Origin of the sequence: Prochlorococcus marinus str. MIT 9401 (genome assembly GCF_000760095.1) — a bacterium.
Taxonomy (GTDB): domain Bacteria; phylum Cyanobacteriota; class Cyanobacteriia; order PCC-6307; family Cyanobiaceae; genus Prochlorococcus_A; species Prochlorococcus_A marinus_I.
Map to the genome: position 1 here is coordinate 1 of NZ_JNAR01000005.1, position 57250 is coordinate 57250.

Genomic DNA, 57250 nt, shown 5'->3' on the forward strand with positions numbered 1-57250 from the left:
CCAACAGACCTGGATTAAGAAACGAACCATCAGATCAAGGTAGGTCAGGCTCCTTTACTAAACAAGTAAATCCTAATAGAGCTGGTGCTCCCAACAGGCCTGGCATGCCTAATAGAGCTGGTGCTCCCAATAGACCTGGCATGCCTAATAGAGTTGGTGCCCCCAATAGGCCTGGTATGCCTAATAGAGCTGATGCTCCCAACAGACCTGGCATGCCTAATAGAGTTGGTGCCCCCAACAGGCCTGGTATGAATACTAGAGCTGATTCTAAATACAGTGGGCAAAGGACTTCAGGAATTAGAAAACCAGTTTCACCTAATGAACTTTTAAAACTGCAAAAAACTAATAATCCAGAGAAAGATAACTTAGGTGTAAAGAATAAAGAAAAACAAAAACTTGAAGCTCCTAATCAGAAGGTAAAAGCTCCTAATAACCGCCCAAATGCTACTCCTAGTTCCAAAAAAGCACCTCACAGAGTGTTTTCAAATAGTTCAAAAAAACCAGGAAAGACAGATTGGGATGATAGTGCAAAACTAGAAGCATTGAGAAATAAAAACCCCCAAAAACAAAGACAGAAAGTTCATATTATCGGAGAAAATGATGATTCATTAACATCTGAAACAAGTGGATACTCTGGTGAAAAAATTTCAATATTGTCTGCAAGTTTAGCTCGTCCTAAGAAAGAAAAGTCTGATGAAACTAAATCTCAGAAATCTATAAAGCAATTCAAGAAGAAGAAAAAAGAGACCACAAGGCAAAGGCAAAAAAGAAGAGCTATGGAATTAAAGGCGGCAAAAGAAGCCAAACAAATAAGACCTGAAATGATTATAGTTCCGGAAGATAATTTAACAGTTCAAGAATTAGCTGATAAATTAAGTCTTGAAAGTTCTGAAATAATTAAATCTCTGTTCTTTAAAGGGATAACTGCAACTGTAACTCAATCTCTTGACTTGGCAACCATTGAAACAGTAGCAGAAGAATTTGGAGTACCTGTTTTGCAAGATGATATACAAGAAGCTGCTGAGAAAACAGTAGATATGATTGAATCTGATGATATAGATAGTCTAATAAAAAGACCACCTGTTATCACTGTAATGGGTCATGTAGACCATGGGAAAACAAGTCTCTTAGATTCCATAAGGGAATCAAGAGTAGCATCGGGAGAAGCAGGAGGGATAACTCAACACATTGGAGCTTATCAAGTTGAATTTGAACATGAATCTAAAAAGAAAAAATTAACTTTTCTTGATACTCCTGGACATGAAGCCTTTACAGCAATGAGAGCAAGGGGTACAAAAGTGACTGATGTAGCTGTTCTTGTAGTAGCAGCAGATGATGGATGCAGACCTCAAACACTTGAAGCCATCAGCCATGCAAGAGCTGCAAAGGTCCCAATTGTGGTTGCAATTAATAAAATTGATAAGGAAGGAGCATCCCCTGAAAGAGTGAAGCAGGAACTCTCTGAAAAAGATTTAATTGCTGAAGATTGGGGTGGAGATACTGTGATGGTTCCAGTAAGTGCAATTAAAAAGCAAAATATTGATAAATTACTCGAAATGATTTTATTAGTTTCAGAGGTTGAAGATCTACAGGCAAACCCTGACAGATCTGCAAAAGGTACAGTAATTGAAGCTCATTTAGATAAAGCCAAAGGGCCTGTGGCTACTCTCTTAGTACAAAATGGCACCTTAAAATCTGGTGATGTTTTAGCTGCAGGATCAGTCCTTGGAAAAATTAGAGCGATGGTTGACGAACATGGTAACAGAATCAAAGAAGCAGGGCCCTCATTTCCAGTTGAAGCTTTAGGCTTTAGTGAGGTGCCAACAGCAGGCGACGAATTTGAAGTCTATGCTGATGAAAAAACTGCTCGAGCTATTGTAGGAGATAGAGCCACTGATGCTAGGGCCACAAAATTAGCTCAGCAAATGGCCTCTAGGAGAGTTAGCTTATCTACCTTATCAACTCAAGTTAGTGATGGCGAATTAAAAGAGTTAAACTTAATTCTTAAAGCAGATGTTCAGGGTAGTGTTGAAGCCATATTAGGATCACTTGAACAATTACCAAAAAATGAAGTTCAAGTCAGAGTATTACTTTCTGCCCCTGGAGAAATTACTGAGACAGACATAGATCTCGCAGCTGCATCAGGTTCGGTAATTATCGGGTTTAATACATCTTTGGCATCTGGAGCAAAAAGAGCAGCGGATGCTAATGATGTTGACATAAGAGAATATGAAGTAATCTATAAACTGCTAGAAGATATTCAGTTGGCTATGGAAGGTCTACTTGAACCAGATCTTGTAGAAGAATCATTAGGTGAAGCAGAAGTTCGAGCAACTTTCGCAGTTGGCAAAGGATCTATTGCAGGATGTTACATACAATCTGGCAAATTACAACGGAATTGTTCTCTTAGAGTTGTGAGATCTGGCAAAGTAATTTTTGAGGGAAATTTAGACTCTCTAAAAAGGTCCAAAGATGATGTGAAAGAGGTGAATACAGGATTTGAATGTGGAGTTGGCTGCGATAAATTCTCTTCTTGGATCGAAGGAGACGTTATCGAAGCATTCAAATTTGTAACTAAGAAGAGGACATTAGCTCAATAATTAAATATCAAACTTATTCATCTTTATTCCTATCTAAATATAATAAAGAAGGAAAAACTATACAGGATACAACTTGTATAAGAAGGTTATTTTGTTGTAATTCACTACCGCTAGCAATTTTGGAAAGCATTATTAGAAGTCCTAAAAATGCCGATCCACTAAATGCTAACCACAATATTCTCCTCAAACCCTTGAAAGGAGATTGGGATTCCCTTAACAATTTCTTTTTTAACTCGGGATCTATTTTTGACATAAATTATAAAAATTTTAAAATAAATTCTAGGAGAAAATATCAACACTTGAATATTGCCGATATAGCTCAGTGGTAGAGCAACTGTCTCGTAAACAGTAGGTCATTGGTTCAAGTCCAATTATCGGCATGTAAAAAGCAATTTAAACACAAGAATGATTAGTAGAATTTCTAAATTTAAAAATCTTTTTAAACTATTCATTTTTATTCCTCTAATATTTTATTTTGGCAAAAGAAGTTATATTGCTTTTGATGAAGGATTTTATGCACTTCAAGCTAGGTGGATATTGGATAAAGGAAACTGGACAATTCCTCTTTGGTGGGATGACTATATTTTGGATAGAACAATAGGTTTACAGTTTTTAATTGCAAAGTCACAAGATATCTTTGGAAGAAATATGTTTTCCGCATATCTGCCTACAACAGTTGCTGCAATATTGATGCTATTCATAACTTACAAATTACATGAAGAATTATTTAATAAAAAATACGCAATTATATCTCCACTAATACTCTCTACTACTTTTCTATGGTTTGACTACTCACACTTAGCCACTCAAGATGTCATTTATTCATGTTTAGTAACCATTGGTGTATTTTCTTTAGTCAAAATAAAAAGTAAAAATGACAAATTCTATATTCTTCTTTTTGGCATTTGGATTGGTTTATCTTTTATGATGAAGACTTTTTTAGTATTTGTTCCTCTACTATCACTCATACCATATTTATATTCAAAAAAGACTCTTTTATTAAATAAAGTATTTTGGCTGGGACTTTTAGTGGGATTTATTCCGTTTTTAATTTGGACACTATCTATTAACCCTCACTTAGAGAAAAATATTATTATTTACTTGTTTGAAAAGTTTAACAATCTCTCTAATGAAAATACTTTCACAAATCCTTTCTATTATTATTTTTGGAATATCCCAGTAACATTCCTGCCATGGAGTATTTTTGGAATTACTGGCACAATATTAAATGTCTCCGCAAGTAAAGAAAAAAAATATTTATTAACCTTTTTTCCGTTAATTTTAATAGGAATACTCAGTATATTTTCCACGAAAACTCCCTACTATACTCTACAACTCTCATCTATATTTACACTTAATTCTTATGTAGGGATAGAATACTTATTTAACACTAAAAGATATAAACATATTTCTATATTTATCACTTCAAAATTAGTTCCGGTTTTTACAATAACCTTGGCCATAGCTCACTATTTTATTTTTAAAAATATAACTAACTTTAACTTTAAAGAAAATACATTTCTAATTCTTGGTTTATCTTTTTTTGGATTATCTTGGTTATTCATAAATCATAGACAGACTTTCAAAGAGATATTGATAACTCTGATAATTGGGCCATACTTATTGACTTCATTTTTATTGCAATCAGGACTATTCACAGATAGATCGAGAGAGATAAGAGAAACCATGGAATACGTCTCATCTCTTGAGATAGTAAAAGATCACCCCGTAAAAGTTGACAAATCTGGAATAAATAATTCTCAATCTCAATCAAAAATAATAAGGATTTCGTTATTAACTCCACAACTAGGTGAAGGATTAAAAACTATTGATGATTTAAAAAAATCAGAATTAGCATGGACAACTATATTTAAAGATATAAAAAACAATAATTATTCTTTTGATGTTATATATGAAAATGATATTTTAGAGCCATGGAAATTAATAATAAAAAAGTAACTAATCCATACATACTAAACTGTCTTTAACAAACTTTATAGAATGAAATCTATTAATACTTGGAATTTAACGAATAATGAATTACATCAATTATTCAAAAACGATGATGAATTTATTTCAATTAAAGTCCGTGGAAATACTTGGGAACCAATAACTAGATGGCTAAGATTAGACTCAAGACTTTTCAGAGAAACTACCAGCAAAGCCAGAATAACTTTATGTGATATTGAATCTCTTGCAGAGATTTATAACTATAGATCAATTAGATGGAAAGCGAAAAAATTAACTCCTCTATCAACTAAACTTATCCCACAAACTTTAAAAAATATTTTTCGCAAACTACCAATTATCAAACAACTTGCCTTTGAAATAGAGGTATTTTTTTATAAATATAGTGAAAACCTTTCTAATCATTTAATATCAATAGTAATTCCTGCAAGAAATGAAGCTGGTAATAAAGAACTTTTTATAAATGCATTAAATAAATTCAAAAAAATACACAATAAATTAGAAATTATATTTGTAGAAGGTAACAGCAGTGATAATACTTATGAGACTCTTAAGGAGTTAAAAAGAAATTACTCAGATTTTTTTACAATTATTTTATTGAAACAAACTTCTAAAGGTAAGAAAAATGCCGTCGTAGAAGGTTTTAATATTTCTTCAGGTGAAACTCTCGCCATAATTGATAGTGATTTTACTGTAGATATTAATGACAGTATTGCAGCAATTATGGAATCAACCAAAAATGAAAACATTCTAATTAACTGTGCCCGGACAACTTTCCCAATGGAAAAAGATGCAATGAGATGGGCGAATTATATAGGGAATAGACTCTTCGCAATATTTTTATCAATTCTCATAAATAAGCCAGTATCAGATTCACTTTGTGGAACAAAAGTTTTTTCAAGAAAATTCTTTAAGCTCATGAAAAAAAATGGTAGTTGGGATTCTAAGTCGGATCCATTTGGAGACTTCACAATAATATTTGAAGCAGCAAAAAATAATATTAAAATACTTAACTATCCTGTTAGGTATTACGCTAGAAAATCTGGAGCCCCAAATATATCAAGATGGATTGATGGATTAAAACTCCTCAAAGTATGTTGGATTTATATGATTTCTGATATTTGAATTTAAAAGATTTTTAATTTCACCAAATTAGTAATAAAGTAGTTAGATTCTTAGAAAATAAAAATTCATTTGAATTTCATGGCATGATTTTTAATATCAAAAAATTCAATAAAAAAAATTATCAAAGAAATAATTATGGAAAAATCCTAACTGTAAGATTGCCATGTAATCCAATATTTCCAATAGGACCTATTTACTTAGTAGACCATATCCATAAATGTTTTCCAAGCATAGAGCAGCAATTCATTGATCTAGCAATAATTCCATCTAACAAAGTTTCCAAATTTTTAGCTAGAAAAATTGATCAATTTAGGCCACATCTAATTATTTTTTCATGGAGAGATATACAAATTTATGCACCTGTTGATGGTAGAAGTGGAAATCCCCTACAAAACTCTTTTGAAGTCTTCTACTCAAAAAATATCCTTAAAAAAATTAGAGGATCCTGGGGAGGACTAAAATTAATTGCATCTCATTACGGAGAAATATATAGAAATACTTCTTTAGTGAAGTTTGGATTAAAAAGAGCACAAAAATACAATAAAAATGTGAAAGTGATTTTGGGAGGTGGGGCTGTTAGCGTTTTCTATGAACAATTAGGAAATTTACTTCCAAAAGGAACTGTAATTTCTGTTGGAGAGGGAGAAAATCTCATAGAAAAAATTATTAGAGGAGATTCAATAGAGGAAGAAAGATGTTATGTTGCTGGACAAAAACCTCGGAAAAGATTAATTCATGAACAGCCTTCAGGTACTTTTAAAACTGCCTGCAATTATAAATATATTAAGTCAATATGGCCTGAATTCAATTGGTATATAGAAAGTGGAGATTACTACGTTGGGGTGCAAACAAAAAGAGGTTGTCCTCATAATTGTTGTTTCTGTGTTTATACGGTTGTGGAGGGGAAGCAGGTTCGCGTAAATCCCGTTAACGAAGTAATCAAAGAAATGAAGCAATTATATGATCTTGGAGTAAGAGGATTTTGGTTCACTGATGCACAGTTTATTCCCGCCAAAAAACATATTGAAGATGCAAAAACACTTTTGCAAGCAATTAAAGATCAAGGCTGGGAAGATATTAATTGGGCTGCATACATCAGAGCAGATAATATTGATGCTGAGTTAGCTCAGCTTATGGTTGATACAGGTATGAGCTATTTTGAAATAGGTATTACGTCGGGATCTCAAGAACTTGTCAGAAAAATGAGATTAGCCTATGACCTTGAAACTGTATTAAATAATTGCAGAATGCTAGTAAAATCAGGTTTTAAGAATCATGTTTCAGTCAATTATTCATTTAATGTTTTTGATGAAACGCCTAGCACTATAAGTCAAACAATTGCTTACCATAGAGAATTAGAAAATATTTTTGGTAAAGGCTTAGTTGATCCAGCTATATTCTTTATAGGTTTGCAACCTCACACTCTTCTTGAGAAGTACGCCTTGGAAAATAAAATTTTGAAGCCAAATTATAATCCAATGAGTATGATGCCTTGGACAGCTAGAAAACTTCTCTGGAATCCAGGCTCATTAGGAAAAAAACTTGGTCAGGTTTGTCTAGAAGCTTTTGATAATCCAGAAGACGAATTTGGCAAAACAGTTATCGACATTCTTGAGAGAGAATATGGAAAGTCTTCCTTAAAAGAATCCTTAAAAGTCCGTCCCTTATCAGAAAGGAAATTAGCTCATTCTAAATAATAAAATCAACCGTTATTAATCTTCTGTCTCAATTGAACTAGAAATTCCTTTTGATTTTAATGATTCTGAGTAGAATTCTGCTGGCTCTAAATCACAAACAATCACCAAACCTATACCCGTGTTATGTGCCTCAAGCATTATTGCGATAGCATCTTGTTCGCTTAATTGCGGAACTACTTCTCGTAGTGATATGGTGACATACTCCATAGAATTAACTGGGTCATTATGGAGTAAAACCTTATATTTTGGGGATTTATTTTTTAACTCAGCAGGTTTCTTTTCAATCACTGCTGAATTATTACTTAGACTTCGTTCTAACTTTATAGATGGCATGAATTTCTTAAATTCTAAATTCTACTAATAATTATATATTAATTATTCTTTCCATTGCATCAATAACATTTGATCGTGAGTTGAAAGCTGACAGACGAAAATAACCTTCTCCTGCTAATCCAAATCCACTTCCAGGTGTACCCACCACACTTACTTTTTGAAGAAGAAAATCAAAAAAGTCCCAAGAGGACATTTCATCAGGAACTTTGATCCAAATATAAGGAGCATTGAACCCTCCATAAACTTTATATCCTGCATCCTCAAGTCTATTTTTCATAATTTTTGCATTTTCCATATAAAAATCAATTAACCCTCTCACCTCTTTTTTTCCCTCAAGAGAATAAACTGCTTCTGCTCCTCTTTGAACTATATAGCTTACACCATTGAATTTTGTAGATTGTCGCCTATTCCAAAGAGGCCATAATTCTATTTGCTCATTAGTTGAACTTAAACCTAACAGATTTTTAGGTATTACTGTATAGGCACATCTTACTCCGGTGAAACCTGCATTCTTTGAAAAAGATCTAAATTCAATGGCACAATCCTTTGCTCCCTCAATCTCATAAATTGAATGAGGAATATCTTTATCTTGAATAAATGCTTCATAAGCTGCATCAAAAAGAATTAAAGATTTATTTCGAACAGCATATTCAACCCACTTTCTAAGTTCATCTTTAGTGATTGTTGCACCAGTAGGATTATTTGGAAAACAAAGATATAAAATGTCAATTTTATTTTTTGGTATTTCTGGCACAAAGTTGTTTTCCTCATTTATTGCAAGATATGTCAATCCTTTATAAGTACCATTTTCAAGAGCCTCTCCGGTTCTTCCCGTCATAACATTACTATCTACATAAACAGGGTAAACAGGATCTGTAACAGCAATTGAATTATCTTTACCAAGTATGTCTAAAATATTGCTACTGTCGCATTTAGAACCGTCTGAAACAAATATTTCTTCAGGTAAAATTTTACAGCCTCTTGAAATGAAATCCTGCTGCGAAATTTTTTCTCTAAGCCAAGAATAACCTTGCTCTGGTCCATAACCTCTAAAACCTTCAATTGTTCCCATTTCACTTAAAGCTTTGCTCATGGCGTCTCTGCAGGCTTTTGGTAGTGGTTGTGTGACATCCCCTATCCCAAGCTTTATTAAGTCAGTACTATTTTTCGTTTGAGAATATAACTTAACCCTTTTAGCAATTTCAGGAAATAAATATCCTGCTTTGAGTTTTAAATAATTTTCGTTTACTTGAACCACTTTAAATAAAAAATTTTTCCAATATAAGGATAATTGATCAACGTGCTTTAGTGATGATTAGATGTTAATATTATTGTAGTTATGATTCAATCAAGTGATAATCATAGCTACTAATTCAATAAAAATTATTTGAAAGTCGTCAAAAGCTTTATAAATAGCATAATCCAACTGCTACTAAATTTAATTTAAAAAAGTAAATAATCCTTTCTAAAAATTGCTTTCAACAAGATAAAAACTAAATTATCTACTTTTGATGATTTTCAAAATTAAAACCACTCAATATCAAATATATGTCTCAACAAATTATCATCGCTGAGCAGGCTCGAATTGCAGCACTACTCACTGATGATCGAGTTGATGAATTAATCGTCGCACAAGGTCAATATCAAATTGGCGATATTTTTTTAGGAACAGTCGAAAATGTTCTCCCTGGCATTGATGCTGCCTTCATAAATATTGGTGATAGTGACAAAAATGGATTCATCCATGTTTCAGATTTAGGTCCATTAAGACTCAAAAAAGGAATATTAGGAATAACTGAATTACTAGAACCAAAACAAAAAGTTCTAGTACAGGTAATGAAAGAACCCACAGGAACAAAAGGTCCTAGACTCACTGGTAGTATCTCAATACCTGGAAAATACATTATATTGCAGCCGCATGGACAAGGAGTAAATATTTCTAGAAAAATAAATACAGAAACAGAGAGAAGCCGTTTAAAAGCTCTTGGGGTTTTAATAAAACCACCAAGCACAGGTTTACTTTTTAGAACGGAGGCTGAAAAGATAAAAGAGGAACTACTTATTGAAGATTTAGAAAATTTAATTCAACAATGGGAAAACATCTTAAAAGTTACTGAGAGTTCTAACCCCCCAAATTTAATAAAAAGAGATGATGATTTTTCTCTTAAGATTTTGAGAGATCATATTAAATCATCAACTAAAAAAATTATTATCGATAGTCAATTTTCAGTTGAAAGAGCAAAAGATTTTTTAATAGATTATGAATCTAATATAGATATTGAGTTTCACGACAACACTTTATTAGGTCAAAATATTTTAGATAAATACCAAATTAAAACAACAATTCAAAAAGCCCTTCTTCCGAGAGTCGATCTTCCTTCAGGAGGTTATATAATTATCGAACCAACTGAAGCTCTTACTGTAATTGATGTAAACTCTGGATCATTTACAAGGTCTGCGAATTCAAGACAAACCGTTTTGTGGACAAATTGCGAAGCAGCAGTTGAAATCTCAAGACAAATGAAATTAAGAAATATTGGCGGAGTTATCGTAGTAGATTTTATTGATATGGAATCAAGAAGAGATCAATTTCAGTTACTTGAACATTTTACTTCAGCAATAAAAGATGATTCTGCTAGGCCTCAAATAGCTCAGCTTACTGAATTAGGTTTAGTTGAGCTAACAAGAAAAAGACAAGGTCAAAACATATATGAATTATTTGGTAAAAAATGTTCTACTTGCAATGGTACAGGTCATGTAGAGAATAAATTAGATTATGAAATTGAAAATCTAAAAATTAAAAATGTTGAAGCAAAGGCTAATAAGTCCAATAATACAAAACCTGTAAATATAGATATTTCTCAATCAACTGATAAGAAAGAAAAAATAATTGAAAAAGATTTATTAAACGCAAAGAACAAGAATAAAGAGGAATCTTCTAACAAAAAAGAAAATGATAATGATGATTTGATATCATTTAATTCAAAAGAAAAAAATTTAATAACAGTTGATCTTACTAATGATGAAAAAATTGTTTTCAGCCAATTAGGTATTAATCCATTAATCAAGTTAGGGAAAGAATATCTCACTAGCAATAATTTTGTTCGTTTAAAAGAAAATAATGAGGAAAAAGAAAAAACTTTAAGTAATAAAAAAACAAAAACGAAACTAATTCAAAAAGTCTCAAAATCTAATGAAGCTGATGAGATTCAAATTAATAGTGAAAAAAATTCAAATCCTAAAGATAAATCAATTCAAAAAACGGATGAGAATAAAGAAGTTGTACTTTTAGATAAGAAAAATGAAATTGAACCAACAGATGATATAAATAATGCAAGAAAAAGAAGGAGAAGGTCTTCAGCAACTATTGAATAAAATATCCGAAATTGGAATAGATGAAGTGGGAAGAGGAGCAGTCTTTGGGCCAGTTTTCTCGGCAGTTGTAGTATTAAATGAAAAAAATAAACAAACCTTAGAACATTTTGGAGTTAAGGATAGTAAAAAATTAACTCCCAAAAAAAGAAAATTACTTTTGCCGAAAATTTTATTACTTTCTTCAGATTATGGAATTGGGCAATCTTCAGCAAGGGAAATAGATACGTTAGGAATCAGAGTTGCTACTGAACTTTCAATGATAAGGGCATTAAACAAATTAAAAAAGAAACCATCTGAGCTTTTAATTGATGGCCCATTATTATTAAGGCCATGGAAAGGAATTCAGAAAAATATTGTGGCAGGAGATTCGAAATTTATATCAATAGCCTCAGCAAGCATAGTTGCAAAAGTATCTCGCGACAATCTAATGGAAAGATTAGAAAAAAAGTACTCAGGATACTTTATCTTTAAAAATAAAGGTTATGGAACAAAAGAACATCTCTCAATTATCAAAGATTACGGAACTACAAATCTACATAGGAAAAGTTTTTTAAAAAAATCAAATCTTTTTTAATTCACACCAATCTAAAAAATCTTTGACTAATTGCTGTTGAACTCGTGCCTTTATACCCAACAAGATTCCATTTAATACAGAATGACCAGTAGATTCCAAAATTTTTTTTGGTACAAGCTTCAATAAAGGCGGTTGGCTCACAGAGACTCCTAAAAGTGCCTCGCCCTCTAATCCAACATCAGTTGCTTCTAAATTCGCCTTCAATATAAGATTAAAGTCATCTATTATCCCCAAACCATCTAAAGTACTTTCAAGGGCACTCATTCTTAAAATTCCATCTTTATTATCTACTGCAATTAAAACAACAGGGTTAATATCTAATTGAAAAACTTTAAAACTTGTTACTGTATACTTATATCTACCTTCACCTTCAAGCACTAATTTTTTGGAGTCCAGCATTGCTCCAACAACTCTTTCTTCTTCCAAAAGATATGAGGAAAGATATTCTTTATTTCGTTTTACAGAAAGTTTAAGTTTCTGTTTAGCATCAAAAGACAATAGCATTTTCTATATTTCTCCAATGCTTATTTGATCTCTTTTTTTCTTAAAATTAATCATGCGCAAACAAGTTGCATATTTAGGTCCCAAAGGAACATACGCAGAAAAAGCAGCTCATATTTTATCAAAGCTAGCCAATTTTCAGACACCTATATTTGTACCATGTAATGGGTTACATTCGGTGATTAAATCAATAGCCTACAACAATTGTGATGCTGCTGTAGTACCTATTGAAAATTCAGTAGAGGGGGGAGTTACAGCTACTTTAGATGCACTATGGAAATTTCCGGATATATTCATTAATAAGGCAATTGTTTTACCAATAAAACATGCATTAATTAGTGATGGAGAACTTTCAATCATTTCAGAAGTTTTATCACACCCTCAAGCATTAGCTCAATGTTCAGAATGGTTATCTGAAAATCTTCCAAATGCAATACCTCTCCCCACCAATTCAACATCAGAAGCTGTGAATATGGTTAAGGGGAGTAAATTTAGAGCGGCTATTGGTTCAAAATCATTAATCCAAATTGAAGGACTTAAAGAATTAGCCTACCCTATTAACGATGTCCCAGGTAATTGCACCAGATTTGTCTTACTCAGCAAAGAAATAAATCGTAGTACAGCAAATATTGCAAGTTTTGCTTTCTCATTAATTTCAAATACACCTGGATCATTACTTAAGGCTCTGAATTATATTGCAGATTTTGGATTTAACATGAGTAAAATAGAATCAAGACCTTCTAAAAGAGAATTAGGCGAATATATAATTTATATTGATTTAGAAATAAATAATCAAAATAACATTGGGAATCTTCTCGATTTAAAAAATAATCTAAAGCCCTTATGTAATAATTTTGTAGATTTCGGAAATTATTTTTCTGAAAAAGTAGAATTAGGTTAAGTTATCCTCTGCATTTATAAACTCCAAACTCCATTAAACCTTTTCTAAATGCCCAATTCATAAGAAGTATTGTTGGGATCTCTCTAATAGACTTAACTATCGCTAAAGGGCCAAGAGACAAAATTGAAAAAGGCCTCCTAAAACCCTCAAAAATAGAGTCGTACCAAGAAGGATTTGTATAAAAATTCCAATTTTCAGAAATAACCCTTCCCAAACTGTTTTTATTAGTTCCAAGAATATTAGCAAATTCGTTAATACTAATAAAATTTGGATGTACCCATTGTTCAAGTAATTGTTTAAGAACCAAATTCTCAAAAAAAGATGGGGGACTATGCCTGAGATCTCTTGAGTTCCAATCAGCAAATGCTAAATAACCACCAGGTCTTAAAGTTCTTAGCATTTCATCAGCAAACTTAGTTTTGTCATTCATGTGCGCTCCTGCCTCAACACTCCAAACCCCATCAAAGGATCCGTCTTCAAATTCTAAATCCATTGCATCCATAACTTGGAAGTTGCAATTAAGGCCAGAAGGTGTAAGTTCTCTTGCTCTTTTTACTTGAGCAGGGCTAATTGTAATTCCAGTAACGTTAAACCCATAATGTTTTGCAAGAATCCTAGAGCTTCCTCCTATTCCGCAACCTACATCAAGTATTCTGGAACCTTTTGGCAATTTGTCTAATTCACTCCACCTTACTAACTCATGAACAAATTTAGCTTTAGCCTTCCTAAAGTCAATGTTTTTTTTTCCAGAGGGATAAAAGCCCAAATGAATATGTTCTCCCCATAATCTCTCAAGTAATTTGTCCTCAGTCCAAGCATCATATGCAGAGGCTACTGTACCAGAAGAAATGTATTTTCTAGCATTAATCCTCCAAATGAAAAATAATACTAAAAATAATAAAACTATTAAAAAAAAAGTCAATATTAATTCAAACATTTAATTTTCTTTGGTATCAGGAAAACTTTCTTTCAAGGCTGTTCTTGCTGCAAGTTGTTTTCTTGTATGATCAAGCATTTCATACTCCCTTTGCAAACGAGTATAAGTATTGCGTTCCTCTAAAAGTCTTTGCTGTTCATAAGCAACTGGACCACCAAGATGAGCTCCAATCCAAAATGATAATTCCATGGGATTATCAGGTAGTTTATCCGGTAGGTTGTTCCGAGTATTAGTCAATTTACTTGTTAGATTAATAACATCGCTTAACGCAACTGTGACTTGCTCTTTTAGAAAATCTAACTTTTGAAAATTTTCAGTATTATCATCGCTAATCCAACTTACCATTGCAGAATAGAATGGAGTTGAACGAATAATCTCTAATACTTGAAATCTTTGTTGACCCAAAGTAACAATATTACTTCTACCATCTTCGGCAGTTTGATGTTTTATTATTTGTGCGCAACAACCAATATTGGCCATACTTTTGGTGCTTGAATCCCATTTTATAACTCCAAACATGGAATCACTCTCCAAAACAGTTTTAAGCATGATTCTGTATCTAGATTCAAAAATATGTAAAGGCAATACTTCTTGGGGGAAAAGGACTACCTCCGGCAAAGGAAATAAAGGCAATTCCCTTACTGAGAGCTCTCCCATTTAAACCTCATTCACATTTAATTATACTAATAAATTTAAGTCGTTTTTGGGTTATCTTAAAGTTTAACTTCTATATCTACACCACTAGGAAGATCCAACTTCATTAGAGCATCAATAGTTTTTGCAGAAGGACTATAAATATCAATTATTCTTCTATGGGTTCTTGTTTCAAAATGCTCTCTAGAATCTTTATCAACATGGGGTGACCTTAAAACACAATAAATTTTCCTCTTTGTAGGTAAAGGTATTGGACCTATTGCTGATGCAGAAGTAGTGTCGGCAGTTTGAATTATCTTATCGCAAGACAAATCTAACATTCTTCTGTCGAATGCTTTTAGTCTTATTCTTATTTTTTGTTGTGCAATTGATGCAGTCATGATTTCAAAAAAACAACTAGTGTAGGGCCATTAATTAAATGGCCCTAATCCATTTACTTATATTAAGTGATCAAGGTTAAATTCTTAAAATTCAATATATTATTTGAGAATTTTAGAAACAACTCCAGCACCAATAGTACGACCACCTTCACGGATAGCGAATCTCATACCTTGTTCAATAGCTACTGGACAAATTAATTCTCCAGTCATCTTGATTCTGTCGCCTGGCATAACCATTTCTACGTTAGAACCATCATCAGAAGTAAAGGCAGTGATTTGACCTGTTACATCAGTTGTTCTGATATAAAACTGTGGCCTATATCCCGCAAAGAAAGGAGTATGTCTACCACCCTCTTCTTTTTTGAGAACGTAGACTTCTCCTTCAAACTGAGTATGAGGAGTAATGGATCCTTTCTTTACAAGGACCATTCCTCTTTCAATATCTTCTTTTTGAACTCCACGTAAAAGTAAGCCAACATTATCGCCAGCCATACCTTCATCTAGAAGTTTTCGGAACATCTCAACTCCAGTAACAGTTGTTAACCTTGTATCTCTTATTCCAACTATTTCTACTTCCTCTCCAACTTTAACTTTTCCTCTTTCAATTCTTCCAGTAGCAACAGTTCCTCTACCAGTAATTGAGAAAACGTCTTCAACTGCCATCAAGAATGGTTTATCAACCTCTCTTTCAGGTTCAGGAATATTAGAATCAACTGCCTTCATTAATTCTTCAATTTTTGATTCCCAAGTAGAATCCCCTTCAAGAGCTTTTAAACCTGAAACTTGAACTATAGGAATATCATCTCCAGGGAAATCATAACTATCTAATAGTTCTCTGATTTCCATTTCAACAAGTTCAATAATTTCTTCATCATCAACCATATCGCACTTGTTAAGAGCTACTACAAGAGCTGGAACTCCAACTTGTTTAGCTAGAAGAATATGCTCTTTCGTTTGAGCCATAGGACCATCTGTAGCTGCACAAACTAGAATAGCTCCGTCCATTTGGGCGGCTCCTGTAATCATGTTTTTTACATAATCAGCATGCCCAGGGCAATCGACATGAGCATAATGTCTTCCTTCAGTTTCATATTCTACATGAGCTGTATTGATGGTAATGCCACGCTCTCTTTCTTCAGGAGCACCATCAATGTCTCCATAGTCTTGAGCTTGAGCTTGACCTTTTTTTGCTAATACATTTGTAATAGCAGCAGTTAGTGTTGTCTTTCCATGATCAACATGGCCAATAGTACCTATGTTGACATGTGGTTTGTTCCTTTCGAACTTCTCGCGAGCCATTTTGAATTAAAGAATCGAGGGTTTAATAGTGTTTTAGTTTAGAGATCAGGAGTTGCCCTGATTCTTGGAAATGATAGCTTCAGCAACATTACGAGGAACTTCCTCATAGTTTGCGAACTCCATTGAAAATATACCCCGACCTTGAGTCATTGATCGGAGTTGAGTGGCATAACCGAACATTTCGGCTAAGGGCACTTTGGCCTGTACCTTAGACAATCCATCATCGACAGATTGTCCTTCTACTTGACCTCTTCTAGAAGAGAGATCACCAATTACAGATCCAAGAAAGTCTTCAGGACTTTCGACCTCAACTTTCATCATAGGCTCTAAAAGGACAGGATTGCATTTTTTAACCCCGTCTTTGAAAGCCATGGAACCTGCAATTTTGAAGGCCATTTCAGATGAGTCTACATCGTGGAATGAACCATCGACTAGTGTTACTTTTACATCAATGAGTGGATAACCGGCAAGAACACCAGATTCACAGGTTTCTTTCATTCCATTAGATGCAGGCCCAATGTACTCTTTTGGTACAGCTCCCCCAACAATTTTGTTTACAAATTCAAAACCTTTACCAACTTCAGCGGGTTCCATTTCAATAATTACATGACCATATTGACCTTTTCCTCCAGTTTGTCTTGCATATTTACCTTCACCTTTAGAACTTGATCTTATTGTCTCTCTGTATGAAACTTGTGGGGCTCCAATATTAGCTTCAACTTTAAATTCCCTTAACATTCTGTCAACAAGGATTTCTAAATGCAACTCACCCATACCTGCAATAACAGTTTGATTTGTCTCAGGATCTGTGCTTACCCTAAAAGTTGGATCCTCTTCAGACAAAGCAGTTAAAGCTTTTGATAATTTTTCCATATCGCCTTTAGTTTTTGGCTCAACAGCCACAGAGATAACTGGTTCAGGTATAAACAATGTCTCCAAAACTATTGGATCTTCTGTGTTACATAAAGTATCGCCAGTTGTTGTATTTTTAAGACCTAATACAGCTCCTAAATCCCCAGCCCTCAGTTCATCAACCTCCTCTCTTTCATCAGCCTTAAGAATCACTAGTCTTGAAATTCTTTCTTTAGCATCCTTAGTGGAATTCATTACATAACTTCCCTTTGAAAGAACACCGGAATACATTCTTACAAAAGTTAATTTTCCATAAGGATCTGACATGACTTTGAAAGCTAATGCACTGAAAGGAGCATTATCATCTGAGGGTCTAACATCTTCTTTTCCACTTGGTAAAACACCTTGTATTGGTTTCACATCAACTGGAGCTGGCAAATAATCAACAACAGCGTCTAATACAAGTTGAACTCCTTTATTCTTAAAAGCTGATCCGCAGAGAACAGGAACTAACCCATGTTTTAAAACACCTTCTCTAATACCTTTTTTCAATTGTTCTGTAGATAATTCTCCTGTTTCGAGAAAAATCTCAATTAACTCTTCATCATTTTCTGCGACACTTTCCATTAACTTGAGTCTCCATTCAGCAGCCTCATCCTTCATTTCAGATGGAATCGGTGCTTCTTCAATATCGGTACCTAAGTCATTTTTGTAAAGATATGCTTTGTTGGCTACTAGATCAATAATTCCTGTAAGATCGCCTTCAGCTCCAATAGGTAGTTGAATTGGGAGTGCATTTGCCTTAAGTCGATCTTTAATTTGTTTATTGACTTTTAGAAAGTCTGCACCAGTCCTGTCCATTTTATTAACAAAAACCATTCTTGGGACAGAATATCTATCTGCTTGACGCCAAACTGTTTCAGATTGAGGCTGAACTCCACCAACTGCGCAAAACACAGCAATAACTCCATCCAAGACCCTCATTGATCTTTCAACTTCAATTGTAAAGTCAACATGTCCAGGAGTATCAATAATATTAATTCTATGATCTTGCCAACTAGTAGATATTGCTGCAGCAGTGATAGTAATTCCTCTTTCTCTTTCTTGAGCCATCCAATCTGTTACAGCAGCACCATCATGTACTTCTCCAATCTTGTGAACAACACCTGAATAAAACAAAATTCTTTCAGTAGTTGTAGTCTTCCCAGCATCGATATGAGCGGCTATACCTATGTTCCTTACTCGTTCTAGGGGAAAGTCGCGTGCCAATTTTAAAGCTCCAAATAAAATAATTTTGATAAGTGTAGTTCACCCAAAAAGTAAACTTTAATAATAATAAACTACTTAAGTACCTTTTTGATGAAATTAATATCTGTAATGTGCAAAAGCCTTATTAGCTTCAGCCATTTTATGAGTATCTTCTCTTTTTTTAACTGCACTTCCAGTTTCATTTGCTGCATCCATCAGCTCGCCAGCAAGTTTTTGGGACATACTTTTGCCATTTCTTGCACGTGAGAATGTAACAAGCCATCTTAATGCCATAGCTGTACCCCTCTCTTGACGCACTTCCATAGGTACTTGATAAGTTGCTCCACCAACTCTTCTAGCTCGCACCTCCACAAGAGGAGTAGCATTTTTTACAGCTGTTTCAAATAATTCGACTGCATTTCCACCTGTTCTCTCGCTAATTAAAGAAAAAGCATCAGACAATATTCTTTGAGCTGTAGATTTTTTTCCATGTTTCATCAATCGAGAAATCATCATTGAAGCAAGACGACTATTAAATTGAGGATCTGGAAGAACTGGTCTTTTTACTGCTGCATTACGACGTGACATGTTTTTAAAAAGTGATGTTTACAAATTAATCTTTTGGAGCTTTTGCTCCATACTTAGATCTGGATTGACGTCTATCTTTGACTCCAGCGGTATCTAAAGTTCCTCTTATTATATGATATCTAACTCCTGGCAAATCCTTAACTCTTCCACCCCTTAGCAGCACTACAGAGTGTTCTTGCAAATTATGACCAATTCCAGGAATATAAGCCGTTACTTCGAAGCCAGAAGTTAATCTCACCCTTGCAACTTTTCTTAAAGCTGAATTAGGTTTTTTAGGTGTTGAAGTATAAACTCTCGTACATACGCCTCTTCTTTCTGGGCAAGCTTTTAATGCAGGAGATTTTGTTTTCCTAGTCAGACGTTTTCTTTCTGAACCTATTAATTGTGAGATGGTAGGCATCTATTATATTCTAAAAAAAATTAACACCTAAACATCATAACCCTTTATGAGCACCAACTAAAAGTTTTTAATGATATTTTTTCTAAAAATTTGTGAAATTAAAATTTTTGGTAAATATTAATTATCTTTATATTTATTTTCATATTTATTTTTATAATGTAAATAAATAAATAACTAAATAAAATAAAATAATCTATGGGAGAGAGTAACAAAAGAATCGTTGTGCCATATCAAGATAGTTATTCCCCAAATGGAATAATTGGTGAGAAAGATGCATGTGGAGTTGGTTTCATAGCAAATATTGAAGGAGTAGAAAGCAACTGGATCCTAAAACAATCTCTAAAAGGGCTTAACTGCATGGAGCATAGAGGTGGTTGTGGGGGAGATAGTGACTCCGGAGATGGAGCGGGGATTTTATGTTCAATCCCTTGGAATTTCTTAGAACAAGAAGTGAATTTTGAAAATAAAGAAGATTATAATAAAGGATTAGGTATGATTTTCATGCCTAATAAAAAAGAGAAAATTGAAGAATGTAAATCTATATGTGACGAGGAAGCAAAAAATTTAGGAATAAACAAAACATCTTGGAGAACAGTACCTGTCAATAATGAAATCTTAGGTCCTTTGGCGAAAGCAAATTCTCCATTTATAAGTCAGTGGATTTTATTCATAGATAAAAAATACAACGATGATACAGAGAGGCTTTTATTTCAATTAAGGAAAAGAATTGAGAAAAAAATAAGAGAAATTTTTAAAAACCATGTTGGAGATTGTGAATTTTATTTTGCCTCACTAAGTTCAAAAACAGTTGTCTACAAAGGTATGGTTCGTTCTGAAATATTATCTGAGTTTTATCAAGACTTAAAAGAAGAGAGTTTTAAAGTCTCATTTTCGGTTTACCATAGAAGATTTAGTACTAATACACTTCCAAAATGGCCACTAGCTCAGCCTATGAGATTCTTAGGCCATAACGGTGAAATTAATACTCTCTTAGGCAATATCAACTGGGCTAAAGCTTCAGAAACACATATAGATGATTTTTGGGGAGAGTTATCTAACGAAATTAAGCCAATCGTAGATATAAATAAAAGTGATTCATCAAATCTTGATGCAACTCTTGAAATTAATATTCGTTCAGGTCAGCCCATTACTGACTCATTGTTAAAGCTTGTTCCTGAAGCATTTAGAGATCAACCAGAACTTGAACAAAGAGAAGACATAAAATCATTTTATGAGTATTCTGCGAGCCTACAAGAAGCCTGGGATGGTCCTGCTCTACTTGTATTTGCAGATGGAAATTTTGTAGGAGCAACACTTGATAGAAATGGTCTAAGACCAGCAAGATATTCAATTACAAATGATGGTTTTGTAATAATGGGTTCTGAAACAGGAGTAGTAGATCTTGAAGAGGAAAGAGTAATTGAAAAAGGTAGATTAGGACCTGGACAAATGTTGGCGGTTGATTTTCATCAAAATAGAATTCTCAGAAATTGGGAGGTAAAATCTGAAGCCGCTCAAAGGCATGATTACAAAACCCTCTTAAGTAATAGAATTATCAAAATCGATAATAGTGAATGGTTAAGAGACTGCAAACTAAAAGATCTTGAGCTATTACAACAACAAACTGCGTATGGTTTTTCAGCAGAAGATAATGATCTAATTTTGGATTCAATGGCTTCATTAGCTAAAGAGCCTACCTATTGCATGGGCGACGATATCCCATTAGCAGTGCTTTCTTCAAAGCCACATATTTTATATGACTATTTCAAGCAAAGATTTGCACAAGTTACAAATCCTCCTATTGATCCCTTAAGAGAAAAATTGGTAATGAGTCTAGAGATGCATCTTGGAGAAAGATGTACTCCATTTGAGATTAAAGATCCTAAACCTTTTGTTCATTTACAAAGTCCAATTCTCAATGAGGAAGAACTCATTTCCATTAAAAAATCAAAAATTAAATATCAAACAATTTCAAGTTTGTTTGATATTGAGGAAGGTGTTCAAGGCTTAGAGAACCAACTAAAAACAATTTGTGAACAGAGTGAGCTATCTATTAAAGAAGGTTGCTCTTTAATTATTATTTCTGATAAGGGTATTAATCCTACAAAGACTTTTATTCCTCCTTTACTTGCTGTTGGAGCGATTCATCATTACCTTCTAAAAAAAGAAATCAGGCTAAAAGCTTCTCTAATTATTGAAACAGGTCAATGTTGGAGCACCCATCACCTGGCTTGCTTGATTGGTTATGGTGCAAGCGCGGTTTGCCCTTGGCTGACCTTCGAAGCAGGTAGACACTGGTTAAAACATCCAAAGACACAAAAACTCATTGATAGTAAAAAAATAAATCCATTATCAATAATTGATGTTCAAGAAAATATTAAAAAAGCTCTAGAAGACGGTTTAAGAAAAATTCTTTCGAAAATAGGTATCTCGCTTTTATCTAGTTACCATGGTGCACAAATTTTTGAAGCTGTGGGCCTTGGATCTGACTTAATAAAAATTGCTTTTGATGGTACAACTAGTCGTATCTCTGGCATAACATTAAAAGAATTAACTAATGAAACACTTTCAATACATACGAAAGCCTATCCAGAGATCGATTTAAAAAAATTAGAATTCTTAGGATTTGTACAATTTAGAAATAATGGAGAATATCATTCAAATAACCCAGAGATGTCCAAAGTTTTACATTCAGCGGTAAAACAAGGGCCAGGATACGATCATTTTGAAACCTACAAAAAACTTATTAGTAATAGACCAACAACATCTCTAAGAGATTTACTAACAATTGATTCACAAAGAAAAAGTATTCCATTAGAGGAAGTTGAGAGTGTTGAATCAATTTGCAAAAGGTTCTGTACTGGAGGAATGAGTTTAGGCGCTTTATCCAGAGAAGCACATGAAGTTTTAGCAGTTGCAATGAATAGAATTGGTGGAAAAAGTAATAGTGGAGAAGGGGGAGAGGATCCAGCTCGTTTTAATGTTTTAAATGATATCGATGAAAATACTCAATCAGCAACTTTGCCATTCATTAAAGGTTTAGAGAATGGCGACACTGCATGCTCAGCTATTAAACAAATAGCTTCAGGAAGATTTGGAGTGACACCTGAATATCTAAGAAGTGGCAAACAATTAGAAATTAAAATGGCTCAAGGTGCAAAACCGGGAGAAGGGGGGCAATTGCCTGGTCCAAAAGTTGATTCTTACATCGCAAAACTAAGAAATAGTAAACCTGGAGTAGCTTTAATATCTCCTCCGCCGCATCATGATATTTATTCAATTGAAGATTTAGCTCAACTTATCCATGACTTACACCAAGTTCATCCAAAAGCGAAAGTAAGCGTTAAGCTTGTTTCTGAAATTGGCATAGGCACTATTGCTGCTGGTGTAAGCAAAGCTAATGCAGATGTTATTCAAATTTCAGGCCATGACGGAGGTACAGGTGCTTCACCCCTGAGTTCTATTAAACATGCAGGTTTACCATGGGAACTAGGTGTAGCTGAAGTTCATAAATCTCTCTTAGAGAATAACTTACGTGAAAGAGTAATTTTGAGAACTGATGGTGGTCTTAAAACAGGCTGGGATGTAGTTATTGCAGCTTTACTAGGTGCTGAAGAATACGGTTTTGGTTCTGTAGCAATGATTGCTGAAGGATGCATAATGGCTCGAGTTTGTCATACAAACAAGTGTCCTGTTGGAGTTGCCACTCAAAAAGAAGAATTAAGAAAAAGATTTAAAGGTATTCCAGAAAATGTTGTTAATTTTTTCTTGTTTATTGCTGAAGAAGTAAGACAGATAATGAGTAGTATCGGCGTTTCTAATATGGAAGAACTAATTGGTAATCAAGAATTTCTTTTTGCAAGAAATATCGATCTTCCAAAAACTTCTAATATTGATCTTTCTTCTTTAGTAAATAAACATTCAACCATTGATAGATCATGGTTAAAACATTCAAAGACTGCCCATAGTAATGGTTATGTATTAGAAGACGAGTTTTTATCTGATACTGAATTTATAAATTCAATTACAAATCACGAAATATTAACCAAAGAAATTGAGATAAAAAATACAGATAGAAGTGTTTGTGCGAAAATATCAGGCGAAATCGCAGAACTTCATGGCAACACAGGCTTCAATGGCGAACTCAACTTAAATTTCAAAGGATATGCAGGACAAAGCTTTGGTGCCTTTTTATTGAAGGGAATGAATGTTCAATTAATCGGAGAAGCAAATGATTATGTTTGTAAAGGAATGAATGGAGGAACTCTAACGATAATTCCACCAAAAATAGATAAAACTTCCTCCGAACAAGTTATTTTAGGAAACACCTGCCTTTATGGAGCAACAGGCGGGAAATTATTTGCATTAGGAAAATCGGGCGAAAGATTTGCAGTAAGAAATAGTGGTGCTATTGCGGTAACAGAAGGAGCAGGTGATCATTGTTGTGAATACATGACTGGTGGGAAAGTAGTTATTCTAGGTTCCACAGGAAGGAATATTGGTGCGGGCATGACTGGTGGAATAGCTTTTATAATTGATGAGGGTAATGATCTGAGTAATAAAGTTAATAAAGAAATTGTTAGCATTCATAAAATAACTACATCAAAGCAAGAAGATATCTTATTGGAAATTATTAGAGAATATTTAGCAAAAACAAATAGTTTAAAAGCGGCCAAAATAATCCAAAATTGGTCTTATTACAAGAGTACTTTCAAATTAATAGTTCCCCCAAGCGAAGAAGAAATGCTTGGCCTAAAGAAAATGTAAATGCCTTTTTTTGTAAAAACTGAAATTATAAAAAAAGAATACTTAATTAATCATGATTTTAAAAAAAAAATAATTAAAGAACATATTGATTGGATAAAAAAATTAAAAAAAGAGGGAATTAAAATTAAAAGTGGCTTTTTAGTAGATCAGTTAAAGAGGCCAGGTGATGGCGGATTACTCATACTTGAGATTAATAATTATAAAAATGCACTAGAGATCATTAAGAATGATCCAATGATTAAAAATAATCTTGTTGAATGGAAATTAAATGAGTGGGTAGATTCAAATAGATAAAAATGACTATCTCGGATACTTTTTCATAAGTTTTTGAATTTCTTCAGCATGGTAACTGCTACGAGTTAAAGGAGAACTAACTACTTGCATAAAGTCCAAATCTTTTTCCCCGAAAACTTTATAATAATTAAATTTTGAGGGACTCACAAATCTTTGAACAGGTAAATGATTAGGGCCAGGAGATAAGTATTGGCCAATAGTAACAATATCAACGAAATTACTTTTTAAATCCTTAAGAAGACTTAAGACCTCCTCCTCTTTTTCCCCTAAACCAAGCATAAAGCCTGACTTTGTATAAACTTTGGGAGAATATTCTCTGGTCCTTTTAAGCAACTCAAGAGTTCTCTCATATTTCCCCTGAGGTCTTACTCTTTTGTATAGGGAAGACACAGTCTCAATATTATGATTTAAAACGTTTGGATTTGAATCAAGAACTTTTTCAAGCGCTTTCCAGTTGCCACAAAGATCAGGTATTAAAAGCTCAATAGTAGTTTCAGGAGATTTTTCTCTTACTTGATAAACACATTCAAAAAATTGAGATGCGCCACCATCCTCAAGATCGTCTCTATTAACCGATGTGATTACAACATGTTTAAGTTGCATTCTATAAACCGCTTCTGCTAAACGATATGGTTCTGTTGGATCTAATTCTCTTTGAGATCTATCAAAATCAATATCGCAATATGGACATGCCCTTGTACAGCCAGGACCCATTATGAGGAAAGTGGCAGTTCCACTTGCAAAACATTCACCAATATTTGGACAACTTGCCTCTTGACATACAGTATTGAGATTTAAATCATTTAGCAAATTTGCAGTATTCCCAATTCTCTCAACTTGTGGAGCTTTTACTCTCAACCAATCAGGTTTTGAAATTAAACTATAGGAATTATTATTCAAATTAATTTTTTTAACCTGTATTCCTATTTTACTAGAAACATTTTGAATTAACTATTAATAAATAATTTCAAAAATGAAGACTAATTAATATAAGTCAATAAATAAATGAATTTAATTAATCCATCGACAATTTAAAAGATCCTTATTCAAATTAATATTTAAACTATGTTTTTTGTTTCATCAACAAAAACTAGAACAGAATTTAGAACATTTTTTTAGTACAGTAATCAGTACATTTTATTTTAGCAATAGACTATTTTTTCATAACTATGTATTGAATTTTTTGTCCTAAGAAGTGTTTTTTCCTAATTTATTGATACAGTAAAAAATATATGTAATAAAACATTGACTTTTAAATTTAAAAGAAAACGCGTTTTACTATCTGAAAAAAATAAAAGCTCTAAAGCAATAGGTTATGCTAGAGCTACTTATAATGAATTTAAAAATTTAGAAGAGCAAATAAAACATTTAAAGAGAGAAGGTTGCAGTTTAGTTTTCTCTGAATTTATAAGTTTAGATGCAGAAGTCAAACCCCAACTCAATAAAGCTATAAATTCCTTAACTAAAGGTGATCAATTAATAATAACTGAGCTTGATCGAGCATTTAAAGATAAAAAAGAATGTTTGATGACAATAAATAAACTTATTAGTAAGGATATTAAATTGCGAACTTTGACTGGTTTTTTTGCGGCTAATGAATCTCCTAAAGAGAATTCTTCAATTTTTAAAATTTTATATGAATTAAATAATCTAGAAGACAAAAGTTTAGGTGAAAGAAAAAGAGAACAACTTTTGCGCAGAAAATTATCTGGAAATAATCTGGGAGGAAGGCCTAAAATAAGTCCTTTGAAAGAATCTTTAGTAATCAGATTGCGTAATGAGGGGTATTCATATAGATCAATCAGATCACAAACAGGAATTGCATTGTCAACAATAAGAAGAGTGATTTTGGAGGGAGAATTAACGTAAAATGAGGAAGACAGAAATTGAGAATTTAATTAAAGAAAATATTAAAGATACTGCATTGCGTATTTTTGAATTAGATAATGATGATAGAAAAAGTTTGTTAGCAGAATATAGAGAATGGATTATGAATGATTTAGATTGTGTAGAAGTAATGATGCTTCCTTATGAAGCCTATACAGACAAATTAGACTCTAAATTCATAGACGATACACTTTAGTCGTCAATAATATATGTTTTATTAAATTCATATACTTCCTTTGCTACTAATGGTAAGAAGGAAGTATTTTTGGAATATACTTCCCCATTACAAAAAACGACTAATAAAGTTTGCAAAGATTGACTATTAACCCACCAAGCAGAATCATGTCTAACTTCGGACATTAAGCCTGCTTTACTCCAAAGATTAATGCTTTCAGGTAATCCTGCACCCAAAAAACCATCTATTTGATTAAGAGAATCGTTTTTAAGAACAAATTTATTTAAATTTCTTTTTAAAAATCCTCGCAGATTTAAATCATTTTCTTGATAATCAATATGAATCATAATTTCCTCCAATACCCTTGCAGCTGAATCAGAATTCATTGAGTTTCTATTTGTATTATCATGTCCATAAAATTCTTTCTCACGACCAAATGGTCCATCATCCCAGGTCTTCTGACAGCAATTAATACCAACCAATTCTTCCCAATTTAAATCATGTATCCAATCATTTATGATACTTCTTTGGTATTTCCAATTTTCCCATAGTTCGCCGTCAATACAAGGTCCACTTGTTGTTCCAGTAAGTAAATCAATTAAAAAGCTTGTTGCATTATTACTTGAGAAAGACAACATTTTCCTTACAGCATCAATAATTTCATCTGATAATAATAAACTTCCTTTTTTAATCCAATAAAATACAGCAAGGCCATAAACCAACTTGACTATGCTGGCAGGATAAACCATTTTTTTATTATTAATACCAGTTCCAAAACCTTTAAACACACTTTTATTTTGACTTTTATAATTAATCCAAGTTATCGAAATATCTTCTCTTAAAAAATCTTTATTATAAGAGCATGCTCTCCCTAAAATATCATTTAAGGCTAGACTCATCTCTTTACTTGAATAGTAAAAGGTCATCGTATGGAAGTTTATAAAAATCCTATCTCACTATTTAAACAAACTAATTTTTCAAAAACTATTTGGTGGAAATTAAAAGTCAATATTTCTGGATATCAAAATGAAACAGAAGATAAATTAGTTACTGAAATATTAGAAAATAGAATTTTTAGACTACTTTATCCAAAAATTTTTCAACATAAAAATAAAATTTCAAGAATTCTTATTCAGCTATACGAAGATGGCTATGTCTGTTGGATAAATTTAGATGGATTAGTAATTGACAAATGCGAATTAAGCAAAAATGAGCATTTATCCAATACACACATCTTTATTAAGGATAAAGTTCCTTCAATTTTACAATGGATCAAGGATCAATCTGAGTTAAATAATGAATACCTTTGGGGAGGAACATTAGGACCCAATTTTGATTGTTCTGGATTAATTCAGACTGCTTTTTACAAGCATCATATTTATATACCTCGAGATTCTTTTCAAATTAAAAGTTTTTGCAAACACCTTTTTTATTTCAAGGAAATTAACAAAAATCTTGAACCAGGAGACCTCTTGTTCTTTGGAAACGAAGGACAATGTGATCATATTGGAATCTATAAAGGCGATGGATTATATTATCATAGCTCTGGTAAAGAGTTTGGTAGAAATGGAATAGGATTAGATACTTTAAAAGAGACAAATAACTCAATTTCATTGCATTATCAATCTAAGCTTATTTCAGCAGGTAGAGTTATTAGAGGATACAGGTGGGATAGAACTATTAGATAGAAGTCTTTTTATTAAATTAATATATTGAAAATTGATTACTTATTTAGATTTCAGGTTAGCCAGTAGTCCAAATATTTTGAATTAATTGCATAATGCTGTTCAAATGAAGTGTGCCTACAAGAAGCCATGCAAAAACAGCTCCTCCACAGCCACCAAGCCAAAATCCACTCGTAAAATCAGCCCACCCTGATCTAGTAAATAAATCTGCAGGAGGGTTATTAACAGTAGCATCAGGAGGTTGCACATTAGGGGCTTTACCAGGGGCGTTGTAGAGAACTAAAAGTGCCGTCAAAATATGAACAGCCCCGATAGCAGCAAGTAATCCTGCTGTTAATGCAAATTCAGAATTTCTTAAAGGGCCAGTCATCGTAAATGGACCATATAAGAGATAACCAAAAGCTGCTCCAGTTTCAAGACCTCTAAAGTTTGGAGAAATTCCTTCTCTATAAAAAGGTAAATTGTTTATAAAGGCTTTAGTAAAATAACCACTATTAACTGGGGTAGCTAAATTTCCAACAAACGGATCAGAGACTGTTTTAACTGCCCATTGTTCTGCGACGCCAATATCTGTGGGCTGGACACTTTGATCTATATATTTTTCAGGAAATTTAGGCTTGGCTCCTAATAACTCTTTACTTGGTGTTTGTGAATCGCTCATTTTAAAAAAAGATAATGTGATAATTGATTTTTATTCAGTAGCTGTTATAAATCTGCCTATTAAAACAATAAAAACAGCAGGTGCTAATAAGCCAATCATTGGCACAAAGACCGAGGGAAGAAGATTTGAAAATTCAGATGACATAATTCCTTTAACATCTTTAATTACTTTAGTATTTATATTAGAAATAATGTTAAATTTATTACTGGATGATATAAAAATTATTAACTTTTTACATGCTAATTTTTTTCACAATACTACTCATTATTTTTATTCTATTAATATTATATATTTTTAAAAAAAGCATTTTCAAAAAGATAATTAATATAAATAAAATTCACTTAAAAAAACTTATAAAAAATAAAAATCACAATATTAAATATCCAGTTGAAAAGAATAGTTTTTCGTACAAACATAAAGATAATACATATTCAGCATTTCAAAAAAAATCTCAAAGAACTAGGATGTTAAAACTATTTCGAAGTAACACAAAAGATAAATTAAAAGCACTCCAGATTGCAGAGGAATTAGCAGACAAATCAACATTATCTATTTTAAGAAAAGGTTTAAGAGATACTTCTCCTGAAATAGTAGAAATTTCTGCTAAGTTAATAAGAAATTTTAAGTGAAAGTTTAATTTTTTGTTTTACCATGAATTTTTCTAATTCTATAAATAGGTCTGTCTTGACTTTCATGATAAGTCCTTATTAAAAGTTCACTTAATAATCCAAAGCTAAATAACTGAACCCCTGCAATTCCTAATATGAGTGCAAACATAAGCATGGGACGGCTTCCAATATCGTCTCCCAATATTTTTATAACTAACAAGTAAGAAGACATAGAAAAACTTAAAAATATACTTATAATCCCAACGAAACCAAATCCATACATTGGTCTTGTCAAGAATTTAGTCATAAACCAAACAGTTAGTAAATCCATTAAAACTCTGAAAGTTCTATCAATTCCATATTTACTTCTTCCATATTTTCGACTTCTATGATTAACCTTAATTTCTTTAATTTGTGCTCCTTCAATATTTGCTAAAACAGGTAAAAATCTATGAAGTTCTCCATATAGCTTAATATCATCTATTATTTCTTTTTTAAAAGCCTTTAATGAACAGCCATAATCATGCAATTTTAAGCCTGTTACACTAGCAATTAATTTATTTGCTATTTTTGATGGAATCTTCCTATTAAGTAATTTATCCTTCCTATCAAACCTCCATCCACATATCAAATCATAGCCTAAATTTAATTCCGCAATCAATTTAGGAATATCATTTGGATCATTTTGCAGGTCACCGTCTAAAGTGACAACAATATTACCATTGGAATTATCAAAACCGGCAGACATTGCAGCTGTTTGTCCATAATTTTTGCGCAGAGAAATAACTGATAATTCTTTCATTTTAAGAGCTATTTCTTCTATTACTGTTTGAGTATTATCTTGAGAACCATCATTTACGACAATCAACTCAAAATTTAATTCATTAGTTTGCATCACACTCTTGACTTCATCTAATAGAAAACCAATACTCTCACTTTCATTAAAAACTGGGATAATAATAGAAATTAAATTGCTTATTTCTGCCATATATTTTTTAAGATTATAATCATATAATTTTAACTTAATTTAGAGCCATAAAATTAAACAAAAAAAATCACCACTAAAGTGGTGATTTGAATGTATGGTTTGGTAAATTTAACCAAACTTACCAGAAGTAGATGCAATGACAAATGCACCGAATGTCAATATATTTCCAATTGTAAAATGAGCTAGACCTACTAATCTTGCTTGAACAATTGAAAGAGCAACAGGCTTATCCCTCCAACCAACAAGGTTAGCGATAGGTGTACGCTGATGAGCCCAAACTAATGTTTCTATTAATTCTTGCCAGTAACCACGCCATGATATTAAGAACATGAAACCAGTAGCCCAAACTAGGTGGCCGAATAAGAACATCCAAGCCCATGGAGATAAGGAATTAACTCCAAATGGATTGTAACCGTTAATTAGTTGAGCAGAATTTAACCAAAGATAGTCTCTGAACCAGCCCATTAAATAAGTTCCTGATTCATTAAATTGAGCTACGTTACCCTGCCATATTGCTAAATGCTTCCAATGCCAGTAAAAAGTTACCCATGCTATTAGATTTAATGCCCAAAACATTGCTAGGTACATAGCATCCCAAGATGAACTATCACAAGTACCTCCACGACCAGGACCATCACAAGGGAATGCATAACCTAAGTCTTTCTTATCAGGAATTAATTTTGTGCCTCTAGCATCAAGTGCTCCTTTAATAAGAATTAAAGCTGTTGTATGTAGTCCTAGAGCAATAGCATGATGAACTAAGAAATCAGCAGGTCCAATCGGTAAGAATGCGCTTAATGCATCTTGTCTATTGATCAGATCCATCCAGTAATGATTTCCTGGTAAAGAATTTGCAGCAATAGTTGCAGAGCTAGTTGGATCAGATAATAAAGCATTAAAACCATACATCATCTTACCTTGTGCAGCTTGAACGAATTGAGCAAATACAGGCTCAATAAGAATTTGCTTTTCAGGATTACCAAAAGCTACTACAACATCGTTGTGCACATAAATTCCAAGAGTATGGAATCCAAGCAGCATTGTTACCCAACTGAGGTGGCTTATCAAAGCTTCCTTTGTTCCAAGAACTCTTGCCAATACATTATCTTTGTTTAATTCGGGATCGTAATCTCTGACAAAGAAAATAGCTCCGTGAGCAAATGCTCCAACCATCAAGAACATAGCTATATACTGATGATGGCTATAAAGAGCTGATTGAGTAGTGTAATCTCTCGCAATAAAAGCATAAGAAGGAAGAGCTCCCATATGTTGAGCTACAAGAGATGTTGCTACTCCAAGAGATGCTAATGCTAGTCCTAGTTGGAAGTGTAATGAGTTATTTACAGTCTCATAAATTCCATCATGATTGATTCCAAAACTACCTTTATGAGGATCATTTGGATGTCTAGTATTATGAGCTTCAGTTATTTCCTTGAGACTATGACCTATACCAAAGGTATTTCTATACATATGACCAGCAATTACAAAAACTGTACCGATTGCAATATGGTGATGAGCAATATCAGTAAGCCATAGTGCTTCACTTTGAGGATGAAGACCTCCTAAGAAAGTAAAGATTGCTGTTCCAGCTCCTTCAGCTGTTCCAAATACTTGATCTAAAGAATCAGGATTTTGGGCATATGCTCCCCAGTTTAAAGTAAAGAAAGGAGCTAATCCTGCAGGGTGTGGAAGAACTGTTAACCAGTTATCCCAACCTACATGTTGGCCTCTTGATTCAGGTATAGCAACATGAACTAAATGACCAGTCCAAGCAATACTACTAAAACCAAACAAAACAGCTAAGTGATGATTTAATCTTGCCTCTGCATTTTTAAACCAAGCTAGTGAAGGTCTAAATTTTGGTTGTAAATGTAACCAACCAGCAAATAAAGTCCAACAAGCCAGAATACTCATAAATATTGATGCTTGGAAGAGTTGCTCGTTAGTTCTCATTCCAATTGTGTACCACCAATGGTAGAGACCTGAGTAAGCTATGTTTACTGGACCACTTGCTCCAGCTTGTGTCATAGCTTCTGTGATGCCAGATCCAAAATGAGGGTCCCATATAGCATGAGCTATAGGGCGAACATGAGTTGGATCGAGTACAAATTGCTCAAAGTTACCCTGCCAAGCAATATGAAATAAGTTACCAGCTACCCAGAGAGCGATTATTGCTAGATGTCCAAAATGTGTAGAGAATAGCTTCTGATAAAGTTTTTCTTCAGTCATACCATCATGACTTTCAAAGTCATGAGCAGTAGCTATTCCGTACCATATTCGTCGGGTTGTGGGGTCCTGAGCTAGACCCTGGTTAAATGATGGAAATTTTGTTGCCATTGAATTAAAAAGGTGAAGTTCAGGTTATTAGCCCAGCCCGAAAAGGCGAGCGTGGAAGAAGGCCCATGTGGTGGCTATACCACCGACAAGGAAGTGTGTTACACCTACTGCTCGACCTTGAGTGATAGATAGAGCTCTAGGTTGGATAGTTGGAGCGACTTTAAGTTTGTTGTGTGCCCAAACGATTGATTCGAATAATTCTTGCCAATATCCTCTTCCGCTGAATAGGAACATCAAACTAAATGCCCAAATGAAGTGTGCACCTAAGAACATCAAACCATACATACTAATTGCTTGACCATAACTAGTTAATACCTGGGAAGCTTGTGCCCACAAGAAGTCTCTAAGCCAACCATTAATAGTTATGGAGCTTTGTGCAAAATTACCTCCTGTCAGTCCCCAAACATCACTTTGCATTTTCCAAGAGAAGTGGAATATAACAATAGATATAGTGTTGTACATCCAGAAAAGGGCAAGAAATACATGGTCCCATGAAGAAACTTGGCATGTACCACCTCTTCCAGGTCCATCACAAGGGAACCTAAAACCCAATGAAGCTTTATCAGGAATTAATCTTGAACTTCTTGCATAAAGTACCCCTTTTAGCAGTATCAAAACAGTTACGTGAATTTGGAAAGCGTGAATATGATGAATCATTAAATCTGCTGTTCCTAGTGGTATTGCCTTCATTGCAATTTTTCCACCAATACTGATAGTTTCGCCGTTAAATACTTCACTAAGAGCCTTATGAGGTAGAGCTTCTGCAGTACCAGCCAATATTGAAGTCCCAACTGCTGAAGCTTGAATGCTCTGAACCCACTGAGCGAAGATAGGCTGAAGTTGGATAGCAGAGTCACTGAACATGTCTTGCGGTCTGCCTAAAGCTCTCATAGTGTCATTGTGAATATAAAGACCAAAGCTATGGAAACCTAACCACATACAAACCCAGTTGAGGTGACTAATCACAGCATCTCTTGCCTTAAGTATTCTATCTAATACATTATCAATATTCTTTGCAGGGTCATAGTCTCTTACCATTGCAATTCCAGCATGTGCACCTGCACCAACTATGAATAAAGCTCCAATCCACATGTGATGTGTGAAAGTACCCAATACAGTCATGTAATCAATTGCCATATAAGGGTATGGAGGCATTGCGTACATGTGGTGAGAGACAACAATGGTTATGGATCCAAGCATTGCCAAATTAACTGCTAACTGAGCATGTCTACTTTCAGCCATAAATTCGAACAGACCTTGATGACCTCTAGGTGCTGGGAATAAAATTGGATCTCCTTGCTGTGAATCTAAAATTTCTTTCATACTGTGACCAATTCCATAATTGGTTCTATACATATGACCAGCAATTATGAATAAAACAGCTATAGCAACATGATGATGAGAAACATCAGTCATCCATAAGCTTCCTGTTACAGGATTAAGACCACCCTTGAAAGTTAGAAAATCTGAAAAAGCAAACCAGTTCAAGCTAAAGAAATTACCAGTTCCACTAGCTAAGCCTGGGAAAATCTGACCTATAATTTGAGGATCACAAAGCTGATGAGGCATTGGCATATCAGCAATTGAAGCTATTTCTTTACCGTTAATTATTAGAGGATTCCCTGCGTCAATAGCATCTAACAAAGCTGCTGTAGGAGCACCAATATGGATACAATGACCTGCCCAAGCAAGAGAACCTAACCCTAAAAGACCGGCCAGATGATGATTCATCATAGACTCAACATCTTGGAACCACTCCATTTTTGGAGCTGCTTTGTGATAGTGAAATATACCAGCATGAAGCATTAAGGCAGCCATAACTACAGCTCCGATAGCCAGAGCCATTAGTTCTGATTCGTTTGTGATGCCCCAAGCTCTCCACATCTGGAATATACCTGAGCTTATTTGAATTCCGTTGTAGTTTGCGCCAAGATCGCCATTTAGCATTTCTTGTCCAACAATTGCCCATACTTGCTGAGCGCCAGGCTTAACATGTGTTGGATCAGCTAACCAACCTGTATAGTTTGAAAATCTAGCTCCATGGAAAAATGCAGCACTCATCCATATGAAGATTACAGCAAGATGTCCAAAATGAGCTGAAAATATTTTTCGTGTAGCTTCTTCTGCATCGCCAGCATGCACATCGAAGTCATGGGCATCGGCATGTAAATTCCAGATCCAAGTTGTAGTTTTTGGACCCTTAGATAATTTACTGGACCAGAAACCTGGTTTATCTAATTTGGCAAAATCAATAGGTCTTGGATCAGCCTTTACAGGATCTTCCAAAACTTTTTTGTTTTTTTCTCCACTTTCTGGTGGGCTGATGGTCATCTAGCACCTCTAAGTAATAAGTCCTTAAGTAGATTTTCTGTACCTAAAGCCTACCTTTATTAATAGTAAACTTTTTAGGAACGAACCAATCAAAATAAAGAATTTGGTTACCAAAAATAATAAGCGAAGGATTCTTTGATCATGTGACTAAGTAACAAATGTTTCACTGTTTGTTACTTTTAGATTTTTTTGTAAGATCTATTAATATGACTAGGCTTTGAGTATATATACCCATTCTAATATGAAAATATCTTAAATATTTTTTTATATTTCACGAAAAATTTTTTTCTATACACTAACGATATATAATCTCAGCATACCAAAAATAAAATTTTAATTTGAAAGGCATTGCGATAGGTTTATCTAATACCTCGAAAGTTATTTTAAAAAGACTAAAGAAAACCGAATTTATTGATGAAATTTATATTGCTAGCTCATCATATGAAAAGAAATATCAAGAAAACATAATTCCTTCAATTAAGCCTAAAGAAGTTTTCCAAGAAAAATGGAAAGATTTAGATTTAATTATCTTTATTGGTTCAATTGGAGCGTCTATTAGATTAATCAATTCATTTTTAACCTATAAAGATCAAGATCCAGGGGTAATAGTTATTGATAACAAATGTACCAAGATAGTTCCTTTAATTGGCTTACATCAATCAAATACGCAAAATATTGCATATCAAATTGCTAATTTACTTGGTGGCGAAATTATAGAAACTAATAATTTCAATAATCAAAGCCTCTTAAATCTTGATGCATTTGGGAATCAATGGGGTTGGAAAAGATCTGGCAATGTAAATGATTGGTCAAAACTAGTGATTAAACAAGCCAAGAACGAAGAAATATTTTGCAAACAAATATCTGGTAATAGCTTATGGAAAACTTCAAAATCAGCTGAGAGTATTAATCACATAGATAAAAAAGATACTGAAAACTCAGATTCAACATTTCATGTGAGCATATTTGAAAATCATGAAACAAGTTGGCATCCGCCCGTATTATGGGTTGGTATTGGATGTGAAAGAAATACAAGCAAAGAATTAATAACAAATTCTTTAAATAATTTTTTAGAGTCAGGAAATTTATCACAACAATCAATTGCGGGATTTGCAACTATTGATATTAAAAAAGATGAGAAAGGAATTTTAGAACTTGCTAAAGAAAAAAACTTGCCTATAAAGTTTTTTAGCAAAGAAGATCTTACAAAAATAATTGTTCCAAATCCATCAAATGTTGTGCAAAATGAAATCGGCACCCCTTCCGTAGCAGAAGCCTCTTGCTTACTAGCAGCAGGAGAAGAATCAAAATTATTACAAGAAAAAAGAATTTTTAAAAATCAATCTGGGGCAGTAACTATCGCTGTAGCAGAATCAAAAAATCAATATAATCCAACCCATGGCGAAATCCATATTATTGGAAGTGGGCCTGGTGATATCTCTTTCCTAACCAATAATGCAAGAAAAGCACTTTCAAGATGCACTGTTTGGATTGGATACAAAATGTATCTAGATTTAATTAAACCATTAAAAAGAAGTGACCAAGTTTTAATTGAAAGTAAACTTACTGAAGAAAAAGACAGGTGCAGCAAAGCAATAAAATTAGCCGAAGAAGGAATAAAAGTAGCCTTAATTTCGTCAGGGGAATCTGGATTTTATGGCATGGCTGGTTTGCTTTTAGAATTAATCCAAAAAATCAAAAAAGAATATAGACCTTACTTTGAGATACATCCTGGTATAAGTAGTGTCCAATTAGCGGCTGCAATTAGTGGAGCTCCACTAATGAATGACTTTTGTTCTATAAGTTTGAGTGATAAATTAACACCCTGGTCTTTAATAGAAAAAAGAATTGAAGGAGCTCTTTTAGGTGACTTTGTAATAACATTATTCAATCCTCAATCAGTTGAAAGAAATTGGCAGCTAAAAAGTGCAATCGACCTATGTTTAAAAACTAGACATGGTGATACTCCCGTTTTAATAGCTAGACAAGTAGGCAGAGAAAATCAATCTAGAAGATTCTGTACTTTAAACAACATTCCCTTTAAAGAAATAGATATGTTATCAATAATTATTATTGGCAATTCTCAGACCACTCTTGTAGATGAAATATTTCTTACTCCAAGAGGGTATTTACAAAATCAACTTTAGGCAATTCATAAATTTATAAATAGGATGTTTCTTTGCTTTTTTTTAATAAGGATACTAATCTTTTATAAAAGTATCTAAGAAAATTCATTGAAAATTATTGGTTTAATTTTGTTTGATATTGATGGTGTAATACGCAGCGTAGAAAATAGTTACAGACTTTCACTAAAAAAAACAGTTTACAAATTTTCTGGATGGGAACCAAGTTATATAGATATTGACAATGCAAAAAATGAAGGGATATGGAATAATGACTGGGATTTAAGTTTAGAACTTATCAAAAGATTTATAAAAAAAGAGAACTTAAACCTTAAAATTCCACCAAGAAATGAAATAGTTAAATGTTTTGAAGAATTTTATTTTGGAGGAGATCCAAATAAAGATAGTAAATATTGGTCTGGATTCATTATAAATGAGGAGTTATTAGTGGATAAAAAGTTTTTTGATTTCATAAAAAACAATGGAATAACTTGGGGATTTGTGAGTGGCGCAGAATCTGCTTCTGCAAAATTTGTTTTAGAAAAACGACTTGGACTAAAATCACCACCATTAATATCTATGGGAGATGCCCCTGATAAGCCTGATCCTAGAGGTTTTATTAACTTATCAAAAAAGCTTCTTGGAGATAAACTTGGCGAATCAAATATTCCCATTGCATATGTAGGAGATACTATTGCAGATATAAAAACAGTTGTAAACGCTAGAAAAGAAATACCATCTCAGAAATTCATAAGTATTGGAATAGCTCCCCCTCATTTACATTTAAAGTCTCGATTAAAAGAACGTAATTCATACGAAAAAAAACTACAAAATGCAGGAGCTGATTTGATTCTAAATTCTATTTATGATCTAAAAAATATTAATCTTGACTTGTTTTAAAGATCTATATTTTTAAAATTTTTTCGATTAATTACGGAGAGGGAGGGATTCGAACCCTCGACAAAAGTTACCTCCTGTAACTCCTTAGCAGGGAGCCGCTTTCAACCACTCAGCCACCTCTCCAGTTCTTATACATTATCAATTTTTCTGTCAACATTCAAAATTATTTATTTAATCGAAATGTCTAATCAACTTGAACCCTTGGTAATCTATTTTTAAAAGAACAAAGAATTTCCCATGGAATAGTTTTAGATTCTCTAGCCCAATCAATAGGAGAAATAGTTTTATCTCCGTCAGATCCAAGTAATATCATGGTACTACCAACTTTAATTTCATCTGAACCTGTTATGTCAACCATCATTTGATCCATAGTTATTGATCCAACTTGGGGATAAAATTTATTATTGTATATAGCTTTAATCTTGCCTGAAAGATTTCTTGGAACTCCATCCGCATAACCAATACTTAATACAGCCAACTTAGTTTTTCTACTACTTACAAATTTCCCTCCATAACTTACACTTACACCTTTATCAATAATTCTTATAAATGTTACTTTAACTTTCAAAAATAAAGCTGGTTGCAAAGATTGATTTTTATCTATTTTCGCAAAAGGGTTATATCCATACATAGAAAGACCAACACGTACCATGTTGAAATGAAAATCTTTATTAAGAAGCATTCCCGCAGAATTAGCCAAATGAACCTTTATATTCGGATGTCTAGCAACATTAATTTGCTTTAATAATTCCTGGAACTTAAGCCTTTGTAATTGTGTACTACTTTCAGGATCTAATGAGTTATCTTCATCTGCAGATGATAAATGACTATAAATTCCCTCTATAGAAATATTTTCAAAAGATTTTATTTTTTCAAATTGCTGAACAAATTTATTAGATTCAAATCCTAATCTTGACATCCCAGTATCAACCTTAAGATGTAAAGCAAACTTCAACCCAAAGTGCTTCCCAATATTATTGCAAATTAAACATTCTCTAATGCTACTTATAGTAGGCATTAGATCATTTTTAAATGTTATTATAAAATCCTTTTTCGTATATAAATTTCCAAGAATAAGAATTGGTTTTTTAACTCCAAAAGAACGAAGCTTTATCCCTTCTTTTAAAGTGGCAACCCCTAACTGCGAAGCTCCACCTTTTACAGCATAATCAGATACTAATTTTGCATCATGCCCATATCCGTCAGCTTTAACAACTGCCATAAATTGACAATTTTTACTTAATTTTAATCTCAACTGTCTTACATTTGTTTCTATTGCTTTACCTTTTACTTCAATCCACGCTCTTTGTTTTGGATCGATATCTTTTTCGAAAGTTGAATAATTATCAAAATTTATTCCCTGATTAGTTTTCTGAATTTGCATTAACTTTGCACAAATATATGCGCTTATTGAAATATACAGTTAGCATGACATGTAAATTGTATTTTGGCATGGGCCAGACTCTAGTTTTAAATGCATCTTATGAACCTTTAAACATCACTTCTTGGCGAAGGGCTGTAATTTTGATGATCAAAGGTAAAGCAGAAAGTTTAGAAGAGGATAAATCATGTTTAATACATTTCGGGAAAAAATTGCCTACTGTTATAAGACTTCGTTATTACGTAAAGGTTCCCTTTAGAGAGGTTTCTTTAACAAGAAAAAATATTCTTTTAAGAGATAATAATGCATGCCAATACTGTAACTATAGGGGTAGTGATTTATCAATAGATCATGTTTTGCCCAGAAGCAGAGGAGGAACTGATAATTGGGAAAATGTAACTACAGCATGTCTAAGATGCAATGTCCAAAAAGGTAATCGCACGCCAGAAGAGGCAAATATGCCTCTAAAACGAAAGCCTTACCGTCCATTAAGTAATCTCAATTTTGAAGCCACAAGACAAATTGACTCAGGCAAACATAAAGAATGGAGTAAATACGTTATTGGAATCTGAATATAATCAAGCCAACTTTTAATTAACTTCATTATTAAAATCTTCCATCATTCTTTTTTGTTCTTGAGCTATACATGCATCAATAACTTCATCTAATTGACCAGCGAGAATTGGTTCTAATGAAAAATTGGAACCTAATCTATGATCAGTTGTCCTGTTATCTTTAAAATTATAAGTTCTAATTTTTTCACTCCTATCTCCTGTTCCAACCTGTGATAGCCTTTGAGATCTTTCTTTTGCGTTAGCTTCTTTTAGTTGAATTTCATATAATTTAGCTCGTAAAATTTCCATTGCCCGTTCACGATTTTGTAACTGTGATCTTTCTTGAGTACAAAAAACCCTAATTCCTGTGGGTTTATGGAGAAGATCAATTGCAGTCTCTACCTTATTAACATTTTGTCCTCCTGCCCCTCCTGATCTTGCTGTACCAACCTCTAAATCGGTTGGCTCAATCTTGACCTCAACAGGATCAGCTTCGGGCATTACAGCTACTGTGGCTGTAGAGGTATGAACTCTACCTTGAGATTCAGTAGCTGGAACTCTTTGGACTCTATGCACACCAGCTTCAAATTTAAGTTGACTATATACAGAATCTCCCTTAACAGAGATAACTAGCTCCTTAAATCCTCCCATATCTGACTCAGAAGCACTAACAGGTTTTACAGACCAACCAATTCTTTGTCCGTATCTTTCATACATCCTTGCTAAATCGCCCGCCCAAATACAAGCCTCGTTACCTCCAGCACCAGCTCTGATTTCTAACATTACACTTCTTTCATCCCTTGGATCTTTAGGTAATAAAGCTATTGTAGTTTTTTGAATCAATTCACTCTTACATTCCTCTAGGTTAGATAACTCTTCATTTATCAAAGATTCCATTTCTTTATCATTTTTATTTTCTTTCAAAAGATTTTTTGAATCTTCAATTTCCTTATCAGTATCAAGTAACTTATTAAAATCAATAACCAAAGGTTCCAATTTTGACCTTTCTCTTGCAATAGATTCTAATTTTTTAGGATCATTAGCTATATCAGGATCTGCAAGCTGGACTTCTAAATTTTCAAAACTTTCTGAAGCAGTTTTCAACCTTGCAATTAGTATTGAGTATTCCAATTGAAATTGTGCTTAATTTTGAAATTCTATTTATTAGAATCCTTTGCTTCTTTTTGCTCTTTTGATGTAGCTGAATTAGTTGGGCCCATTCCATATTTTTTCATAAACCTATCCACTCTGCCTTCAGTATCAAGAATTTTTTGAGTTCCAGTAAAGAAAGGATGATTTCCGCTCCATACATCTACATGTAATTCAGGCTGTGTTGAGCCAGTTGTCATAACAACTTCTCCATTACATATCACTTTTGCATCTGGGTACCATTTTGGATGAATGTCTGATTTTGGCATAATTAAAATTCCTTTAACGTTTAGAAAATTGTGGAGCTTTTCTGGCTTTTTTAAGACCATATTTTCTTCTTTCTTTAGCTCTAGGATCTCTACTGAGATGACCTTCAGTTTTTAACGGTTTCCTATTATCGGCAGATAATTCGCAAAGCGCTCTTGCTGCTCCTTGCTTGATAGCCTCTGCTTGTCCTGTCAATCCACCACCAAAAACATTAACTAAGACATCGTAAGAATTTTCAAGGCCTAATGTTTGTAAAGGTGCTTTTACTGAATTTAGGTGTAGAGGATTAAAGTTTAAGTAATCATCTCCAGATCTACCGTTAATTGTGATTTGTCCATCCCCAGGGATCAAGCGAACTCTTGCTACTGAAGTTTTTCTTCTTCCGGTTCCCCAATATACAGCTTTGTTTTTTATTTGGCTATTCATTTTTATAAATTAACTATTTAATAATACAGGATTCTGAGCAGCATGAGGATGATCAGCACCTTTATAAACTTTTAATTTTTTAAATTGCTGTCTTCCTAAAGAGTTATGAGGCAGCATACCCTTTACAGCTTGCTCTATAATTCTTTCAGGAATTCTTTCTTGAAGAGAATCAAATTTTTCAATTTTCATTCCGCCAGGTCTGCCAGAATGTCTTCTGTACAGCTTTTGTGATGATTTTTTACCTGTTACCTCAACTTTCTCGGCATTTACAACAATTACAAAATCTCCAGTATCTAAATGAGGAGTAAATGTTGGTTTATTCTTACCTCTAAGTACCGTTGCTATTTCTGTAGCAAGTCTTCCAAGTGTCTTATCTTTTGCGTCCACTAAAAACCAATTTCTTTCAATGGTTTTTAAAGACGGAGTAATTGTTTTATTCATTTACCAAATTTATGCAAATAAATTTAAAGTTAGTATTGAATTCTACATTATCAAAGGAATATTAAACAACAATTTTGGATGAACAACACAAAATAATATGCTTTAAAGAAATTTACTTAAGAAAAACCCTTAATTAAAAATATTGGGAAAAAATCTTTATTATTGACCTTCTTAAATATATTTTCTTCATAAACAGTATTTACAAAACATAACCCCTTAGCTGGAGCAGATTCTTTAACATCAATTTTCTTTTTGTTTACCCATCTATCAGTAAAAACTTCTGGCGATATTTTTTTTTCTCCTACTAAGACTAGTTGACCTACAATTAAACGGACCATTCCATATAGAAAACCAGTAGCTTTAATATCAACTAAAATCAAATCTTCTACTCTTTTAACATCTATATTTTGAATTTTTGTAATAGAGTTTTTTCTGTTACTCCCACTTTTCTGAAAAGCAAAAAAATCATGCTCCCCTTCCATTCTCTTCAATGCATGTGACATTAGAACTTCATCTAATACCTTTTGGTACCTATGCCATGACCAACTATTTATGAACAAATTCGGAAATTTACTGTTATTAATGACATATCGATAATGTCTATATATTGCTGAATAGCATGCATGCCAGCTATCTTTGACTTCAACTGATTCTAAGATTCTAATTGTTGAGGGTAGAAGACTATTTAGGACAACTGAATAACTATTTCCTGGGATAACACAATCAATATCAAAATGCACTACTTGTCCTGATGCATGAACCCCAGCATCAGTTCTACCTGCAGCAAAAGTCTTCACTTCATGATGTGAAATTTGAAAAAGAGCTCTCTCTAGAGTTTCCTGAACTGTAGTTGCATTATTTTGTTTTTGCCAACCTGAATAATTAGATCCATCATATTGGACTAATAAAGCTACCCTTTTCAAAAGTTATTTTCTAAAATGAACTTTTATACACCAAATTAAACGAGTTCAATAATAGCCATCTGAGCGTTATCACCTTTTCTGGAAACAGTTCTTACTATTCGCGTATAACCCCCATTTCTATCTCCATATCTTTCTTTTGCTTTTTCAAAAAGTGAGTGAACTAACTTCTTGTCATAAATATATCCAATAGCCCGTCTTCTAGAAGCCAAACTCCCTTCTTTAGCAAGTGAAATCATTCTTTCGGCTTCGTTTCTTAAAGCTTTTGCCCTAGCTTTTGTTGTTGTCACTCTACCTTCCCTAATTAATTGAGTCGTCAAACCTCTTAAAAGTGCTTTCCTCTGATCAGCAGGTTTACTCAATAATGGAATTCTAAGTTGGTGTCTCATAGTCTTTAAGATTTTTAAACTGAGGTTCTGCTTTGTGGAATAGAAATACCAATTCGCTCAAGAGCTTCAATAACCTCATCTGCAGATTTAGAGCCAAAGTTCTTAATTTCAAGAAGATCTTCATAGCTAAAACCCATTAAATCCGAAACTGAATTAACTTGCGCTCTTTTTAAACAATTATATGCTCTAACGGACAAGTTTAGTTCCTCAAGAGGAATTTGCGCTTCAGGAGATGGTTCAGGTTCTTCAGGTATTTCCTCAACCATTGTAACAGTAGCTAGTGGTTGAAAAAGTTCTATTAACTGATTTGCTGCTTGCGCAATAGCGTCATCTGGACTAGTTGAGCCATCTGTTACTACTTCCATTTTTAATCTTTCTCTACCAGTTCCGCCCTCAGATACAGCAGTTTCATCAATAGTAAAATTAACTCTCTTTACTGGCATAAATACAGCATCTATTTGAAGTAAATCAATAGCAGTTGTCTCTTCATTCTTACGATCTACGGGTCTATATCCTACACCTCTTTCAACATGTATTTCTAACTCTAAGTTATGGCCCTCCTGAATAGTTGCGATCGGTTTTTCACCATCAACAATTTGAACTTGAGAGGAAAATTGAATATCACTCGCCTTTACTTCCATTGGACCACTTGCCACTAATCTGCCAATCTCGAGTTCTGAATTAGAACTATCAATTGATAGTTGCTTACAATTTAGAAGAATATCTAAAACGTCTTCTCGAACCCCAGGAATAGTTGCATATTCATGGTTAATTCCCGCTATTCTTACAGCAGTCACTGCACTTCCCTCGAGTCCTCCCATTAGAACTCTTCTAAGAGAATTACCCAAAGTTGTAGCTTGTCCCCTTTCTAAAGGGCCAATTAAGAAAGTTCCTGTTTGGGAGTGATCATCTGATGTTTGATGGTCAATTCTGTCAATCTGGTATTGCAACACGGAAAATAATAAAGTTGAAAGTTTTTTTAGGTGGAAGAATGATTAAGACTTAAACGCGTCTCCGTTTAGGCCTTCTACATCCATTATGAGGTAATGGAGTTACATCTCTTATTAGAGTTATTTCTAAACCGGCCACTTGTAAAGCTCTTATGGCCGTTTCCCTACCTGAGCCAGGCCCTCTTACTAAGACTTCTATTTGTCTCATCCCTTGATCAAGTGCTCTTCTTGCTGCAGCCTCAGCTGCTGTTTGAGCGGCAAATGGGGTACCTTTTCTAGCTCCTTTAAATCCACTAGCACCTGCAGAAGACCAAGAAATTACATGACCAGAAGTGTCAGTAATTGAAACTATGGTGTTATTAAATGTGCTTTGAATATGTACCACACCATTTGGCACATTGCGTTTGGATTTCTTTGAACCTGTTTTTTTTACTGTAGTTGGCATAATTTTTAATTTAGTACTGGAATTTGTGAATAGAATTATTTAATTATTTTTTTCTTCCAGCAACTGTTTTTCTTGAACCTCTTCTTGTTCTTGCATTAGTTCTAGTTCTTTGCCCTCTTACTGGAAGACTCATTCTATGCCTTCTGCCTCTCACACATCCTATATCTTGTAAACGTTTAAGGGCCATTCCTTCTTTTCTTCTCAAATCTCCTTCCAAAGTGAATTCTTCTGTAGCACCTCTAAGTTTTTGCACATCAGAATCAGAAAGATCTTTGACACGAATATCTGGGTTTACACCCGTATTAGCAAGAATCAGCTTTGATCTTGTTAAACCAATTCCATATACGTATGTAAGTGCAATTTCAACTCGCTTTTCGCGAGGTATGTCAATTCCTGCAATCCTGGCCACGTGTTTTGAGTAAGTAAAAGTTTGAATTAAAGGGTTGCGATTTAACCCTGACGTTGTTTATTGCGAGGTCTTTTCTTGTTAATAACATAGATTTTACCTCTTCTCCTCACGATCTGATCGTCAGGACTAATTTTTTTAACTGAAGATCTGACCTTCATAAGGGGTTTTACAAATAAAACTCTAATATTCTATTCTACATCATCATCAAGCCATTTTTTGTTTGATTTCAGAGCAAATAGTTTTTAAATCTCTATCAGCATCAATATACTCTAGCAATGCAAGATCTTTAAAATATTTAATCAATGGTTCCGTAGTTTTTTTATAAATGTCAATCCTTGTTCTAATGGTCTCTTCAGTATCATCCTTTCTCCCTCTTAAAAGCAAACGCTTAATAAGAACATCTTCTGGAATATCTAAATAAAAAACTATTTCTAAAGGTTGATTTATTTCAATTAAGACCTCATTCAATGAATTTGCTTGAGATAAATTTCTTGGATAGCCATCTAGAATCCAGCCTTTATTGTTCTTATCTAAATTTTGCCTTACTATTTTTAATACAAGTTCGTCACTTACAAGTTCTCCTCGGTTAATAATATCCTTTACCTGTCTTCCCAGGATAGAATTCATTTCGATTTCTTTTCTTAATAATTCCCCTGTAGAAAGATGCAAGTAAGAATAATTTTGACTTATTAAGTCTGCTTGAGTCCCTTTCCCTGCTCCAGGGGCTCCTAAAAATAGTAAATGTTTTTTCATTAATTATTAATTAGTCCCTCATACCTTTGTGAAATAACATAAGTTTGAATTTGCTTAGCAGTATCAATTGCGACACCTACAAGAATAAGTAATGACGTTGCTCCTAAACCTTGAAAAGTTTGGACATTTGTAGCTCTTTCTACAGCAGCTGGGATTATAGCTACTGAACCTAGAAATAATCCTCCTAGTAATGTCAACCTATTTTGTATACCTGATAGGTAGGTTGCTGTATTAGTTCCTGGTCTTACTCCAGGAATTGCTACTCCTCCTTTCTTCAAATTTGAAGCTACATCAACTGGATTGATTGTGAGAGAAGCATAAAAATAAGAAAATCCCAATATTAGGGCGAAGAAGGTAACAGCATATGGCCATGGATTTGAAGATCCAGGATTTAAAGTGCTCGCTAATTTTATTAAGATTGGATTCCCCGTAACATTTGCAATAGTTATAGGTAGAAAAATCAAAGCTGATGCAAATATAATTGGCATTACTCCACCTGCATTTAACTTTAATGGTAGATAACTTTGCCTTGTAGGAAGTAATGTTGAACTTCCTATTTGCCTTTTGGCACTAACAATAGGAATACGTCTTGCCCCTTCCTGAACAAAAATTATCCCAACAATTGTTAGCAAAAATACTCCAAGTAAAACTGCTATGCCTAAGACATCTCCACGATCACCAGTTTGAGCTTTTTCAATTGTTGAGCTAAGAGCCTTTGGTAAAGTCGAAACAATATTCAAAAAAATTACCAATGAAGCCCCTTGACCTATACCTTTTTCCGTAATAATTTCACTGAACCACATCACTAACATTGAGCCGGTTACTAAAGCAATAGAGGTTTGTAAAACAAATGTAGTTTCACTTATTCCCTGAATTGCATATTGTCTAAGAATTAAAGAAAAAATAATGCTCTGTAAAAAACCCCATCCCAAGGAAACATATCTTGTTATTTGAGCAATTTTTCTTCTACCAGCTTCTCCCTCATTTTTTTGTAAATCTTCAAGTACAGGCAATGAAGCTGTAAGAAGCTGAATAATAATTGATGCATTAATAAAAGGGAGAATACCCAATGCAAAAATTCCGAGGGTTGAAATTCCCCCGCCAGTAAAAATATCTAAAAAACCAATTAATTGGCCGCCTTGATCTATAAAACTTCTAAACGCAACCCTATCAATACCAGGCATGGGAATATAAATTCCAAGTCTTACTAAAAGAAGAAGGCCTAAAGTCGTTAAGACTCTGCTCCTTAGCTCTTTATTTAAAAATAATTGAGAAAGTATTTCTGAAGCGCTAGGATTTCTACTTTTGTTGACTAACATTTTTGAAGCTAAACTAAATTTTTAATAAATTTATTTATTATTTATAAGCTCACAAGTTCCACCTGCGTCTTCAATTTTTTGTTTTGCTGTTCTTGTGAATGCATGAGCTTGAACTTTTAATTTTACGTTAACCTCTCCGTTGCCAAGGATTTTTAGTGGGAATTTTGGCTTAAAGATCAATCCTTTCTTAACAAGTGAATCTAAATTAACAGTTTCATTATCTTTAAAAGTATTTAATTTATTTAAGTTTATTATAGAGAAATTTTTTTGATTAATAATTTCAAAGTGCTTTAATTTTGGTACTCTCCTGTATAAAGGCATTTGCCCACCTTCAAAGCCTGGACGTGTGGGTCTACCAGAGCGTGACTTTTGTCCTCTCATTCCAAAACCGCATGAAGCACCCTGGCCGGCAGCAATACCTCTACCCTTTCTTAATTTTTTCTTTCTGGCGCCTGAGTTTGATTTGAGTGTATTTAATGATGAAGTCATGATTTTTAAGAATAAAGCTGTTCAAGTGAGATGCCTCTCTCCCTTGAGGCCGATTTATGTGTTCTTAATTGAGAAAGAGCAACCATAGCAGCTCTTGCATTATTCAAAGGTGTTTTACTACCTAATCTTTTTGCTAAAACATTTTTTATACCCGCAAGTTCTAAAACAGTTCTTATTGAACCTCCAGCAATTACTCCTGTTCCTGGAGCAGCTGGTCTAATAAGGACATTAGCAGCGCCGTCTCTACCTATAGATAAAGTTGGTATTGAATTATTAGGAGTTAAAGGAACCCTAACAAGATTCTTTTTACCATCTGAAACTCCCTTTCTAACCGCTCCAATGACATCTCCCGCTTTACCAACTCCAACTCCAACCTGACCTTTCTCATTACCAACAACAACAATTGCTCTAAAGCTCATTTTTTTCCCACCTTTGACGGTTTTAGATACACGTCGTATTTGAACAACCCTTTCTTGCCAATCAGAATCTCTTTCTAGATTTTTTGAATCACCTCTTTTACTTCTTTTTCGATCGTTATTACGATTATTCTTTTTTTGTTCATTTTGATTTTTACCAGGAACATTATCAGTCTTGGTTTGAGTTTCTTGTTTTGTTGGAGTTTCAGTCATAGTAATAAATTAAAAATTAGAATTCTAGGCCAGCTTCTCGAGCAGCATCTGCAAGAGCTTTTACTCTACCGTGATATAAATTACCTCCACGGTCAAAAATTACTTGCTTAATACCTTTTTTTATTGCTCTCTTAGCTAAAAGTGTTCCAACAATAGAAGAAGATTTACAATCAGAAGATAATTTCTCTGATTTTTCTCTGAGTTCTTTATCAACAGTTGAAGCTGAACAAATAGTTTTTTGAGCACTATCGTCTATAACTTGCGCGTAAATATGGTTATTAGAACGAAAAACAGATAATCTTGGACGTGTTGCGTCACCAATTAAGTATCTTCTTAATCTTCTGTGTCTTTTTTGAGTTTGAAGTTTCCTAGAAAGTTTGGTCATTTTTTTAAGTGGAATTATTTTTTGCCAGATTTACCAGCTTTTCTGAGAATTCTCTCATCACTGTATTTAATTCCTTTACCTTTGTATGGCTCAGGTGGTCTAATTGATCTGATTTTTGCTGCCTCATTGCCAACAATTTCCTTATCAATTCCAGAAACGGTAACGTTTGTATTACTCTCAACTTTGTATGTTATACCATCGGGGGGGATCATTTCTACAGGATGACTATATCCTGCGCTTACAACCAGATTTTTACCTTTTACTTGTGCTCTTGATCCAACGCCTACAATTTCAAGTTTTTTTGAAAACCCTTGACTAACTCCTTCAACCATATTGGCAATCAAGGCTCTGCATAAACCATGTCTTTGCCTAGAAAATATTTTAGTAGTAGTGGGACTTACGACAACAGTATTATCTTTTTTATCGAAGCAAACTCCTTCAGGCATCTGGCGTTTTAACTCACCTTTGGGGCCTTTGACTGTAACTGTTAATCCATCAAAATCAACGGTTACTTTATCTGGAATAAGTACTGGTGTTTTTCCAATTCTTGACATGATTAATCCTCCTTAATAAACATAGCAAAGTACTTCGCCACCTATACCTTGCTTCCTAGCATCACGATCACTCATGACACCTTTAGAAGTCGATATAATAGCAACTCCAAGGCCTCCGAGAACTTTTGGTAAAGCTCTAGTATTTTTATAAATTCTCAAACCAGGTTTACTAACTCTTTGCATAGAACGGATAGTAGGGAATTTATTCTTACCACTATATTTCAGACCAAGTATTATTTGTGATTTGTAGCCTTCACCTTCCTCATTAATATCAGAAATGAATCCCTCTTTTTGAAGTACTTTTGCAATACTTAGGGACATTTTTGAACTTGGAATAGTTGTGGTTGTATGCTTTTTTTGACTCGCATTTCTTATTCGAGTAAGCATATCTGAAATAGGATCGTGATTTGACATGGTTTTAATTTAATTCTTACTAAAAGGCATTCCTAACTCTTGCAAGAGAGCTTTACCCTCTTGATCTGATCTCGCACTAGTGACAATAGTTATATCCATGCCTCTTATTGAATCTATTTTATCAAAAGAGATTTCAGGAAAAATTAATTGTTCTTTCACTCCAACGGTGTAATTCCCTCTCCCATCAAAACTTTTTGGATTAACTCCTCTAAAGTCTCTTATTCTTGGTAAAGCTAGATTTATAAATCGCTCTAAAAAGGAATACATCCTGTCACCTCTCAAAGTTACAGTGCAACCAATTGGCATACCTTCACGAATTTTGAAACCCGCAATAGCTTTTTTGGCCCTAGTTACTAGTGCCTTTTGTCCTGTAATTGTTGCCATTTCATTTAACGAAGCCTCTAAAGCTTTTGAATTTGAAGCAGCTTCACCAAGACCTCTATTAACGTTGACTTTGACAACTTTAGGTACTTGATGAATATTTTTAAGACCAAGTTCTTTTAAAAGTTTAGGTCTAATAGATTCTTTGTAGCGATTTTTTAGAGTCATAATTTTTTGTTAATTCTGGTCTTTGTCAGAATTGATAAATTAAAAAAGTTTAAATCTGGTTTCTGATGAAAAATTAATCAATTACTTCACCAGTTTTTTTCAGTCTTCTTTTCTTAACTCCCTCTTTATCAATGAAGTATTCAATCTTACTAGTAAGATTTTTATCCTTTGAAAAGAACATTACATTTGATGCATGTAATGATGCCTCTTCTGTTAGTATTCTTCCATTTTCCCCTTCCTGCGTTGGTTTTACATGTTTGGTCCGAAGGTTGATTCCCTTAACTACAACTCTATTTTCAAGAGGAATAGTTTTTAAAACCTCTCCCGTTTTTCCTTTTTCCTTTCCGTTAATAACTTTTACTAAATCTCCAGTTTTTATTCTCATTTTTATTCTTTGGAAATTATTCTTTTGTTTTAATGAATCCAACATTTAAATCACCTCCGGAGCAAGAGAAACAATTTTAGTGTAATTTTTATCCCGCAGTTCTCTAGCTACAGGTCCAAATACTCGAGTACCTTTTGGATTCTTATCCTCATTAATCAAAACGGCAGCATTATCATCGAACCTGATTGAATTACCAGTATTTCTCCTTAATGTTGCTTTTGTTCTAACGATGACAGCTTTTACAACCTCAGATTTTTTAACTCCCATATTAGGAAGAGCATCTTTTACAGATGCAACTATGACATCCCCAACATGTGCGTACCTTCTATTAGATCCTAATACCCTGATACATTGAAGTTTTTTTGCACCACTGTTATCAGCTACTGTTAAATAAGTTTCTTGTTGAATCATTTTTTAACCTCCTCTGAATTACTAGTTTTATTAAGGATCTCTTCTATTGCCCATCTTTTATGAGCGCTAAGCGGTCTAGTTTCTTTAATCTTAACTCGATCACCTAAAACACATGAATTTTCAGGATCATGTGCTTTATATCTTGTAGTTCTACTTACAATTTTTTTGTAGATTGGATGTGGATATCTGTTAATAACAGCGACAACAACTGTTTTATCCATTTTGTCACTGACCACAGTACCGATTCTTTCTTTTAGTGCCATAACTAATAATTAATCAGAAGTTGTTTGAGAAGTAGATTGACTCTTACTGAGAGTTAGTAGTTGGGCTACTTGTTTCTTGATGATTTTAAATTTATGAGTTTCATTTAGCTGTCTAGTAGCTTGCTTGAATCTCAAATCAAAAAGGTCTTTTCGTAATTGGTCAATCTTTTCGTTAATTTGAGCGGAATTTAATTTTTTAAATTCTTTAAGTGAATCTGCGTTTTTCATTGTTTAACCTCCTCTTGAGATTTTTTACTATATTTTTTCAGTTCTGGATTTTTATCAGAAGAGATAAATTTCGTTTTCACAGGAAGTTTATATTGAGCAAGACGCATAGCCTCTTTCGCAATTTTTTCAGTGATATCTTCACCACCCATTTCAAAAAGTATTCTTCCTGGTTTTACAACTGCAACCCAAAACTCTGGATTACCTTTACCAGAACCCATTCTAGTTTCTGCAGGTCTCATAGTTACAGGTTTATCAGGAAATATTCTTATCCAGATTTGACCCCCTCGTTTTATATATCTTGTCATAGCTCGTCTACTTGCCTCAATTTGACGTGCAGTTACCCATCCACAGTCTTGAGCTTGGAGAGCAAATTGACCGAAAGCAATAGTATTACCTTTTGAGGCAACTCCCCTCATTCTGCCTCTATGTTGTTTACGAAATTTAGTGCGTTTTGGACTAAGCATCTTTATACCTCCTATGAATTCTCATTTGAACGATCCTCAAATTGCTGAGGTCTTCTACTAGCTTTCCTTTTAGGGCTGGCACCCACAGGGATAGTTTGTTCTTCTTTAGGAAGAACTTCACCTTTGAAAACCCAAACTTTAATGCCTAGAACGCCGTAAGTTGTATTAGCTTCACGTGTTGCATAGTCAATCTCTGCCCTCAAAGTATGCAAAGGTACTCTACCTTCTCTAGTCCATTCAGTTCTAGCTATTTCAGCGCCATTTAACCTTCCACCTACTTGAATTTTTAGACCTAAAACACCAGCCCTTTGAGCCCTTTGTAGAGCCATCCTAATAGTTCTTCTAAACGCTACTCTTTTTTCAAGTTGTTGGGCAATATATTCAGCGAGTAAAAAAGCGTCTGCATCAACTCTTTCAACTTCTACAACGTTTATTCTAACTTGTCTAGTCCTATCCCCTATTGTTTTTTGAATTCCAGATCTTAATTCTTCAATACCACTTCCTTGTCTTCCAACTATCACTCCTGGTCTTGCTGTTTTTAGTTCAAGTTCCATTTGATCGGCTTTTCTAGCTATTAATATATCGCTAATTCCTGCTGCACCATATTTTTTCTGTATGAAATTGCGAATTTTAAAATCTTCTTGGAGAAGAATTGGATATGTCTTTGAAGTAGCAAACCATTTGGAGCGATGCTCTTGTGTAATTCCTAATCTTAGACCTGAAGGATGTATTTTATGTCCCATTAATTTTGTACCTCCGCATTAGTTTGAGTGGGAGCAGATTCAACAGAAATACTGATGTGGCAAGTCTGTTTTTTAATTGAAAAAGCTCGACCTTGAGCTCTGGGCCTATACCTTTTCATTACAGGACCACTATTAGCCCATGCAGAGGAAATCACTAAGGTAGATGGATCCATGCCAAGGTTATGCTCTGCATTAGCAACTGCAGATCTTAGAACTTTAGTAATAGGATCAGTAGATCTGTAAGGCATAAATTCCAACATAATCAATGCATCTCTATAGGATCTACCCCTTATCTGATCCAAAACTCTTCTAACTTTAGAAGCTGATCCTCGAATGTAGTTCCCATGGGCAATGGCTGTTTTGATTGTTTCAGGTGTTTTAGTCATGATTTTGCTCCTTTCTTATCTCTTATATGACCTCTGTAAGTGCGTGTAGGAGCAAATTCACCGAGTTTATGACCAATCATTTGTTCAGTAATAAATACTGGAATATGAGTCTTTCCATTATGCACTGCGATTGTGTGACCGATCATTACAGGTAAAATCGTAGAGGATCTAGACCAAGTTTTAATAACAGACTTGTCATTGTCAGTGTTTTGTTTTTCTACCTTTTTAAGCAGGCTATCTGCTATGAAAGGTCCTTTTTTTAGTGAACGTCCCATGATTATGTAATAGAAATTGAAAAAATAAATGAAGTAATCAAGAGTCTCTTCCTCCTCTACTTCTCTTAGAAACACGACGACGTCTTCGAACTACTAATTTATTACTTGGCTTGTTCTTTTTACGTGTCTTTAGCCCTAGAGCTGGTTTACCCCATGGAGTAACAGGGCCTGCTCTACCAATTGGTGCTTTTCCCTCTCCTCCTCCATGTGGATGATCACATGGGTTCATTACACTTCCTCTTACTTGAGGCCGTCTTCCAAGCCATCTTTTTCTTCCTGCTTTACCTAAGCTAGTATTTCTTATTTCTGAGTTGCCAACTTCTCCAAGAGTTGCGTAGCATTCTTTCCTAACAAGTCTTACCTCAGTAGATGGGAGTTTTAAAGCGACATAATCTCCCTCTTTTGCCATCACTTGAGCACTAGCTCCTGCAGATCTAACCATTTGAGCACCTCTTCCTGCATATAACTCCACACAATGAACACTCGATCCTAATGGCATAACAGAAAGTGGCATTGCATTTCCATCTTCAATTGGAACTCTTTCTCCGGATATTACATTTTGTCCTACTTTTACACCTGCTGGAGCGATAATGTATCTTTTCTCTCCATCTTCATAAAATAAAAGTGCAAGCCTTGCATTTCTATGAGGATCGTAGTGAATAGCTGCAACTTTAGCATTAATATTTCTTTTATCTCTTCTGAAATCAACTAATCTGTATTGCCTTTTATGACCGCCTCCACGATGACGACAAGTAATAACTCCACGGTTGTTTCTTCCTTTAACTCTATGTTTTGAAACTATTAGTGATCTTTCAGGTTTTGCACTTGTTATTTCACTAAAATCAGAAACTACTCTCTGTCTAGTGCCAGGTGTATAAGGTTTAAATTTACGAATTGCCATGATTAATACTCCTTAAGATTCTGGAAATAATTGGATTTTGTCTCCTTCAGCAAGACGTACAATAGCCTTCTTGACCTGAGAACGTTTACCGGAAAATTTCCCGACTCTTCTTGTTCTCCTTGGAGGATTCATAGTGTTAACTCCTATGACTTTAACACTGAACAAGGCTTCAATAGCTGCCTTTATTTGTGGCTTTGCCGCTCTATGATCTACTTCAAAAGTATATTGGTTAAGATCTAATGCGTTTGTAGCTTTCTCAGTAATAACTGGCTTCCGTATTACATCGGCTAAACGAGAATCGAATAATTTACTCATGATGCATAAACCTCCTGAATCTTATTTATTGCAGATTGACCTATTACCAACTTATTAGCGTTTAGGATATCGAATACATTTAATTGATCAGCGGCTATTAGTTTTACTTTTTCAATATTATTAATGGATTTTTTTATTATATCGGACGGACTATCAAGAATAACCAAAACTTTTTCAGTTTTTTGTATACCTAATCGAGCAAGGCCATTTATGATATCACTTGTTTTGGGCTGCTTGAGAGTAGATCCAAAATCTTCAACAGCCTTCATATCAGATACTCTTGACATCAGTGCTGTTCTAAGAGCTAATCTACGCTCTTTACGATTCATATCCAGATTGTAAGAGCGAGGCTTCGGTCCAAAAACAATTCCACCACCAGGTCTTAATGGCGTTCTAATTGATCCTTGACGAGCTCTACCTGTGCCTTTCTGTTTATATGGCTTTCTACCACCACCTCTTACTTCAGATCTCGTCAAAGTTGATGCAGTCCCTTGTCTTTTGTTTGCTAATTGCCTAAGAACTGCTCTATGCATTAAGTCTGCCGAAGAAGTTTCCTTAGCGACTGGTAGATCAAGAGTAACTTTGCCTGATTTTTTACCATCCCACTTGAGAGTTTCGAGTGTTGTCACTATTTTGCACCTCCTTTTTTACCTATAATGTTGTTTGGCTTAATATTGACAATTGAGCCAGGCTTACCTGGTACAGAACCCTTGACGACAAGCAAATTTTTCTGGTCATCAATTTTTAGAACCAACAAACCTTTGGTAGTAATCTGTTTTCCTCCATATCTTCCTGCCATTCTTTTTCCAGGATAAATTCTGCCTGGAGTTGTACCCGCACCTGTAGATCCTGGAGCTCTATGATTTTTTGAACCATGACTCATAGGACCTCTGCTGAAACCATGTCTTTTTTGGTAACCAGCAAAACCTCTACCCATAGATTTGCCACTAATATCAACTTTTTGGCCAACCTCAAAGTTTTTTACAGTTATTTGATTACCAATTTCATAAGATGAAGTTTCTTCAACTCTATATTCCTTCAAATGCTTTAAAAATTCTTCACCTGATTTCAACAAATGTCCCTTTTCAGGTTTACTAATATGCTTATCTTTGGATAAGCCATAACCCAGCTGAACGGCAGTGTAACCATCCAAAGCAGTAGTTTTTAATTGTGTGACTCGGCAGGGACCTGCCTCAATAAGAGTAACTGGTACTGCGTTACCTTTGTCGTCAAAGAGTTGGGACATGCCCAGTTTCTTTCCTAGAATTCCTATAGACATAAGACTAAATTAGGCTAGCTCGTAATGATTTTTGATTTTCTACACCCTTAGGTATTGAGGTGAAGTTAATAAAAACAATTAGTAGTGAGGTTGAGACTTATCTGAAAAAAATAGATAGTTTCTCCTGGGATAAACCCGCCTGAATTTTTTAACGAAACGCTAAAAAATGTGAAATTTTTAGAGGCTCGGCTAGCTTGCGAGCTTAAAAATTCACTGAATTACAATTGTACATCATCAAGTACCATAAAATAAAATAAAATAAAAATAAAGGAAATTTTTATGCCATTACTTCTCACAGGGAAACAGTTTCATAACGATTTAAAAACTAACAAATGTCTTGCAATCTTTGCTCCTCTTGAAGGTGGTTATGAAACTCGTCTTTTGAGGAGAATGAGAGCTAAGGGTTTTAAAACTTTTATAACCTCGGCAAGAGGACTGGGAGATCCTGAAGTCTTCTTGCTCAAATTACATGGGGTAAGACCACCTCACCTCGGTCATCAAAACGTAGGTAGAAATGGAGCACTTGGGGAAGTGCAACAAGTAATTCCTCAAGCTTCTGAGTTATTTAATGAAAATGATAAAAATAAATTACTTTGGTTATTAGAAGGTCAAGTATTATCTCAATCTGAATTAGAGAGCTTAATAGAGATTTGCACTAAAGATAACAAACTAACAATTGTTGTTGAAATGGGGGGTTCAAGAAAACTTGAATGGAAGACATTAAGTGATTATATTTTGGATGAATTTGAAAGTTAAATTGCTTGATTAAAACCAAGAACAAAACCGATAAATGGACTAAGTTAATTTGTGGTGCCAGTAATGAAGATATTGTTGCTATAGAAGATTTATGTGCAATTTATACTGCGGCTGGTGTCGACTACATTGATGTTGCAGCAGAAGAATCTATAGTTCTTTCAGCAAAAAAAGGAATCAAGTGGGCGAAAAAATTTTTTAAAAACTCCCCTGGATTAATGATAAGCATTAGTGAT

67 protein-coding genes and 2 tRNA genes (1 of these 69 cut by a window edge) are annotated in these 57250 nt (G+C 34.0%); 19 read left to right on the top strand and 50 right to left on the bottom strand.

Features of this window, described 5'->3' with window-relative positions:
• The coding region (gene infB, locus EV01_RS07170) for a translation initiation factor IF-2 (protein WP_032523276.1) at positions 1–2600 on the top strand (2600 nt) is incomplete at its 5' end.
• 13 nt (positions 2601–2613) lie between these two features.
• On the opposite strand, the gene EV01_RS07165 is transcribed toward infB, so the two are convergent.
• Positions 2614–2853, bottom strand: coding sequence for a DUF3493 domain-containing protein (locus tag EV01_RS07165; RefSeq protein WP_032517827.1), 240 nt, complete (start codon positions 2851–2853; stop codon positions 2614–2616).
• A 55-nt stretch (positions 2854–2908) separates the two neighbouring features.
• Here EV01_RS07165 and EV01_RS07160 point away from each other — a divergent pair.
• The 4 genes from EV01_RS07160 to EV01_RS07145 all read left to right on the top strand — a co-directional run bounded on the left by EV01_RS07160 (position 2909) and on the right by EV01_RS07145 (position 7390).
• A tRNA-Thr gene (locus tag EV01_RS07160) sits at positions 2909–2980 on the top strand.
• A 25-nt stretch (positions 2981–3005) separates the two neighbouring features.
• Positions 3006–4559 (top strand): glycosyltransferase family 39 protein, encoded by a 1554-nt coding sequence (locus EV01_RS07155; RefSeq protein WP_032517828.1) that lies wholly within the window; start codon positions 3006–3008, stop codon positions 4557–4559.
• A 42-nt stretch (positions 4560–4601) separates the two neighbouring features.
• A complete protein-coding gene (locus tag EV01_RS07150) occupies positions 4602–5693 on the top strand; it encodes a glycosyltransferase family 2 protein (RefSeq protein ID WP_032517829.1) in 1092 nt (363 codons plus the stop codon).
• Positions 5694–5776: 83 nt separating this feature from the next.
• Entirely contained in the window at positions 5777–7390 is a 1614-nt protein-coding gene (locus EV01_RS07145) for a photosystem II high light acclimation radical SAM protein (protein ID WP_032517830.1), read from the top strand.
• Between the two features lie 15 nt (positions 7391–7405).
• Here the strand turns inward: EV01_RS07145 and clpS are convergent, their stop codons facing one another.
• Entirely contained in the window at positions 7406–7723 is a 318-nt protein-coding gene (gene clpS, locus EV01_RS07140) for an ATP-dependent Clp protease adapter ClpS (protein WP_032517831.1), read from the bottom strand.
• Positions 7724–7754: 31 nt separating this feature from the next.
• Entirely contained in the window at positions 7755–8981 is a 1227-nt protein-coding gene (locus tag EV01_RS07135) for an LL-diaminopimelate aminotransferase (protein ID WP_032517832.1), read from the bottom strand.
• 290 nt (positions 8982–9271) lie between these two features.
• On the opposite strand from EV01_RS07135, the gene EV01_RS07130 reads away from it, so the two are divergent.
• Together EV01_RS07130 and EV01_RS07125 are read left to right on the top strand one after the other, a co-directional pair.
• Positions 9272–11098, top strand: a complete 1827-nt coding sequence (locus EV01_RS07130; protein ID WP_032517833.1) for an Rne/Rng family ribonuclease — start codon at positions 9272–9274, stop codon at positions 11096–11098.
• Complete coding sequence (locus EV01_RS07125) at positions 11055–11672, top strand: ribonuclease HII (RefSeq protein ID WP_032517834.1); 618 nt, start codon at positions 11055–11057, stop codon at positions 11670–11672. The genes EV01_RS07130 and EV01_RS07125 overlap by 44 nt, the downstream gene beginning before the upstream one ends.
• Here EV01_RS07125 and EV01_RS07120 read toward each other — a convergent pair.
• Positions 11658–12176 carry a DUF1997 domain-containing protein gene (locus EV01_RS07120; RefSeq protein WP_032517835.1) on the bottom strand — a complete coding sequence of 173 codons (519 nt, stop codon included), beginning with the start codon at positions 12174–12176 and terminating at the stop codon, positions 11658–11660. The genes EV01_RS07125 and EV01_RS07120 overlap by 15 nt on opposite strands.
• Positions 12177–12228: 52 nt before the next feature.
• Here EV01_RS07120 and pheA point away from each other — a divergent pair, with 52 nt between their 5' ends.
• Positions 12229–13074, top strand: a complete 846-nt coding sequence (gene pheA / locus EV01_RS07115) for a prephenate dehydratase (RefSeq protein ID WP_032517836.1) — start codon at positions 12229–12231, stop codon at positions 13072–13074.
• Between the two features lies 1 nt (position 13075).
• On the opposite strand, the gene EV01_RS07110 is transcribed toward pheA, so the two are convergent.
• From EV01_RS07110 to rpsL, 7 genes are all read right to left on the bottom strand, one after another.
• The gene (locus EV01_RS07110; RefSeq protein WP_032517837.1) at positions 13076–14011 is read right to left on the bottom strand and encodes a methyltransferase domain-containing protein; all 936 of its coding nucleotides are present in this window, start codon (positions 14009–14011) and stop codon (positions 13076–13078) included.
• A complete protein-coding gene (locus EV01_RS07105) occupies positions 14012–14668 on the bottom strand; it encodes an LON peptidase substrate-binding domain-containing protein (protein ID WP_032517838.1) in 657 nt (218 codons plus the stop codon).
• Positions 14669–14724: 56 nt separating this feature from the next.
• Entirely contained in the window at positions 14725–15045 is a 321-nt protein-coding gene (gene rpsJ, locus EV01_RS07100) for a 30S ribosomal protein S10 (RefSeq protein ID WP_002807536.1), read from the bottom strand.
• Positions 15046–15144: 99 nt separating this feature from the next.
• Complete coding sequence (gene tuf, locus EV01_RS07095; protein ID WP_032517839.1) at positions 15145–16344, bottom strand: elongation factor Tu; 1200 nt, start codon at positions 16342–16344, stop codon at positions 15145–15147.
• 45 nt (positions 16345–16389) lie between these two features.
• On the bottom strand, positions 16390–18465 hold the full coding sequence (gene fusA / locus EV01_RS07090; protein WP_032517840.1) for an elongation factor G: 2076 nt from the start codon (positions 18463–18465) through the stop codon (positions 16390–16392).
• A 96-nt stretch (positions 18466–18561) separates the two neighbouring features.
• Positions 18562–19032, bottom strand: a complete 471-nt coding sequence (gene rpsG, locus EV01_RS07085) for a 30S ribosomal protein S7 (protein ID WP_002806267.1) — start codon at positions 19030–19032, stop codon at positions 18562–18564.
• Between the two features lie 25 nt (positions 19033–19057).
• Complete coding sequence (gene rpsL, locus EV01_RS07080) at positions 19058–19432, bottom strand: 30S ribosomal protein S12 (protein ID WP_025915119.1); 375 nt, start codon at positions 19430–19432, stop codon at positions 19058–19060.
• A 195-nt stretch (positions 19433–19627) separates the two neighbouring features.
• Here rpsL and gltB point away from each other — a divergent pair, with 195 nt between their 5' ends.
• Positions 19628–24199, top strand: coding sequence for a glutamate synthase large subunit (gltB, locus tag EV01_RS07075; protein WP_032517841.1), 4572 nt, complete (start codon positions 19628–19630; stop codon positions 24197–24199).
• Complete coding sequence (locus tag EV01_RS07070; protein ID WP_032517842.1) at positions 24200–24493, top strand: YciI family protein; 294 nt, start codon at positions 24200–24202, stop codon at positions 24491–24493. It abuts the gene before it with no gap.
• Positions 24494–24499: 6 nt separating this feature from the next.
• On the opposite strand, the gene lipA is transcribed toward EV01_RS07070, so the two are convergent.
• Entirely contained in the window at positions 24500–25393 is an 894-nt protein-coding gene (lipA, locus tag EV01_RS07065; protein ID WP_072013467.1) for a lipoyl synthase, read from the bottom strand.
• 345 nt (positions 25394–25738) lie between these two features.
• On the opposite strand from lipA, the gene EV01_RS07060 reads away from it, so the two are divergent.
• Both EV01_RS07060 and EV01_RS07055 read left to right on the top strand, forming a co-directional pair.
• Positions 25739–26362 (top strand): recombinase family protein, encoded by a 624-nt coding sequence (locus EV01_RS07060; protein WP_080725736.1) that lies wholly within the window; start codon positions 25739–25741, stop codon positions 26360–26362.
• 1 nt (position 26363) lies between these two features.
• Complete coding sequence (locus tag EV01_RS07055) at positions 26364–26576, top strand: hypothetical protein (RefSeq protein WP_032517844.1); 213 nt, start codon at positions 26364–26366, stop codon at positions 26574–26576.
• Here EV01_RS07055 and EV01_RS07050 read toward each other — a convergent pair.
• Complete coding sequence (locus EV01_RS07050) at positions 26573–27481, bottom strand: serine hydrolase (protein WP_032518513.1); 909 nt, start codon at positions 27479–27481, stop codon at positions 26573–26575. The genes EV01_RS07055 and EV01_RS07050 overlap by 4 nt on opposite strands.
• 3 nt (positions 27482–27484) lie before the next feature.
• On the opposite strand from EV01_RS07050, the gene EV01_RS07045 reads away from it, so the two are divergent.
• Positions 27485–28243, top strand: coding sequence for a C40 family peptidase (locus tag EV01_RS07045; protein WP_032517846.1), 759 nt, complete (start codon positions 27485–27487; stop codon positions 28241–28243).
• 55 nt (positions 28244–28298) lie between these two features.
• Here the strand turns inward: EV01_RS07045 and EV01_RS07040 are convergent, their stop codons facing one another.
• Positions 28299–28901: a photosystem I reaction center protein subunit XI gene (locus EV01_RS07040; RefSeq protein ID WP_032517847.1), complete on the bottom strand. Its 603-nt coding sequence runs from the start codon at positions 28899–28901 to the stop codon at positions 28299–28301.
• A gap of 30 nt (positions 28902–28931) precedes the next feature.
• Positions 28932–29045, bottom strand: coding sequence for a photosystem I reaction center subunit VIII (locus EV01_RS09300; protein ID WP_072013468.1), 114 nt, complete (start codon positions 29043–29045; stop codon positions 28932–28934).
• A 320-nt stretch (positions 29046–29365) separates the two neighbouring features.
• On the opposite strand from EV01_RS09300, the gene EV01_RS09960 reads away from it, so the two are divergent.
• Positions 29366–29530 carry a hypothetical protein gene (locus EV01_RS09960; RefSeq protein WP_241433401.1) on the top strand — a complete coding sequence of 55 codons (165 nt, stop codon included), beginning with the start codon at positions 29366–29368 and terminating at the stop codon, positions 29528–29530.
• A gap of 4 nt (positions 29531–29534) precedes the next feature.
• Here EV01_RS09960 and EV01_RS07030 read toward each other — a convergent pair whose 3' ends face one another.
• From EV01_RS07030 to psaA, 3 genes are all read right to left on the bottom strand, one after another.
• Complete coding sequence (locus tag EV01_RS07030) at positions 29535–30497, bottom strand: glycosyltransferase family 2 protein (RefSeq protein ID WP_032517850.1); 963 nt, start codon at positions 30495–30497, stop codon at positions 29535–29537.
• A gap of 108 nt (positions 30498–30605) precedes the next feature.
• On the bottom strand, positions 30606–32834 hold the full coding sequence (gene psaB, locus EV01_RS07025; RefSeq protein ID WP_032517851.1) for a photosystem I core protein PsaB: 2229 nt from the start codon (positions 32832–32834) through the stop codon (positions 30606–30608).
• A 27-nt stretch (positions 32835–32861) separates the two neighbouring features.
• On the bottom strand, positions 32862–35165 hold the full coding sequence (gene psaA / locus EV01_RS07020; RefSeq protein ID WP_032517852.1) for a photosystem I core protein PsaA: 2304 nt from the start codon (positions 35163–35165) through the stop codon (positions 32862–32864).
• 338 nt (positions 35166–35503) lie between these two features.
• Here psaA and cobJ point away from each other — a divergent pair, with 338 nt between their 5' ends.
• Together cobJ and EV01_RS07010 are read left to right on the top strand one after the other, a co-directional pair.
• Positions 35504–37312: a precorrin-3B C(17)-methyltransferase gene (gene cobJ, locus EV01_RS07015; protein ID WP_032517853.1), complete on the top strand. Its 1809-nt coding sequence runs from the start codon at positions 35504–35506 to the stop codon at positions 37310–37312.
• An 87-nt stretch (positions 37313–37399) separates the two neighbouring features.
• A complete protein-coding gene (locus tag EV01_RS07010) occupies positions 37400–38188 on the top strand; it encodes a TIGR01548 family HAD-type hydrolase (RefSeq protein WP_032517854.1) in 789 nt (262 codons plus the stop codon).
• A gap of 34 nt (positions 38189–38222) precedes the next feature.
• On the opposite strand, the gene EV01_RS07005 is transcribed toward EV01_RS07010, so the two are convergent.
• Together EV01_RS07005 and alr are read right to left on the bottom strand one after the other, a co-directional pair.
• Positions 38223–38311: transfer RNA gene (locus EV01_RS07005), tRNA-Ser, on the bottom strand.
• A 61-nt stretch (positions 38312–38372) separates the two neighbouring features.
• Positions 38373–39572 carry an alanine racemase gene (gene alr, locus EV01_RS07000; RefSeq protein WP_032518512.1) on the bottom strand — a complete coding sequence of 400 codons (1200 nt, stop codon included), beginning with the start codon at positions 39570–39572 and terminating at the stop codon, positions 38373–38375.
• 17 nt (positions 39573–39589) lie between these two features.
• Between alr and EV01_RS06995 the strand changes: the two genes are divergently transcribed.
• A complete protein-coding gene (locus EV01_RS06995; RefSeq protein ID WP_032517856.1) occupies positions 39590–40141 on the top strand; it encodes an HNH endonuclease in 552 nt (183 codons plus the stop codon).
• 18 nt (positions 40142–40159) lie between these two features.
• Here the strand turns inward: EV01_RS06995 and prfA are convergent, their stop codons facing one another.
• From prfA to rplC, 30 genes are all read right to left on the bottom strand, one after another.
• Positions 40160–41254, bottom strand: a complete 1095-nt coding sequence (gene prfA, locus EV01_RS06990; RefSeq protein ID WP_032517857.1) for a peptide chain release factor 1 — start codon at positions 41252–41254, stop codon at positions 40160–40162.
• 26 nt (positions 41255–41280) lie between these two features.
• Positions 41281–41541: a 50S ribosomal protein L31 gene (gene rpmE, locus EV01_RS06985; protein ID WP_032517858.1), complete on the bottom strand. Its 261-nt coding sequence runs from the start codon at positions 41539–41541 to the stop codon at positions 41281–41283.
• 13 nt (positions 41542–41554) lie between these two features.
• Entirely contained in the window at positions 41555–41965 is a 411-nt protein-coding gene (gene rpsI, locus EV01_RS09455) for a 30S ribosomal protein S9 (protein ID WP_032517859.1), read from the bottom strand.
• A 9-nt stretch (positions 41966–41974) separates the two neighbouring features.
• Positions 41975–42406, bottom strand: coding sequence for a 50S ribosomal protein L13 (rplM, locus tag EV01_RS09460; protein ID WP_032517860.1), 432 nt, complete (start codon positions 42404–42406; stop codon positions 41975–41977).
• Between the two features lie 116 nt (positions 42407–42522).
• Entirely contained in the window at positions 42523–43329 is an 807-nt protein-coding gene (gene truA / locus EV01_RS06970; protein ID WP_032517861.1) for a tRNA pseudouridine(38-40) synthase TruA, read from the bottom strand.
• A gap of 35 nt (positions 43330–43364) precedes the next feature.
• The gene (gene rplQ, locus EV01_RS06965; protein ID WP_011863642.1) at positions 43365–43715 is read right to left on the bottom strand and encodes a 50S ribosomal protein L17; all 351 of its coding nucleotides are present in this window, start codon (positions 43713–43715) and stop codon (positions 43365–43367) included.
• A gap of 14 nt (positions 43716–43729) precedes the next feature.
• Positions 43730–44668 carry a DNA-directed RNA polymerase subunit alpha gene (locus tag EV01_RS06960; protein ID WP_032517862.1) on the bottom strand — a complete coding sequence of 313 codons (939 nt, stop codon included), beginning with the start codon at positions 44666–44668 and terminating at the stop codon, positions 43730–43732.
• A 49-nt stretch (positions 44669–44717) separates the two neighbouring features.
• A complete protein-coding gene (rpsK, locus tag EV01_RS06955; RefSeq protein ID WP_032517863.1) occupies positions 44718–45110 on the bottom strand; it encodes a 30S ribosomal protein S11 in 393 nt (130 codons plus the stop codon).
• 43 nt (positions 45111–45153) lie between these two features.
• A complete protein-coding gene (rpsM, locus tag EV01_RS06950; RefSeq protein ID WP_025915143.1) occupies positions 45154–45519 on the bottom strand; it encodes a 30S ribosomal protein S13 in 366 nt (121 codons plus the stop codon).
• A gap of 41 nt (positions 45520–45560) precedes the next feature.
• Complete coding sequence (gene rpmJ, locus EV01_RS09310) at positions 45561–45677, bottom strand: 50S ribosomal protein L36 (RefSeq protein ID WP_011377173.1); 117 nt, start codon at positions 45675–45677, stop codon at positions 45561–45563.
• 46 nt (positions 45678–45723) lie between these two features.
• Positions 45724–46272 carry an adenylate kinase gene (locus EV01_RS06945; RefSeq protein WP_032517864.1) on the bottom strand — a complete coding sequence of 183 codons (549 nt, stop codon included), beginning with the start codon at positions 46270–46272 and terminating at the stop codon, positions 45724–45726.
• On the bottom strand, positions 46272–47591 hold the full coding sequence (secY, locus tag EV01_RS06940) for a preprotein translocase subunit SecY (RefSeq protein ID WP_032517865.1): 1320 nt from the start codon (positions 47589–47591) through the stop codon (positions 46272–46274). The genes EV01_RS06945 and secY overlap by 1 nt, the downstream gene beginning before the upstream one ends.
• 30 nt (positions 47592–47621) lie before the next feature.
• Entirely contained in the window at positions 47622–48080 is a 459-nt protein-coding gene (gene rplO / locus EV01_RS06935; RefSeq protein ID WP_032518511.1) for a 50S ribosomal protein L15, read from the bottom strand.
• 5 nt (positions 48081–48085) lie between these two features.
• Entirely contained in the window at positions 48086–48709 is a 624-nt protein-coding gene (gene rpsE, locus EV01_RS06930; protein WP_032517868.1) for a 30S ribosomal protein S5, read from the bottom strand.
• Between the two features lie 16 nt (positions 48710–48725).
• Positions 48726–49094: a 50S ribosomal protein L18 gene (gene rplR / locus EV01_RS06925; protein WP_032517870.1), complete on the bottom strand. Its 369-nt coding sequence runs from the start codon at positions 49092–49094 to the stop codon at positions 48726–48728.
• A 14-nt stretch (positions 49095–49108) separates the two neighbouring features.
• Complete coding sequence (gene rplF, locus EV01_RS06920; RefSeq protein ID WP_032517871.1) at positions 49109–49648, bottom strand: 50S ribosomal protein L6; 540 nt, start codon at positions 49646–49648, stop codon at positions 49109–49111.
• 12 nt (positions 49649–49660) lie between these two features.
• On the bottom strand, positions 49661–50062 hold the full coding sequence (rpsH, locus tag EV01_RS09465) for a 30S ribosomal protein S8 (protein ID WP_032517872.1): 402 nt from the start codon (positions 50060–50062) through the stop codon (positions 49661–49663).
• A 9-nt stretch (positions 50063–50071) separates the two neighbouring features.
• Positions 50072–50611 (bottom strand): 50S ribosomal protein L5, encoded by a 540-nt coding sequence (rplE, locus tag EV01_RS09470; RefSeq protein WP_002805606.1) that lies wholly within the window; start codon positions 50609–50611, stop codon positions 50072–50074.
• A 73-nt stretch (positions 50612–50684) separates the two neighbouring features.
• Entirely contained in the window at positions 50685–51041 is a 357-nt protein-coding gene (gene rplX, locus EV01_RS06905) for a 50S ribosomal protein L24 (RefSeq protein ID WP_032517874.1), read from the bottom strand.
• Positions 51042–51407, bottom strand: a complete 366-nt coding sequence (gene rplN / locus EV01_RS06900) for a 50S ribosomal protein L14 (protein WP_032517876.1) — start codon at positions 51405–51407, stop codon at positions 51042–51044.
• Positions 51404–51670, bottom strand: a complete 267-nt coding sequence (gene rpsQ, locus EV01_RS09475) for a 30S ribosomal protein S17 (RefSeq protein ID WP_032517877.1) — start codon at positions 51668–51670, stop codon at positions 51404–51406. The genes rplN and rpsQ overlap by 4 nt, the downstream gene beginning before the upstream one ends.
• A gap of 9 nt (positions 51671–51679) precedes the next feature.
• A complete protein-coding gene (gene rpmC, locus EV01_RS09480) occupies positions 51680–51898 on the bottom strand; it encodes a 50S ribosomal protein L29 (protein ID WP_032517878.1) in 219 nt (72 codons plus the stop codon).
• Positions 51895–52362 (bottom strand): 50S ribosomal protein L16, encoded by a 468-nt coding sequence (rplP, locus tag EV01_RS06885; protein ID WP_032517879.1) that lies wholly within the window; start codon positions 52360–52362, stop codon positions 51895–51897. The genes rpmC and rplP overlap by 4 nt, the downstream gene beginning before the upstream one ends.
• 11 nt (positions 52363–52373) lie before the next feature.
• Complete coding sequence (gene rpsC / locus EV01_RS06880) at positions 52374–53105, bottom strand: 30S ribosomal protein S3 (protein ID WP_032517880.1); 732 nt, start codon at positions 53103–53105, stop codon at positions 52374–52376.
• Positions 53105–53491, bottom strand: a complete 387-nt coding sequence (gene rplV, locus EV01_RS06875; RefSeq protein ID WP_032517881.1) for a 50S ribosomal protein L22 — start codon at positions 53489–53491, stop codon at positions 53105–53107. The genes rpsC and rplV overlap by 1 nt, the downstream gene beginning before the upstream one ends.
• Positions 53488–53766, bottom strand: coding sequence for a 30S ribosomal protein S19 (gene rpsS, locus EV01_RS06870; protein WP_012008445.1), 279 nt, complete (start codon positions 53764–53766; stop codon positions 53488–53490). The genes rplV and rpsS overlap by 4 nt, the downstream gene beginning before the upstream one ends.
• Positions 53767–53803: 37 nt before the next feature.
• On the bottom strand, positions 53804–54667 hold the full coding sequence (gene rplB / locus EV01_RS06865; RefSeq protein WP_032517882.1) for a 50S ribosomal protein L2: 864 nt from the start codon (positions 54665–54667) through the stop codon (positions 53804–53806).
• Positions 54668–54679: 12 nt separating this feature from the next.
• On the bottom strand, positions 54680–54982 hold the full coding sequence (locus tag EV01_RS06860) for a 50S ribosomal protein L23 (RefSeq protein WP_011377190.1): 303 nt from the start codon (positions 54980–54982) through the stop codon (positions 54680–54682).
• Positions 54979–55611: a 50S ribosomal protein L4 gene (gene rplD, locus EV01_RS06855; protein ID WP_032517883.1), complete on the bottom strand. Its 633-nt coding sequence runs from the start codon at positions 55609–55611 to the stop codon at positions 54979–54981. Before rplD ends, EV01_RS06860 begins: the two co-directional genes overlap by 4 nt.
• Positions 55611–56261 (bottom strand): 50S ribosomal protein L3, encoded by a 651-nt coding sequence (gene rplC / locus EV01_RS06850; protein ID WP_032517885.1) that lies wholly within the window; start codon positions 56259–56261, stop codon positions 55611–55613. The genes rplD and rplC overlap by 1 nt, the downstream gene beginning before the upstream one ends.
• A gap of 279 nt (positions 56262–56540) precedes the next feature.
• Here rplC and ndhN point away from each other — a divergent pair, with 279 nt between their 5' ends.
• Together ndhN and EV01_RS06840 are read left to right on the top strand one after the other, a co-directional pair.
• The gene (gene ndhN / locus EV01_RS06845) at positions 56541–57017 is read left to right on the top strand and encodes an NAD(P)H-quinone oxidoreductase subunit N (RefSeq protein ID WP_032517886.1); all 477 of its coding nucleotides are present in this window, start codon (positions 56541–56543) and stop codon (positions 57015–57017) included.
• Positions 57018–57022: 5 nt separating this feature from the next.
• Positions 57023–57250, top strand: the 5' end (the start) of a protein-coding gene (locus EV01_RS06840) for an LdpA C-terminal domain-containing domain (RefSeq protein WP_032517887.1). It continues 771 nt past the right edge of the window; 228 of the gene's 999 nt are visible here — the first part of the coding sequence; the start codon lies at positions 57023–57025; its stop codon lies beyond the right edge, outside the window.

Bases quoted from the DNA above. Each gene is read 5' to 3' on its own strand.
- EV01_RS07165 (WP_032517827.1), bottom strand. From the start codon at position 2,853: ATGTCAAAAATAGATCCCGAGTTAAAAAAGAAATTGTTAAGGGAATCC.
- EV01_RS07155 (WP_032517828.1), top strand. From the start codon at position 3,006: ATGATTAGTAGAATTTCTAAATTTAAAAATCTTTTTAAACTATTCATT.
- EV01_RS07150 (WP_032517829.1), top strand. From the start codon at position 4,602: ATGAAATCTATTAATACTTGGAATTTAACGAATAATGAATTACATCAA.
- EV01_RS07145 (WP_032517830.1), top strand. From the start codon at position 5,777: ATGATTTTTAATATCAAAAAATTCAATAAAAAAAATTATCAAAGAAAT.
- clpS (WP_032517831.1), bottom strand. From the start codon at position 7,723: ATGCCATCTATAAAGTTAGAACGAAGTCTAAGTAATAATTCAGCAGTG.
- EV01_RS07130 (WP_032517833.1), top strand. From the start codon at position 9,272: ATGTCTCAACAAATTATCATCGCTGAGCAGGCTCGAATTGCAGCACTA.
- EV01_RS07125 (WP_032517834.1), top strand. From the start codon at position 11,055: ATGCAAGAAAAAGAAGGAGAAGGTCTTCAGCAACTATTGAATAAAATA.
- EV01_RS07120 (WP_032517835.1), bottom strand. From the start codon at position 12,176: ATGCTATTGTCTTTTGATGCTAAACAGAAACTTAAACTTTCTGTAAAA.
- pheA (WP_032517836.1), top strand. From the start codon at position 12,229: ATGCGCAAACAAGTTGCATATTTAGGTCCCAAAGGAACATACGCAGAA.
- EV01_RS07110 (WP_032517837.1), bottom strand. From the start codon at position 14,011: ATGTTTGAATTAATATTGACTTTTTTTTTAATAGTTTTATTATTTTTA.
- EV01_RS07105 (WP_032517838.1), bottom strand. From the start codon at position 14,668: ATGGGAGAGCTCTCAGTAAGGGAATTGCCTTTATTTCCTTTGCCGGAG.
- rpsJ (WP_002807536.1), bottom strand. From the start codon at position 15,045: ATGACTGCATCAATTGCACAACAAAAAATAAGAATAAGACTAAAAGCA.
- tuf (WP_032517839.1), bottom strand. From the start codon at position 16,344: ATGGCTCGCGAGAAGTTCGAAAGGAACAAACCACATGTCAACATAGGT.
- rpsG (WP_002806267.1), bottom strand. From the start codon at position 19,032: ATGTCACGTCGTAATGCAGCAGTAAAAAGACCAGTTCTTCCAGATCCT.
- rpsL (WP_025915119.1), bottom strand. From the start codon at position 19,432: ATGCCTACCATCTCACAATTAATAGGTTCAGAAAGAAAACGTCTGACT.
- gltB (WP_032517841.1), top strand. From the start codon at position 19,628: ATGGGAGAGAGTAACAAAAGAATCGTTGTGCCATATCAAGATAGTTAT.
- EV01_RS07070 (WP_032517842.1), top strand. From the start codon at position 24,200: ATGCCTTTTTTTGTAAAAACTGAAATTATAAAAAAAGAATACTTAATT.
- EV01_RS07055 (WP_032517844.1), top strand. From the start codon at position 26,364: ATGAGGAAGACAGAAATTGAGAATTTAATTAAAGAAAATATTAAAGAT.
- EV01_RS07050 (WP_032518513.1), bottom strand. From the start codon at position 27,481: ATGACCTTTTACTATTCAAGTAAAGAGATGAGTCTAGCCTTAAATGAT.
- EV01_RS07045 (WP_032517846.1), top strand. From the start codon at position 27,485: ATGGAAGTTTATAAAAATCCTATCTCACTATTTAAACAAACTAATTTT.
- EV01_RS07040 (WP_032517847.1), bottom strand. From the start codon at position 28,901: ATGAGCGATTCACAAACACCAAGTAAAGAGTTATTAGGAGCCAAGCCT.
- EV01_RS09300 (WP_072013468.1), bottom strand. From the start codon at position 29,045: ATGTCATCTGAATTTTCAAATCTTCTTCCCTCGGTCTTTGTGCCAATG.
- EV01_RS09960 (WP_241433401.1), top strand. From the start codon at position 29,366: ATGTTAAAACTATTTCGAAGTAACACAAAAGATAAATTAAAAGCACTC.
- EV01_RS07030 (WP_032517850.1), bottom strand. From the start codon at position 30,497: ATGGCAGAAATAAGCAATTTAATTTCTATTATTATCCCAGTTTTTAAT.
- psaB (WP_032517851.1), bottom strand. From the start codon at position 32,834: ATGGCAACAAAATTTCCATCATTTAACCAGGGTCTAGCTCAGGACCCC.
- psaA (WP_032517852.1), bottom strand. From the start codon at position 35,165: ATGACCATCAGCCCACCAGAAAGTGGAGAAAAAAACAAAAAAGTTTTG.
- alr (WP_032518512.1), bottom strand. From the start codon at position 39,572: ATGCAAATTCAGAAAACTAATCAGGGAATAAATTTTGATAATTATTCA.
- EV01_RS06995 (WP_032517856.1), top strand. From the start codon at position 39,590: ATGCGCTTATTGAAATATACAGTTAGCATGACATGTAAATTGTATTTT.
- rpmE (WP_032517858.1), bottom strand. From the start codon at position 41,541: ATGCCAAAATCAGACATTCATCCAAAATGGTACCCAGATGCAAAAGTG.
- rpsI (WP_032517859.1), bottom strand. From the start codon at position 41,965: ATGAATAGCCAAATAAAAAACAAAGCTGTATATTGGGGAACCGGAAGA.
- rplM (WP_032517860.1), bottom strand. From the start codon at position 42,406: ATGAATAAAACAATTACTCCGTCTTTAAAAACCATTGAAAGAAATTGG.
- rplQ (WP_011863642.1), bottom strand. From the start codon at position 43,715: ATGAGACACCAACTTAGAATTCCATTATTGAGTAAACCTGCTGATCAG.
- rpsK (WP_032517863.1), bottom strand. From the start codon at position 45,110: ATGCCAACTACAGTAAAAAAAACAGGTTCAAAGAAATCCAAACGCAAT.
- rpmJ (WP_011377173.1), bottom strand. From the start codon at position 45,677: ATGAAGGTCAGATCTTCAGTTAAAAAAATTAGTCCTGACGATCAGATC.
- EV01_RS06945 (WP_032517864.1), bottom strand. From the start codon at position 46,272: ATGAAAAAACATTTACTATTTTTAGGAGCCCCTGGAGCAGGGAAAGGG.
- secY (WP_032517865.1), bottom strand. From the start codon at position 47,591: ATGTTAGTCAACAAAAGTAGAAATCCTAGCGCTTCAGAAATACTTTCT.
- rplO (WP_032518511.1), bottom strand. From the start codon at position 48,080: ATGACTTCATCATTAAATACACTCAAATCAAACTCAGGCGCCAGAAAG.
- rpsE (WP_032517868.1), bottom strand. From the start codon at position 48,709: ATGACTGAAACTCCAACAAAACAAGAAACTCAAACCAAGACTGATAAT.
- rplR (WP_032517870.1), bottom strand. From the start codon at position 49,094: ATGACCAAACTTTCTAGGAAACTTCAAACTCAAAAAAGACACAGAAGA.
- rplF (WP_032517871.1), bottom strand. From the start codon at position 49,648: ATGTCAAGAATTGGAAAAACACCAGTACTTATTCCAGATAAAGTAACC.
- rpsH (WP_032517872.1), bottom strand. From the start codon at position 50,062: ATGTCAAATCACGATCCTATTTCAGATATGCTTACTCGAATAAGAAAT.
- rplE (WP_002805606.1), bottom strand. From the start codon at position 50,611: ATGACTCTAAAAAATCGCTACAAAGAATCTATTAGACCTAAACTTTTA.
- rplX (WP_032517874.1), bottom strand. From the start codon at position 51,041: ATGTTGGATTCATTAAAACAAAAGAATAATTTCCAAAGAATAAAAATG.
- rplN (WP_032517876.1), bottom strand. From the start codon at position 51,407: ATGATTCAACAAGAAACTTATTTAACAGTAGCTGATAACAGTGGTGCA.
- rpsQ (WP_032517877.1), bottom strand. From the start codon at position 51,670: ATGGCACTAAAAGAAAGAATCGGTACTGTGGTCAGTGACAAAATGGAT.
- rpmC (WP_032517878.1), bottom strand. From the start codon at position 51,898: ATGAAAAACGCAGATTCACTTAAAGAATTTAAAAAATTAAATTCCGCT.
- rplP (WP_032517879.1), bottom strand. From the start codon at position 52,362: ATGCTTAGTCCAAAACGCACTAAATTTCGTAAACAACATAGAGGCAGA.
- rpsC (WP_032517880.1), bottom strand. From the start codon at position 53,105: ATGGGACATAAAATACATCCTTCAGGTCTAAGATTAGGAATTACACAA.
- rplV (WP_032517881.1), bottom strand. From the start codon at position 53,491: ATGACTAAAACACCTGAAACAATCAAAACAGCCATTGCCCATGGGAAC.
- rpsS (WP_012008445.1), bottom strand. From the start codon at position 53,766: ATGGGACGTTCACTAAAAAAAGGACCTTTCATAGCAGATAGCCTGCTT.
- rplB (WP_032517882.1), bottom strand. From the start codon at position 54,667: ATGGCAATTCGTAAATTTAAACCTTATACACCTGGCACTAGACAGAGA.
- EV01_RS06860 (WP_011377190.1), bottom strand. From the start codon at position 54,982: ATGAGTAAATTATTCGATTCTCGTTTAGCCGATGTAATACGGAAGCCA.
- rplC (WP_032517885.1), bottom strand. From the start codon at position 56,261: ATGTCTATAGGAATTCTAGGAAAGAAACTGGGCATGTCCCAACTCTTT.
- ndhN (WP_032517886.1), top strand. From the start codon at position 56,541: ATGCCATTACTTCTCACAGGGAAACAGTTTCATAACGATTTAAAAACT.